This is a genomic window from Streptomyces bungoensis (genome assembly GCF_001514215.1).
Lineage (GTDB): Bacteria > Actinomycetota > Actinomycetes > Streptomycetales > Streptomycetaceae > Streptomyces > Streptomyces bungoensis.
This window is the reverse complement of sequence record NZ_KQ948865.1, coordinates 1-55,989: the sequence shown is the minus strand read 5'-3', so window position 1 is coordinate 55,989 and position 55,989 is coordinate 1. Positions and strand designations below refer to the sequence as shown.

At 73.7% G+C, this 55,989-nt stretch carries 51 protein-coding genes and 2 pseudogenes (1 of these 53 only partly in view); 28 read left to right on the top strand and 25 right to left on the bottom strand.

Annotated features, from left to right (window positions below):
- A protein-coding gene (locus AQJ66_RS25745) for a M1 family metallopeptidase (RefSeq protein WP_061926762.1) crosses the window boundary here: on the top strand, positions 1-12 show its 3' end. 1,536 nt of this gene lie to the left of the window's left edge; only the last 12 of its 1,548 coding nucleotides appear in the window; its start codon lies off the left edge, out of view; it ends in the stop codon at positions 10-12.
- Here AQJ66_RS25745 and AQJ66_RS25740 read toward each other — a convergent pair whose 3' ends face one another.
- From AQJ66_RS25740 to AQJ66_RS25725, 4 genes are all read right to left on the bottom strand, one after another.
- Positions 13-441 carry a DUF4186 domain-containing protein gene (locus AQJ66_RS25740; protein ID WP_061926760.1) on the bottom strand — a complete coding sequence of 143 codons (429 nt, stop codon included), beginning with the start codon at positions 439-441 and terminating at the stop codon, positions 13-15.
- Between the two features lie 69 nt (positions 442-510).
- The gene (locus AQJ66_RS25735; protein ID WP_061926758.1) at positions 511-1,605 is read right to left on the bottom strand and encodes a mechanosensitive ion channel family protein; all 1,095 of its coding nucleotides are present in this window, start codon (positions 1,603-1,605) and stop codon (positions 511-513) included.
- Positions 1,606-2,341: 736 nt separating this feature from the next.
- The gene (locus AQJ66_RS25730) at positions 2,342-3,106 is read right to left on the bottom strand and encodes a crotonase/enoyl-CoA hydratase family protein (RefSeq protein ID WP_061926756.1); all 765 of its coding nucleotides are present in this window, start codon (positions 3,104-3,106) and stop codon (positions 2,342-2,344) included.
- A gap of 49 nt (positions 3,107-3,155) precedes the next feature.
- The gene (locus AQJ66_RS25725; protein ID WP_244162941.1) at positions 3,156-4,130 is read right to left on the bottom strand and encodes a lysylphosphatidylglycerol synthase transmembrane domain-containing protein; all 975 of its coding nucleotides are present in this window, start codon (positions 4,128-4,130) and stop codon (positions 3,156-3,158) included.
- A gap of 168 nt (positions 4,131-4,298) precedes the next feature.
- Here AQJ66_RS25725 and AQJ66_RS25720 point away from each other — a divergent pair, with 168 nt between their 5' ends.
- From AQJ66_RS25720 to AQJ66_RS25675, 10 genes are all read left to right on the top strand, one after another.
- Complete coding sequence (locus AQJ66_RS25720; RefSeq protein ID WP_061926754.1) at positions 4,299-6,191, top strand: ABC transporter ATP-binding protein; 1,893 nt, start codon at positions 4,299-4,301, stop codon at positions 6,189-6,191.
- A 124-nt stretch (positions 6,192-6,315) separates the two neighbouring features.
- The gene (locus AQJ66_RS25715) at positions 6,316-7,185 is read left to right on the top strand and encodes an SCO4651 family lipoprotein (RefSeq protein WP_061926752.1); all 870 of its coding nucleotides are present in this window, start codon (positions 6,316-6,318) and stop codon (positions 7,183-7,185) included.
- An 80-nt stretch (positions 7,186-7,265) separates the two neighbouring features.
- The gene (locus tag AQJ66_RS25710; protein WP_061926750.1) at positions 7,266-7,805 is read left to right on the top strand and encodes a (2Fe-2S)-binding protein; all 540 of its coding nucleotides are present in this window, start codon (positions 7,266-7,268) and stop codon (positions 7,803-7,805) included.
- Positions 7,802-8,797 carry an FAD binding domain-containing protein gene (locus AQJ66_RS25705; protein ID WP_061926748.1) on the top strand — a complete coding sequence of 332 codons (996 nt, stop codon included), beginning with the start codon at positions 7,802-7,804 and terminating at the stop codon, positions 8,795-8,797. The genes AQJ66_RS25710 and AQJ66_RS25705 overlap by 4 nt, the downstream gene beginning before the upstream one ends.
- Positions 8,798-8,814: 17 nt before the next feature.
- A complete protein-coding gene (locus tag AQJ66_RS25700) occupies positions 8,815-11,115 on the top strand; it encodes a xanthine dehydrogenase family protein molybdopterin-binding subunit (RefSeq protein ID WP_244162940.1) in 2,301 nt (766 codons plus the stop codon).
- Positions 11,116-11,253: 138 nt separating this feature from the next.
- Positions 11,254-12,048, top strand: coding sequence for a LytR/AlgR family response regulator transcription factor (locus AQJ66_RS25695; RefSeq protein WP_061926746.1), 795 nt, complete (start codon positions 11,254-11,256; stop codon positions 12,046-12,048).
- 104 nt (positions 12,049-12,152) lie between these two features.
- Complete coding sequence (locus AQJ66_RS40325) at positions 12,153-12,971, top strand: hypothetical protein (protein ID WP_244162939.1); 819 nt, start codon at positions 12,153-12,155, stop codon at positions 12,969-12,971.
- Positions 12,968-14,722 carry a sodium/solute symporter gene (locus tag AQJ66_RS25685; protein ID WP_061926744.1) on the top strand — a complete coding sequence of 585 codons (1,755 nt, stop codon included), beginning with the start codon at positions 12,968-12,970 and terminating at the stop codon, positions 14,720-14,722. The genes AQJ66_RS40325 and AQJ66_RS25685 overlap by 4 nt, the downstream gene beginning before the upstream one ends.
- On the top strand, positions 14,719-15,918 hold the full coding sequence (locus AQJ66_RS25680) for a sensor histidine kinase (protein ID WP_061926742.1): 1,200 nt from the start codon (positions 14,719-14,721) through the stop codon (positions 15,916-15,918). Before AQJ66_RS25685 ends, AQJ66_RS25680 begins: the two co-directional genes overlap by 4 nt.
- Before the next feature lie 15 nt (positions 15,919-15,933).
- Entirely contained in the window at positions 15,934-16,494 is a 561-nt protein-coding gene (locus AQJ66_RS25675) for a DUF6817 domain-containing protein (protein WP_061926740.1), read from the top strand.
- A gap of 111 nt (positions 16,495-16,605) precedes the next feature.
- Here the strand turns inward: AQJ66_RS25675 and AQJ66_RS39520 are convergent, their stop codons facing one another.
- Complete coding sequence (locus tag AQJ66_RS39520; protein ID WP_167359186.1) at positions 16,606-16,761, bottom strand: DUF6131 family protein; 156 nt, start codon at positions 16,759-16,761, stop codon at positions 16,606-16,608.
- A gap of 122 nt (positions 16,762-16,883) precedes the next feature.
- Positions 16,884-17,309, bottom strand: coding sequence for an ATP-binding protein (locus tag AQJ66_RS25670; protein ID WP_061926738.1), 426 nt, complete (start codon positions 17,307-17,309; stop codon positions 16,884-16,886).
- A gap of 197 nt (positions 17,310-17,506) precedes the next feature.
- On the opposite strand from AQJ66_RS25670, the gene AQJ66_RS25665 reads away from it, so the two are divergent.
- From AQJ66_RS25665 to AQJ66_RS25650, 4 genes are all read left to right on the top strand, one after another.
- Positions 17,507-18,271 (top strand): IclR family transcriptional regulator, encoded by a 765-nt coding sequence (locus AQJ66_RS25665; protein ID WP_061926736.1) that lies wholly within the window; start codon positions 17,507-17,509, stop codon positions 18,269-18,271.
- A gap of 48 nt (positions 18,272-18,319) precedes the next feature.
- Positions 18,320-19,834: a glycerol kinase GlpK gene (glpK, locus tag AQJ66_RS25660; RefSeq protein WP_061926733.1), complete on the top strand. Its 1,515-nt coding sequence runs from the start codon at positions 18,320-18,322 to the stop codon at positions 19,832-19,834.
- 102 nt (positions 19,835-19,936) lie between these two features.
- Positions 19,937-20,950: a 2-hydroxyacid dehydrogenase gene (locus AQJ66_RS25655; protein ID WP_061926731.1), complete on the top strand. Its 1,014-nt coding sequence runs from the start codon at positions 19,937-19,939 to the stop codon at positions 20,948-20,950.
- Between the two features lie 65 nt (positions 20,951-21,015).
- Positions 21,016-21,903, top strand: coding sequence for a DMT family transporter (locus AQJ66_RS25650; RefSeq protein ID WP_061926729.1), 888 nt, complete (start codon positions 21,016-21,018; stop codon positions 21,901-21,903).
- Between the two features lie 10 nt (positions 21,904-21,913).
- Here AQJ66_RS25650 and AQJ66_RS25645 read toward each other — a convergent pair whose 3' ends face one another.
- The gene (locus AQJ66_RS25645; RefSeq protein ID WP_061926727.1) at positions 21,914-22,840 is read right to left on the bottom strand and encodes a DMT family transporter; all 927 of its coding nucleotides are present in this window, start codon (positions 22,838-22,840) and stop codon (positions 21,914-21,916) included.
- Between the two features lie 191 nt (positions 22,841-23,031).
- Here AQJ66_RS25645 and AQJ66_RS25640 point away from each other — a divergent pair, with 191 nt between their 5' ends.
- From AQJ66_RS25640 to AQJ66_RS25630, 4 genes and pseudogenes are all read left to right on the top strand, one after another.
- Entirely contained in the window at positions 23,032-23,478 is a 447-nt protein-coding gene (locus AQJ66_RS25640) for an SPW repeat protein (RefSeq protein WP_061926725.1), read from the top strand.
- Positions 23,479-23,597: 119 nt separating this feature from the next.
- Positions 23,598-23,768 (top strand): annotated as a pseudogene (locus AQJ66_RS41050) (hypothetical protein); the annotation flags it as partial.
- Between the two features lie 49 nt (positions 23,769-23,817).
- Positions 23,818-24,462: pseudogene (locus AQJ66_RS25635) on the top strand (thiamine pyrophosphate-dependent enzyme); the annotation flags it as partial.
- 282 nt (positions 24,463-24,744) lie between these two features.
- Positions 24,745-25,794, top strand: coding sequence for a LacI family DNA-binding transcriptional regulator (locus AQJ66_RS25630; RefSeq protein WP_061926723.1), 1,050 nt, complete (start codon positions 24,745-24,747; stop codon positions 25,792-25,794).
- Between the two features lie 54 nt (positions 25,795-25,848).
- On the opposite strand, the gene AQJ66_RS25625 is transcribed toward AQJ66_RS25630, so the two are convergent.
- Positions 25,849-27,243 (bottom strand): hypothetical protein, encoded by a 1,395-nt coding sequence (locus AQJ66_RS25625; protein WP_061926721.1) that lies wholly within the window; start codon positions 27,241-27,243, stop codon positions 25,849-25,851.
- 175 nt (positions 27,244-27,418) lie between these two features.
- Positions 27,419-29,542, bottom strand: a complete 2,124-nt coding sequence (locus AQJ66_RS25620; RefSeq protein WP_061926719.1) for an MMPL family transporter — start codon at positions 29,540-29,542, stop codon at positions 27,419-27,421.
- Positions 29,543-29,630: 88 nt separating this feature from the next.
- Between AQJ66_RS25620 and AQJ66_RS25615 the strand changes: the two genes are divergently transcribed.
- Entirely contained in the window at positions 29,631-30,110 is a 480-nt protein-coding gene (locus AQJ66_RS25615; protein WP_061926717.1) for a MarR family winged helix-turn-helix transcriptional regulator, read from the top strand.
- Positions 30,111-30,211: 101 nt separating this feature from the next.
- Here the strand turns inward: AQJ66_RS25615 and AQJ66_RS25610 are convergent, their stop codons facing one another.
- Both AQJ66_RS25610 and AQJ66_RS25605 read right to left on the bottom strand, forming a co-directional pair.
- Complete coding sequence (locus AQJ66_RS25610; protein WP_061926715.1) at positions 30,212-30,877, bottom strand: lysophospholipid acyltransferase family protein; 666 nt, start codon at positions 30,875-30,877, stop codon at positions 30,212-30,214.
- A 58-nt stretch (positions 30,878-30,935) separates the two neighbouring features.
- Entirely contained in the window at positions 30,936-31,358 is a 423-nt protein-coding gene (locus AQJ66_RS25605; protein WP_061926714.1) for an avidin/streptavidin family protein, read from the bottom strand.
- Positions 31,359-31,574: 216 nt separating this feature from the next.
- Here AQJ66_RS25605 and AQJ66_RS25600 point away from each other — a divergent pair, with 216 nt between their 5' ends.
- Positions 31,575-32,546, top strand: coding sequence for a lysylphosphatidylglycerol synthase transmembrane domain-containing protein (locus AQJ66_RS25600; RefSeq protein WP_244162937.1), 972 nt, complete (start codon positions 31,575-31,577; stop codon positions 32,544-32,546).
- Positions 32,547-32,616: 70 nt separating this feature from the next.
- On the opposite strand, the gene AQJ66_RS38515 is transcribed toward AQJ66_RS25600, so the two are convergent.
- The 6 genes from AQJ66_RS38515 to AQJ66_RS25570 all read right to left on the bottom strand — a co-directional run bounded on the left by AQJ66_RS38515 (position 32,617) and on the right by AQJ66_RS25570 (position 38,002).
- On the bottom strand, positions 32,617-33,081 hold the full coding sequence (locus tag AQJ66_RS38515; protein ID WP_061926712.1) for a universal stress protein: 465 nt from the start codon (positions 33,079-33,081) through the stop codon (positions 32,617-32,619).
- Positions 33,078-33,968 carry a universal stress protein gene (locus AQJ66_RS38510; RefSeq protein ID WP_061926710.1) on the bottom strand — a complete coding sequence of 297 codons (891 nt, stop codon included), beginning with the start codon at positions 33,966-33,968 and terminating at the stop codon, positions 33,078-33,080. Before AQJ66_RS38510 ends, AQJ66_RS38515 begins: the two co-directional genes overlap by 4 nt.
- A 158-nt stretch (positions 33,969-34,126) precedes the next feature.
- Positions 34,127-35,233, bottom strand: a complete 1,107-nt coding sequence (locus AQJ66_RS25585) for an aliphatic sulfonate ABC transporter substrate-binding protein (protein ID WP_061926708.1) — start codon at positions 35,231-35,233, stop codon at positions 34,127-34,129.
- Positions 35,234-35,688: 455 nt separating this feature from the next.
- Entirely contained in the window at positions 35,689-36,147 is a 459-nt protein-coding gene (locus tag AQJ66_RS25580) for an RrF2 family transcriptional regulator (RefSeq protein ID WP_061926706.1), read from the bottom strand.
- Between the two features lie 41 nt (positions 36,148-36,188).
- On the bottom strand, positions 36,189-37,418 hold the full coding sequence (locus tag AQJ66_RS25575; protein WP_061926704.1) for an acyl-CoA dehydrogenase family protein: 1,230 nt from the start codon (positions 37,416-37,418) through the stop codon (positions 36,189-36,191).
- A gap of 50 nt (positions 37,419-37,468) precedes the next feature.
- Entirely contained in the window at positions 37,469-38,002 is a 534-nt protein-coding gene (locus tag AQJ66_RS25570) for a winged helix-turn-helix domain-containing protein (RefSeq protein ID WP_061926702.1), read from the bottom strand.
- A gap of 661 nt (positions 38,003-38,663) precedes the next feature.
- Here AQJ66_RS25570 and ssuE point away from each other — a divergent pair.
- The gene (gene ssuE, locus AQJ66_RS25565; protein WP_061926700.1) at positions 38,664-39,221 is read left to right on the top strand and encodes an NADPH-dependent FMN reductase; all 558 of its coding nucleotides are present in this window, start codon (positions 38,664-38,666) and stop codon (positions 39,219-39,221) included.
- Between the two features lie 18 nt (positions 39,222-39,239).
- Here ssuE and AQJ66_RS25560 read toward each other — a convergent pair whose 3' ends face one another.
- From AQJ66_RS25560 to AQJ66_RS25550, 3 genes are all read right to left on the bottom strand, one after another.
- Positions 39,240-40,109, bottom strand: coding sequence for a carbohydrate ABC transporter permease (locus tag AQJ66_RS25560; protein ID WP_061926698.1), 870 nt, complete (start codon positions 40,107-40,109; stop codon positions 39,240-39,242).
- Positions 40,106-41,083 (bottom strand): carbohydrate ABC transporter permease, encoded by a 978-nt coding sequence (locus AQJ66_RS25555; RefSeq protein ID WP_061926696.1) that lies wholly within the window; start codon positions 41,081-41,083, stop codon positions 40,106-40,108. Before AQJ66_RS25555 ends, AQJ66_RS25560 begins: the two co-directional genes overlap by 4 nt.
- Before the next feature lie 106 nt (positions 41,084-41,189).
- Entirely contained in the window at positions 41,190-42,515 is a 1,326-nt protein-coding gene (locus AQJ66_RS25550) for an ABC transporter substrate-binding protein (protein WP_061926694.1), read from the bottom strand.
- Positions 42,516-42,797: 282 nt separating this feature from the next.
- Between AQJ66_RS25550 and AQJ66_RS25545 the strand changes: the two genes are divergently transcribed.
- Positions 42,798-45,248, top strand: a complete 2,451-nt coding sequence (locus AQJ66_RS25545; RefSeq protein WP_061926692.1) for a glycosyl hydrolase 2 galactose-binding domain-containing protein — start codon at positions 42,798-42,800, stop codon at positions 45,246-45,248.
- The gene (locus AQJ66_RS25540; protein ID WP_061926690.1) at positions 45,245-46,273 is read left to right on the top strand and encodes a LacI family DNA-binding transcriptional regulator; all 1,029 of its coding nucleotides are present in this window, start codon (positions 45,245-45,247) and stop codon (positions 46,271-46,273) included. Before AQJ66_RS25545 ends, AQJ66_RS25540 begins: the two co-directional genes overlap by 4 nt.
- Positions 46,274-46,444: 171 nt before the next feature.
- On the opposite strand, the gene AQJ66_RS25535 is transcribed toward AQJ66_RS25540, so the two are convergent.
- Positions 46,445-47,119: a TetR/AcrR family transcriptional regulator gene (locus tag AQJ66_RS25535; protein ID WP_061926688.1), complete on the bottom strand. Its 675-nt coding sequence runs from the start codon at positions 47,117-47,119 to the stop codon at positions 46,445-46,447.
- 104 nt (positions 47,120-47,223) lie between these two features.
- Between AQJ66_RS25535 and AQJ66_RS25530 the strand changes: the two genes are divergently transcribed.
- Entirely contained in the window at positions 47,224-48,609 is a 1,386-nt protein-coding gene (locus AQJ66_RS25530; RefSeq protein WP_061926686.1) for a serine hydrolase domain-containing protein, read from the top strand.
- A 94-nt stretch (positions 48,610-48,703) separates the two neighbouring features.
- Here AQJ66_RS25530 and AQJ66_RS25525 read toward each other — a convergent pair whose 3' ends face one another.
- From AQJ66_RS25525 to AQJ66_RS25510, 4 genes are all read right to left on the bottom strand, one after another.
- Complete coding sequence (locus AQJ66_RS25525) at positions 48,704-49,981, bottom strand: cellulase family glycosylhydrolase (protein WP_079060429.1); 1,278 nt, start codon at positions 49,979-49,981, stop codon at positions 48,704-48,706.
- Positions 49,982-50,088: 107 nt separating this feature from the next.
- The gene (locus tag AQJ66_RS25520; RefSeq protein ID WP_061926684.1) at positions 50,089-51,213 is read right to left on the bottom strand and encodes a glycoside hydrolase family 12 protein; all 1,125 of its coding nucleotides are present in this window, start codon (positions 51,211-51,213) and stop codon (positions 50,089-50,091) included.
- A 249-nt stretch (positions 51,214-51,462) separates the two neighbouring features.
- The gene (locus tag AQJ66_RS25515; protein ID WP_061926682.1) at positions 51,463-52,485 is read right to left on the bottom strand and encodes a LacI family DNA-binding transcriptional regulator; all 1,023 of its coding nucleotides are present in this window, start codon (positions 52,483-52,485) and stop codon (positions 51,463-51,465) included.
- An 89-nt stretch (positions 52,486-52,574) separates the two neighbouring features.
- On the bottom strand, positions 52,575-53,327 hold the full coding sequence (locus AQJ66_RS25510; protein WP_061926680.1) for a helix-turn-helix domain-containing protein: 753 nt from the start codon (positions 53,325-53,327) through the stop codon (positions 52,575-52,577).
- Between the two features lie 222 nt (positions 53,328-53,549).
- Between AQJ66_RS25510 and AQJ66_RS25505 the strand changes: the two genes are divergently transcribed.
- The 3 genes from AQJ66_RS25505 to AQJ66_RS25495 form a co-directional block, all read left to right on the top strand.
- Entirely contained in the window at positions 53,550-54,218 is a 669-nt protein-coding gene (locus AQJ66_RS25505; RefSeq protein WP_061926677.1) for a DUF4097 family beta strand repeat-containing protein, read from the top strand.
- 16 nt (positions 54,219-54,234) lie between these two features.
- Complete coding sequence (locus AQJ66_RS25500; protein WP_061926675.1) at positions 54,235-55,215, top strand: ATP-binding cassette domain-containing protein; 981 nt, start codon at positions 54,235-54,237, stop codon at positions 55,213-55,215.
- A partial coding sequence (locus tag AQJ66_RS25495) for an ABC transporter permease (protein WP_061926673.1) occupies positions 55,212-55,989 on the top strand: 778 nt, incomplete at its 3' end. The genes AQJ66_RS25500 and AQJ66_RS25495, both read left to right, overlap by 4 nt.

Below are 55,989 nucleotides of genomic sequence, written 5' to 3'. Positions count from 1 at the left end.
GCGACGCTCTGATCAGCCGCGGCGGGCGGGGCCGGCGCCGGCCCCGCCCGCCGTCTCGCGCTCGATCCACCGGCAGATCACGTCCACCACGTACACGAGCTCCGCCCGGGTCAGCTCGCGCCCCTTGGCGATCCCGTGCCGGCGCGCCAGACAGCCCCGGCAGCAGGTGGCGGTCGCGTGCTGGGCCACGAAGACGGGATGCCCCCGGTACGGCGTCTGCCGGCCGTCCTTGTCCGGCTCGGCCGGCGCGAGCCGCTTCGCGACCAGGTCGTAGGCGTGCCACCGGATGGTCGCCGGCCCCTTCAGCTCCGCGGTCGCCCGGTCCGGCCCGCGCAGGTGGAACTTCGCCCGGAACGGCTCCCGCGCGATCGCGGCCAGCCGCTCGTCGAGCTCGCGGGGCGTCGGGGCGGTGAAGACGGGGTCTGCGTCGGGCGGCGTCATACCGCCTCCGAGCGTAGCCCGTCCGACGCCGCACCCGCCCGTCCGGACAGCGCCCCCGAAAGACCGCCCCTAGAGGCCGGTCACACCCGGCTCGGGCGCCATCTCCTCGCCGGTGCGCTGCTGCGGTATCACCACCGTGCCCTGCTGGAGGGCGACCGTGCGGGTCGGGGCCGGGATGCGGATGCCCTCCGCGCGGTAGCGGCGGTGCAGGCGCTTGATGAACTCGTGCTTGACCCGGTACTGGTCGCTGAACTCGCCGACGCCGAGGATCACCGTGAAGCCGATCCGGGAGTCGCCGAAGGTGTGGAAGCGGATGGCGGGCTCGTGGTCCGGGAGGGCGCCGGTGATCTCGGTCATGGTCTCGGCGACGACCTCGGCCGTCACGCGCTCGACGTGGTCCAGGTCGCTGTCGTAGGCGACGCCCACCTGCACCAGCACCGTCAGCTGCTGCTCGGGGCGCGTGTAGTTGGTCATGTTGGTCTTGGCGAGCTGGCCGTTGGGGACGACCACCAGGTTGTTGGACAGCTGGCGCACCGTCGTCTGGCGCCAGTTGATGTCCACGACGTAGCCCTCCTCGCCGCTGCTGAGCCGGATGTAGTCGCCCGGCTGCACGGTCTTGGAGGCGAGGATGTGGACGCCGGCGAAGAGGTTGGCGAGCGTGTCCTGCAGGGCCAGCGCGACGGCGAGACCGCCGACACCCAGGGCGGTGAGCAGCGGCGCGATCGAGATGCCGAGCGTCTGCAACACCACCAGGAAGCCGATCGCCAGCACCAGCACCCGGGTGATGTTGACGAAGATGGTGGCCGAGCCCGCCACGCCCGAACGCGACTGGGTGACCGAGCGGACCAGGCCCGCGATCACCCGGGCCGCGGACAGGGTCACCACGAGGATCAGCCAGACCTGCAGGGCCTGGTCGGCGTGGTGCCGGACGGTCCGCGTCAGCGGCAGCAGCGCCGCGGCCGCGGCGGCGCCGCCCGCGATCGCCGCCCACGGGACGACGGTGCGCAGCGCGTCCACGATCACGTCGTCCCCGCTCCAGCGGGTCCGCTTGGCGTGCCCCGCCAGCCAGCGCAGCAGCATGCGCGACAGGAAGGCGAGCAGCAGGCCCGCGGCCAGGGCGATACCGGCGAGGACGAGGTCGTCCAGGGTCAGCGCGCGGTTCACCGGTCACCTCCGGCGTGCGGTACGGCTGCCCGGAGCCCGATGTGAGGTTGCGTCACGTTGTCACCTGCTCGATGTGCGGGATGTGCGATCGCACCGGCCGCCGATGTGCTTCGGCGGGTGGCGCAACCGCTCATCCTGCCCCATCCGGCAGGCCGGTTCGCACCCGGACCGGCGCCATCCGGACGGCACCCGAAGCGAGTTCCGCCGTCGGCCGACCCGAACTCCACCCGGCGCCGGCGCCCGGCACGGGTCCGTGTATGACGCGTGCCGCCCGGCGTTCGGACTGGCGGCCCGTGGCGGGTTGGGTCCGCCGGGGCCCGATTCAGCCCGGGCGCCCACGCCGGGCACGACCCGTGCCGCCCGGCGCTCGCACTGGCGCCCTGAGGCGGGTTGGGCCCGACCGGCGGCCGGACTCCGCCCGGTGCCCGAGCCGGGCACGGGTCCGTGTACGACCCGTGCCGCCCCGCACTCCGACTCGCGCCCCGCGGCGGGGTGGGCCCGCCCGGGCAGGCGGACTTCGCCCAGGCGCCCGCGCCGGGCACGGGTCCGTGTGCGACCCGTGCCGCCCGGCGCTCGGACTGGCGGCCCGCGGCGGGTTGGGTCCGCCCGGCGCCCGGACTCCGTCCGGTGCCGGCGCCGTTCGCAGGTCCGTGTGCGATTCGTACCGCCCCGTACTCGGACGGCTGTCATCCGGACGGCATTCGCGGCGGGTCGGGCCAGCCCGGCGCGGCGCCCCTCACAGGTCCGTGTACGACCCGTGCCGTCCCGCGCCCCCGGCGAACCGCGCCGCCCCCCGCAGCCCCTGCGCCAGCACGCCCATGCCGTGCCGGAGTTCCGTGCGCAGGGCCGACTCCTCGTCCCGGCCCTCCTGGTCCAGGACGGAGGCGCGGTCGGAGCGCAGGCAGGCCTGGGGAAAGGCGGCGACGGCCGCCGCCAGTTCCTCGGCCGCGGCGCGGGCCTCGCCCGGGGGGACGAGGCGGTCGGCCAGCCCCATCGCGTACGCCTCGGGGGCCGGCACCGGGCGGCCGGTGAGGATCATGTCCAGGGCGCGGCCGGTGCCGACCAGCCGCGGCAGCCGCACCGTACCGCCGTCGATCAGCGGCACCCCCCAGCGGCGGCAGAACACCCCGAACACGGCGTCCTCCTCGGCGACCCGGAGGTCGCACCACAGGGCCAGTTCGAGACCGCCCGCGACGGCGTGCCCCGCGACGGCCGCGATCACCGGCTTGGACAGCCGCATCCGGGTCGGCCCCATCGGCCCGTCGCCGTCCTCGGCGACCCGGTTGCCGCGCCCGGTGCCGGCCGCCTTCAGGTCGGCGCCCGCGCAGAACGTGCCGCCCTCACCCCACAGCACCGCCACCCGCGCGTCGTCGTCCGCCTCGAACTCCCGGAAAGCGGCGGCGAGTTCCGCGGCCGTCCGGCCGTCCACCGCGTTGCGGGCCTCCGGCCGGGACAGGACGACGGTGAAGACGTGCTCCTTGCGTTCCACGCGGACCGGCACGGCGGGTGCTCCTCACGTCGGGGCGGGCGGCTCGGACGGCCACTGTGCCTCAGATGACCTTCAGCCGCACCAGCGCCCCCAGCGTCAGCGCCCCCGGCACCAGCGGCACCCACACGGTGATGACCCGGTAGGCGAGCACCACCGCCGTGGCCACCGCGGCCGGCCCGCCCGCCGCGACCAGCGCCACCACCAGCGCCGCCTCGACCGACCCCAGCCCGCCCGGCGCCGGCACCAGGGCCACCGCCACCGTCGCCGCCAGGTACGCCAGCGCCATGTGCGCGGGCGGCACCGGCAGCTCCAGCGCCCGCCCCACCGCCGCGAGCCCGGCCGCCTGGAGCGCCGGGAAGGCCAGCGAGCCGCCCCACAGGGCCAGCGCCCGGGCCGGCCGCGCGTGCACCGACCGGGCCTCGTCCAGGGCGTCCCGCAGGAACCCGCGCACGGCCGTGCGCAGCCGCCGTACGAGAGCCAGCGCGGCCACCGCCACGGCCAGCAGCGCCCCCGCCCCCAGCAGGAGCGGTACCGACGCCCCGGGGGGCAGCAGGGTGCCGGGGCGCAGCGCGTCCGGGAAGGCGGCCAGCAGCGCGGCCAGCAGACCGAGCCGGCCCACGCTCTCCGCGAGCAGGTACAGGGCGAGCGCGGCGGAGGAGCGGGCCGCCGGCACCCCGCACACGGTCATGAAGCGCAGGTTCACCGCGCTCGCGCCGAGCCCCGTGGGCAGCAGGTGGTTGGCCGCGCCCGCCGCGAACTGGGTGGCCAGCAGCCGCCCCTTCGGCAGCGGCTGCACCACCGCCCCCTGCCGGGTGAACGCGGCCGCGACCCAGGTCAGGCAGGTGGCGCCGGCCGCCGCCAGCAGCCACGGCCAGGAAGCCGTGCGCAGCTGGCCGAAGCCCTCGGCGAGCACCCCGCGGTGCCGCACCGCGGCCACGGCGACGAGCAGCAGCGGCACCAGGCACAGCGCCCTGCGGACGGGAAGGCGCCGGGGGAGGCGTCCCGGGGGGACGTCGGGAAGTCGTAGCACCGTCACACCGCAAGAGGGTCTCCGCGCCGCGCCAACGGCGGGTGGCGCGGGCGCGGACGACGGCTTACGGCCGGGCAGCGGATGAGCGGGCACCCGGTGGGCGGACCGCGGGCGAGCGGTCGGCGGGACGCGGACATTGACCTCAACGACGCTCGAGGTTCTACCGTCTCTCCCATGAGCATGGAGACCACCGCATGGACGCAGCTGCACAGCGTGATGACCGCGCAGGCGGAAAGACGTCCCTTCGCCCGCGCCACACTGCGCCGCATCGCCGCCTTCGCCCGCCCGCACCGCACGGGCATCGTCCGCTTCGTCCTGCTCGGGGTGGTGACCGCACTGCTCGCCGTGGCGACCCCCGTGCTCGCCGGGCACGTCGTCGACGCGATCGTGGCGGGGCGCGACTCCGGCACGGTCGTCCGGCTCTCCCTGCTCATCGCGCTGGTCGCCCTCGCCGAGGCGGGACTCGGCATCCTCGGCCGCCGCCTGTCGGCGACGCTCGGGGAGGGGCTCATCCTCGACCTGCGGACGGCTGTGTTCGATCATGTGCAGCGCATGCCCGTCGCGTTCTTCACACGTACCCGTACGGGAGCGCTCGTCAGCCGTCTCAACAACGACGTGATCGGCGCCCAGCGGGCCTTCGCCAACACCCTCTCGGGTGTGGTGTCCAACCTGGTGACGCTGCTGCTCACCCTCGCCGTCATGCTCACCCTGTCCTGGCAGATCACCCTCCTCGCGCTCCTGCTGCTGCCGGTGTTCGTGCTGCCGGCCCGCCGGATGGGCAGCCGGATGGCCCGCATGCAGCGCGAGGCGGCGGCGCTGAACGCGGCCATGGGCACCCGGATGACCGAGCGCTTCTCCGCCCCCGGCGCCACCCTGGTCAAGCTGTTCGGCCGCCCGGAGGAGGAGTCGGCCGAGTTCGCGGCCCGCGCCCGCCGGGTGCGCGACATCGGCGTGCGCACGGCGACGGCCCAGTCGGTCTTCATCACCTCCCTCACCCTCGTCTCCGCGCTCGCCCTGGCCCTCGTCTACGGCCTCGGCGGCTGGTTCGCGCTGCGCGGCACCCTGCAGGCGGGCGCGGTCGTCTCCCTCGCCCTGCTGCTGACCCGGCTCTACGCCCCGCTCACCGCGCTCGCCGGGGCCCGGGTCGAGGTCATGTCCGCCCTGGTCAGCTTCGAGCGGGTCTTCGAGGTGCTGGACCTGAAGCCGCTCATCGAGGAGAAGCCGGACGCCGTCGCGCTGCCCGAGGGCCCGGTCGCCGTCGAGTTCGACGACGTCCGCTTCGCCTACCCGGCCGCCGACCAGGTGTCCCTCGCCTCCCTGGAGGAGGTCGCCGCCCTCGACACCCGGGGCGGCACCGAGGTGCTGCACGGCATCTCCTTCCGCGCCGAACCCGGCCGGACCGTCGCCCTGGTCGGCTCCTCCGGCGCCGGGAAGTCCACCATCGCCCAGCTGCTGCCGCGGCTGTACGACGTCGACGCCGGAGCGGTCCGCATCGGCGGCGTCGACGTCCGCGACGCGACCGCCGCGTCCCTGCGGGCCACCCTCGGCATGGTCACCCAGGACGGCCACCTCTTCCACGACTCGGTCCGCGCCAACCTGCTGCTGGCCCGGCCCGGGGCGACGGACGAGGAGCTGTGGGACGCCCTCGGCCGCGCCCGCCTCGCCGAGGTCGTCCGCTCGCTGCCCGACGGGCTGGACACCGTCGTCGGCGAGCGCGGCTACCGGCTCTCCGGCGGCGAACGCCAGCGCATGACCATCGCCCGGCTGCTGCTGGCCCGCCAGCGCGTCGTCATCCTCGACGAGGCCACCGCCCACCTGGACAACACCTCGGAGGCCGCCGTCCAGGAAGCCCTCACCGAGGCGCTGGAAGGGCGCACCGCCGTGGTGATCGCCCACCGGCTGTCCACCGTGCGGGCCGCCGACCAGATCCTGGTGGTCGAGGCCGGCCGGATCGTCGAGCGCGGCACCCACGACGAACTCCTCGCGGCGGACGGGCGGTACGCGGAGCTGCACCGCACCCAGTTCGCCCAGCGCACCGAGCCGGACGCCGAGCCGGCGGTCGGCTGAGGCCGCGTCCCGGCCGGCGGCGGTGGCGGTCCGTCGCGGCCGGCGCGCGTGAGCGGCGGCGAACGGGGAACCGGGAGCGGGTCAAGTCCACAGGACGTCACCCGACTTGGGAGGAGCCCCCACGGTGTCGACAGCGCAGACCGCACGGGCCGCCGCCGCGCTCGTCCTCGCCGCCGCGGCCCTGGCCGGCTGCGGCAGCGAGGACGGCTCCGGGAAGGCCGCGGACGCGCGGCGCGGCCCGAGCGCGACCCCGCCCGCCCGCGCCGTCCAGGACGCCTACGGCCGGACGGTGGCCGCCGGCACCGCGAAGCTGGCCGTCAGCAGCAAGGTCGTCGCCGAGGGGCAGGCCCTCACCGCGCACGGCAGCGGCGTCGCCGACCTGAAGCGCGGCGCGAGCCGGATCGAGCTGACCACGCAGGGCACCACGGTCGAGCAGCGGGTCGTCGACGGGGTCGTCTACCAGAAGCCCTCCGGCGGGCAGCGGGGCGCCGTACCGCACGGCAAGACCTGGCTGAGGATCGACCTCGGCCGGTTGGCACGCCAGGGCTCGGCCGGGCAGTCCCGGGTGAGCGACCCGGCCGAGCCCGTGCGCTACCTCAAGGACGCCGGTGCCGGGCAGGTCACCCGGGTCGGCGCGCAGACCCTCGACGGCACCCCGACGACCCACTACCGGGTGACGGTGCCCCTGTCCGCCCTCACCCGGGGCGACGCCGGCCAGGCGCGGGAGCTGCGCCGGCAGCTCGGCCGGTCCTCGCTGCCCGTGGACGTCTGGCTGGACGGGCGGGGCCGGATGCGGCAGGAGAGCGTCCGCCTGACCCTGCACCCGCTCGAGGGCCGCACCCCGGGACAGGGCAGCAGCCGGGTCACCAGCACGACCGTGCTCCGCTTCAGCGGCTTCGGCACCGACGCGCGGATCACCGCGCCGCCCGCCGGGGACACCGCCGACATCACCGACCGGATGACCAAGAGCGGTGGGACCACCGCGACGAGCTGAGCCGGGGGACGTGTGAGGTGCCGCGGCGTGGATACGCGGTGTGCACGGCACCAGGCCCCTGGCGGAAGGCCCACCCTGCCATGACCAGCGACAACCGGCTCGGCCCGCACTCGGAGATCACCCTCCGGGTGAACGGCAAACCCCACACCCTGCTCGTCGACCACCGGCGGGTCCTGCTCGACCTGCTGCGCGAGGACCTCGGCCTGACCGGGTCCAAGAAGGGCTGCGACCACGGCCAGTGCGGCGCCTGCACCGTGCTGGCCGACGGGCGCCGCGTCAACAGCTGCCTGCTCCTCGCCGTCACCCTCGACGGCAGCGAGGTCACCACCATCGAGGGCCTGAGCGGCGACGGCGAGGAGCCGCACCCCCTGCAGCGGGCCTTCCTGGAACGCGACGCCTTCCAGTGCGGGTACTGCACCCCGGGACAGATCTGCTCCGCCGTCGGCATGCTCGCCGAGGCCGCGGCCGGCCACCCCTCCCACGTCACCGACCCCGCCGAGCCCTCCGGCCGGCCCGTCCCGCTGGACCGGACCGAGATCCGCGAACGGCTCAGCGGCAACCTGTGCCGGTGCGGGGCCTACCCGCGCATCGTCGACGCCGTGGAGGACGTGATCCGGTGAAAGCGTTCGGATACGTGAGGCCGCGCACCGTCGAGGAGGCAGCGGAGGCGTACGCCGCCCACCCCGGCGCCCGCTACCTCGCCGGCGGCACCAACCTGGTCGACCTCATGAAGCTCGGGGTGGAGAGCCCCGCCGTCCTCGTCGACATCGGCCGGCTGCCGCTGGACACGGTCGAGGAGCGGCCGGACGGGTCGCTGCGCGTCGGCGCCACCGTGCGCAACAGCGACCTGGCCGCGCATCCGCTGGTCCGCGACCGCTACCCAGTGCTGTCCCAGGCCCTGCTCGCCGGCGCCTCCGGGCAGCTGCGCAACGCGGCCACGACCGGCGGGAACCTCCTGCAGCGGACGCGCTGCCCCTACTTCCAGGACCTGGACAAGCCCTGCAACAAGCGCGTGCCGGGCAGCGGCTGCGCCGCCCTGGCGGGCGTCCACCGCGACCACGCCGTCTTCGGGCACTCCGACCGGTGCATCGCCACCCACCCCTCCGACATGGCCGTGGCGCTCGCCGCCCTGGACGCCCGCGTCGAGCTGTACGGCACCGAGGGCACCCGCAGCATCCCGGTGGCCGACTTCCACCGGCTGCCCGGTGAGCACCCGGAACGGGACACCGAGATCCGCCCCGGCGAACTGATCACCGGCGTGCTGCTCCCGGCCGCCCGGGCCGGCGTCCCGTCCGCCTACCGCAAGGCCCGCGACCGCGCCTCGTACGCCTTCGCGCTCGCCTCCGTCGCCGTCGTGCTGCGCGTCGCGGACGGCGTCGTCGACCAGGTGGGCCTGGCCTTCGGGGGCCTGGCGCACCGCCCCTGGCGGGCCCACCACGCGGAGACGGCCCTGCTGGGCGCCGCCGCGACCCCGCCGGCCTTCGAGGGCGCGATCGACCTGGAACTGGAGCGGGCGGAGCCCCTGCGGGACAACGCCTTCAAGGTCCCGCTGGCCCACAACCTGGCCCTGGACACCCTGACCCGCCTGGCCCCGGCCCCCAGCCCCGTCTGACCCACCCAGGAGCCCCCATGCCCCCCACCGACCCGACCCCGCAGGTGGCCGGCGGCGGCCCGTCCGGTGACGACCCCCTGGTCCCCGGCGCCCTCCCCGCCGAGGACGTGGCGGCGGGCTGGACGGAAGCCGCCGGTGCGGGCGGCAGCGCCCGTACCGCGCCGCCCTCCGAGGCGCCCGGGGCCCGCGCGGTGCGGACCTACGAGGAGCCCGCGCCCCGTACCGGGGCCGCCCTCGGGGCCGCCGCCGGGCGGCGCGAAGGGCGGGAGAAGGTGAGCGGGGCGGCCCGGTACGCCGGTGAGCACCACCTGAGCGGGCGGGTGTACGGGTGGCCGGTCCCCGCCGGGATCGCCCGGGGGCGGGTGACCGGGGTGGACACCTCGGCCGCTCTCGCGCTGCCCGGAGTGCTCGCCGTGCTCACGCCGGGCGACGCACCCCGCCTCGCCGAACCGGACGACGCCACCCTCGCCCTCCTGCAGAACCCCCGCGTGCCGCACCGCGGCTGGTGCGTCGCCCTGGCGGTGGCCGAGACCCCGGAATCGGCGCGGGACGCCGCGCGGGCGGTCCGCGTCACGTACGCCCGCGAGCCCCACGACGCGGGCCTGCGGCCGGACCACCCGGACGCCTACGAGCCCGAGGAGGCCAACGGCGGCCAGCCCGGCCGGCTCGAACTGGGCGATCCGGCGGCCGCGTTCGCCGCCGCCCCGGTCCGCGTGGACACCGCCTACCGGGTGCCGCCGCTGCACAACCACCCCATGGAACCCCACACCACCACGGCCGACTGGGACGGGGACCGGCTCACGGTGTACACCTCCAGCCAGGGCGGCACGACCGTGCGCTCCGTCCTCGCCGGCCTGTTCCGGCTGCCCGAGGAGCAGATCACCGTCATCGCCGAGCACGTCGGCGGCGGCTTCGGCTCCAAGGGCACCCCGCGCCCCGACGTCGTCCTCGCCGCCATGGCGGCCCGGCGTACCGGACGGCCCGTCACCGTGGCCTTCCCCCGCCGCCACCTGCCCACCACCGTCGGCCACCGGGCCCCCACCCTGCACCGGCTGCGGCTCGGCGCCACCCCGGACGGCCGCCTCATCGCCCTGCTGCACGAGGTGACCACCCACACCTCCCGGGTCAAGGAGTTCGTGGAGCAGGCCGCCGTCCCCTCCCGCGTCATGTACGCCGCCCCCCACCTGCTCAGCACCCACACCGTGGTGCCGCTCGACGTCCCCACCCCCTCCTGGATGCGCGCCCCCGGCGAGGCCCCCGGCATGTACGCCCTGGAATCCGCCATGGACGAACTCGCCGGCGCGCTCGGCCTGGACCCGGTGGAGCTGCGGATCCGCAACGAGCCCGAGCGGGACCCGGGCACCGGCAGCCCGTTCAGCAGCCGGCACCTCGTCGAGTGCCTGCGCGAGGGCGCCCGCCGCTTCGGCTGGGACCGCCGCGACCCCCGCCCCGGCACCCGCGCGGACGGCCCGCTGCTCCTCGGCACCGGCGTCGCCGCCGCCACCTACCCCGTCATGGTCAGCCCCTCCACCGCCACCGCCACGGCCCTGCCGGACGGCACCTTCGTCGTCCGGGTCAACGCCTCCGACATCGGCACCGGCGCCCGCACCGTCCTCGCCCAGGTCGCCGCCGACGCCCTGCACGTCCCCCTGGACCGGGTCCGCACCGAGGTGGGCCGCACCGACCTGCCCCCCGCCCCGCTGGCCGGCGGCTCCTCCGGCACCGCCTCCTGGGGCTGGGCCGTGCACGAGGCCTGCACCGACCTGGCGGCCCGGCTCGCCGCGCTCACCGGCCCGCTGCCCACCGAGGGGATCGAGACCCGCGCCGACACCACCGGCCGCGCCGACGCCGACACCCCCTACGCCCGGCACGCCTTCGGCGCCCACTTCGCCGAGGTCGCCGTCGACACCGTCACCGGCGAGACCCGGGTACGGCGGCTGCTCGGCGTCTACGCCGCCGGACGCATCCTCAACGCCCGCACCGCCCGCTCCCAGTTCGTCGGCGGCATGACCATGGGCCTGGGCATGGCGCTCACCGAGGGCAGCACCCTGGACCGCCCCTTCGGCGACTTCACCGAGGCCGACCTCGCCTCCTACCACGTGCCCGCCCACGCCGACGTCCCCGACATCGAGGCCGACTGGATCGAGGAGGACGATCCCCACCTCAACCCCATGGGCAGCAAGGGCATCGGGGAGATCGGCATCGTCGGCACCGCCGCCGCGATCGGCAACGCCGTCCACCACGCCACCGGCATCCGCTTCCGCGACCTGCCCCTCACCCCCGACCGCATCCTCGGCGCCCTGCTCCGCGAGGGGTGACGGCCCGACGGACGGGCGCGGAGGAGGACCGCCGCGGTGACGGTCTGCCGTGAGGCGGCGACGCGGCCTTGGCCGGGCGGGGCGGGTGCGGAAAGGATGAGGGCAGGACGAGGACGGGGCGGGGGAGGGGAGCGGACGATGCGGGACACGCTGCGCGCGCTGGCCGTCGACGACGAGGAACCCGCGCTCGAGGAGCTGGTGTACCTCCTCGGCGAGGACCCGCGGATCGGCACGGTCGTGCCCGCGCTCGACGCCGCCGGGGCGCTGCGCCGGCTCGAACGGGCCAGGGACGCCGGGCCCGACGCCCCCGAGGCCGTCGACGTCGTCTTCCTCGACATCGACATGCCCGGCCTCGGCGGCCTGGACCTCGCCCAGCTGCTCGGCGGCTTCCCCGCTCCGCCGCTGATCGTCTTCGTCACCGCCCACGAGGACTTCGCCCTGCGCGCGTTCGACCTCAAGGCCGTGGACTACCTGCTCAAGCCACTGCGCAGGGAGCGCTTCGCGGAGGCCGTGCGGCGCGTCGCCGAGCTGACCCGGGCCCGCACACCGGACGGCCCCGGCCGGGAGCCCGGCGGCACGCCCGGCGACCAGGTCCCCGTGGAACTGGGCGGGGTCACCCGGTTCGTGCCCATCGCCGACATCACCTACGTCGAGGCCCACGGCGACTACGCCCGCCTGCACACCCCGCACGGCAGTCACCTGGTGCGCATCCCGCTGTCCGCCCTGGAGGAGCAGTGGCGCTCGCGCGGCTTCGTGCGCATCCACCGCAGCCGGCTCGTCGCCCTCGGCCGCATCGAGGAACTCCGCCTGGACGGAGGCAACCTGACCGTGCGGATCGGCGACCGCGTCCTCGCCGTCAGCCGCCGCAACGCCCGCGAACTGCGCGACCTGCTGACCCGGCGGGCCCGCGGCACCGTCGACCGGCCGCGCTGACCACCCGGACGTCAGCCGAACCTCGTCGCGCGTCTACCTGACCCCTGGCGCGCTGCGTACACTCGCCGCAACAAGCTGATCACCGCGGCGTCGGGGAGTGCGTCATGGGTCCGGATCCCGTCCCTCACGAGGAGACGGCCCCGGGACGCGGAGCGGCTGCCGTCGGGGCCGGGGAAGCCGCCGACGCGCGCGGGGAGACGGCGGCCGAGGGCCGGGAGGCCACGGGCAGCGGCCGTGAGAACGTCATCGGCGGCCCGGCAGGCGCCGACGGCCGGGGAGACGCCGTCACCGGGTACGCAGAGGCGGGCACCGCGGGCCGGGAGACCGGCGGCGGGCGCGGAGAGGTCGTACCCGGCAGCCGGGAAGTCGTCGGCAGCCGAGGTGAGTCCGTGAGCGGCAGCCGGGAGACCGCCGGCGGGCGCCGAGCGGCCGCCGGCCCGCGCGGAGAGGCCGCGAGCCCACGTGGAGAGATCGGCGCCGGAGACGGGGAAGCCGCTCGCGGGTGCGGCGAGGGCTTCGGCGGGCGCGGGGAGACGGGCGCCGGGGGCCGAGCAGCCGCCGGCGGCGGCCATGAGCCCCGCACCGGCGGCCGGGTGAGCGCCGACGCGCGCCGCGAGGTCGTCACCGCGGGGCCCCGGGGCCCGCGTGCCGGTCTTCCGCCACCCCGCACGGCGGCCGTGCCCGGATCCGGTGCGCCGGTCGCGGCGCTGATGCGCCGTCAGTTGCGGGCCGCGCTCACCGCGGTGGCCCTGCTCGCGGTCTCGCTCGGCCTGCTCCCCGTGCTGCTGGCCGGTGCCGGGCCGGACGTCCCGCTCGCCGTCTGGCTCGTCCTGGGCGCGGCGCCGTACCCCGTCCTGCTGGGCGCGGGCGCCTGGTACGTCCGCCGTGCCGAGCGCAACGAGGGTGACGTGACCGGGCGTTGAACCAGACGTACGGAATCGCCGGGGTGTCGGCCGTGGTCCTCGCCACGGTGCTCGTCGGCGCGCTCGGGCTGCGCGTCTCGCGGACCACCTCCGACTTCTACGTCGCCTCCCGCAGCGTCCCGCCCCGCCTCAACGCCTGCGCCGTGAGCGGGGAGTACCTGTCCGCCGCGTCCTTCCTCGGCGTCGCCGGGCTCGTCCTCGCCCAGGGCGCCGACATGCTGTGGTTCCCCATCGGCTACACCGCCGGCTTCCTGGTCCTGCTCGTCTTCGTCGCCGCCCCGCTGCGCCGCTCCGGCGCCTACACGCTCCCCGACTTCGCCGAGGCGCGGCTGGAGTCCCGGGCCGTGCGGCGGATCGCCGGCGTCCTCGTCGTCGGGATCGGCTGGCTGTACCTGCTGCCCCAGCTGCGCGGCGCCGGACTGACCCTGCGGCTGCTCACCGGAGCGCCCGGCTGGTTCGGAGGCCTGGTCGTCGCCGCCGTCGTCACGGTCGCGGTGGCCGCCGGCGGCATGCGCAGCATCACCTTCGTCCAGGCCTTCCAGTACTGGCTGAAACTCACCGCCCTGCTGGTGCCCGCCGTGTTCCTGCTGCTCGCCTGGCGCGCGGACCGCGCCCCCACCCCCGTCTGGGACGAACGGCCGGTCTTCCAGCGCGCCACGCAGGTGCGCCTCGACCACCCGCTGACCCTCACCCTCGACGAACCGGTCCGGGTCACGGCCGCGTCCGGCACCGTCGACGGACGGCCGCGCGACGGCGGCCCGCTCACCCTCGGCCCGGGCACGCACCGCGTCGGCGCCGGCACCACCCTGCGCTTCCCGCCCGGCACCCCCGTACCGCTGCCTGACGACGAGGGCGGCCGGGCGGCCCCGTCCAGCTGGGCCAGGCCGCTGTCGGCCGGCCGGGAGCAGCACGGCCTGTACGCCACCTACGGGCTGATCCTCGCCACCTTCCTCGGCACCATGGGCCTGCCGCACGTCGTCGTCCGCTTCTACACCAACCCCGACGGCCGCGCCGCCCGCCGCACCACGGTCGTCGTCCTCGGCCTGCTCGGCGCCTTCTACCTGCTGATCCCCCTCTACGGCGTGCTCGGCCGGCTCTACGCCCCCGACCTGCTGCTCACCGGCGACACGGACGCGGCGGTCCTGGTGCTGCCCGAGCGGCTGGTCGGCGGCACCGGCGGCCACCTGCTCGGCGCCCTCGTCGCGGGCGGCGCCTGCGCGGCGTTCCTGTCCACCGTCTCCGGGCTCACCCTGTCCGTCGCCGGCGTCCTCGCCCAGGACGTGCTGCCGGCTCTCGGGATCCGGCACTTCCGGCTGGCCACCCTGCCGGCGATCGCGGTGCCCACCGCCGCCGGCGCCGTCGTCAGCGACCTGCCCGTCGCGGACGCGGTCGGCCTCGCCTTCGCCGTGTCCGCCTCCTCGTTCTGCCCGCTGCTCGTCCTCGGGATCTGGTGGCGCGGCCTGACCCCGCCCGGCGCGGTCGCGGGGCTGCTCCTCGGCGGCGGCTCGGCGCTGGCCGCGGTGACGGTGACCATCGCCGGCGGGGCCCGCTCCGGCTGGCTGCACACCCTGCTGGCCTGGCCGGCCGTCTGGTCGGTCCCCGTGGGCTTCGCCGCCATGGTGCTGGTGTCCCTGGCCACCCGCACCCGGATCCCGGCGAACGCCGCCGCCACGATGGCCCGGCTCCACCTGCCGGAGACCCTGACCGGCCGTACCGCCCCGGCCGGGAGCCCGCCCGGGGGACGCCCGTGAGCGTCCTGGGGGCCGTCGTCCTGGCCCTCGCCGGTCTCGCGCTGTTCGCCCTCGGCGCCGTCCTCGGGCACGCGGGCGCCCGCCGGCAGCAGGAGAACCCGGCCGGTCCCGGCACCCCCGTCGAGCGGGCCACGTTCCACACCCTGCACACCGCCTCGCTCGCCGCGCCGCCCCTGCGCGCCGGGCTCACCCCCGACACGGCCCGCAAGGCGGCCCGGCGGCTGCGGCCGCTGCTCGGCACGGTGGCCCTCGCCCTCACCGACGAGGAGTCCGTGCTCGCCTGGGACGGCGTCGGCGACCACCACCGCGCCGAGGCCGAGGCCCGGCTCGCCCACGCCGTGCGCACCGGCCGCCCGCAGACTTTCACGCTGTCCTGCGCCAACGACACCTGCCCCGTCCGCTGGGGCGTGGTGGCGCCGCTCGGCGCCGACGGCCGCGCCGCGGGCGCGCTCGCCGCCTTCGCCGACCAGGAGTCCGCGGGCGTCGTCCGGGCCGCCGAGGAGGTGGCCCGCTGGGTCTCCGTCCAGCTCGAACTCGCCGAACTGGACCGGGCCCGCTCCAGCGTCATCGAGGCCGAGGTACGCGCCCTGCGCGCGCAGATCTCGCCCCACTTCGTCTACAACTCGCTGGCCGTCATCGCCTCGTTCGTCCGCACCGACCCCGAGCGGGCCCGCGAACTCCTGCTGGAGTTCGCCGACTTCACCCGCTACTCGTTCCGCCGCGGCGGCGACTTCACCACGCTGGCCGAAGAGCTGCGCTCCATCGAGCAGTACCTCGAACTCGCCCGCGCCCGGTTCGGCCGGCGCCTCGAGGTCACCCTGCGCATCGCCCCCGAGGTGCTGCCCGTCACGCTGCCGTTCCTGTGCCTGCAGCCACTCGTCGAGAACGCGCTCCGGCACGGCCTGGAGGAGGCCGTGGACCGCGGCCGCATCACGATCGTCGCCGAGGACGAGGGCACCGAGGCCCGGGTCGTCATCGAGGACAACGGCGTCGGCATGGACCCGCAGCGGCTGCGCGAGATCCTGCGCGGCGCCGGCGGACCGTCCGCCGGCATCGGGCTGAGCAACGTGGACATGCGGCTGCGTCAGGTGTACGGCGACGGCCACGGCCTGGTCATCGAGACCGGCGTCGGCGCCGGCACGAAGATCACCGTACGCGTCCCCAAGTTCCGGCCGGGCATCCGTCCGGCGACCTGAGAGGAGAACCGACCGATGCACACCGACCCCGCCGTCGCCGCCGACCGCGCCGTCGCCCTGCTGCGCGAGCTGGGCGCCGAGGAGATGCCGCACCCCGGCGGCACCCTCCTGGCCCACCTGCGGCGCGTCCACGAGCGGCTCGCGCTGTGGCAGGCCCGCCCCGCCCTGCGGCTCGCCGGTCTGTGCCACGCCTTCTACGGCACCGACGGCTTCCCCGGCGCACTCCTCCCGCCGGAGCGCAGAGCGGACCTGCGGGCGGTGATCGGCACCGAGGCCGAGGAGATCGTCCACCTGTACGCCGCGTGCGACCGCACGGCCACCTACCCCGGCCTGGCCCGGCCCGACGCCCCGTTCCACGACCGCTTCACCGGCGTCGCCGCCGTACCGGATCCGCGGCTGCGCCGGGACTTCGCCGAACTGACGGCCGCGAACGAACTCGACCTCGCCCGCGTCGACCCCGCCTTCCGCGAGCGGTGGGGCCCCGACCTGCTCAGCCTGTTCACCCGCGTACGCGACCTGCTCAGCCCCGAGGCGTGGCTCGAGTGCCGGACGCTCCTGGCCGCCCCCGCATCGTGACCGCGCGTGGCCGCCGACCTGGGCGGCACCGCGACTACACGGGCGGTCCCCACCGTCACGTGAGGACGGGTGAGGACCGCTGTGGAGAGAGGTGGTGAGAGCGTCCGCCGCTCACCAATAGTGCTTGCGGCCGGCGACCGCGTGCCCCATGGCTCCCAGGATCCACAGGACCGCACCGATGACCACCAGGATGATGCCGATGGTCCACAGGATCGATACTCCTGTCAGGAAACCGATGATGAGCAGGATGATGCCGAGTGCGATCATGACGCGCCTCCAGCGGATAGCACTGCGGGTAGCAACGCTCCTTCCCTACTAGTTCCCCCGAGTGGGCCGTACGTGCATCCCGGCTCCGAATTTTCCCGCGGCGGCCGATCGGGCGCCGTCCCTCACACCGCCACGAGGTCCGCCCACCGCGTGACCCCGCCGGGGTGCACCCGGATGCCGTGCCGCTCCGCCAGGGCGTGCACGATCTCCTCGCCCCGGCCGTGCTCGTCCGGGTCGATCCCGGCGGGGGGCTGCCCGGCCGGACGCGCCGGACCGGCGTCGGTGACCTCGACCCGCAGGGTGCCGTGCCCGTCGCCCCCGGCCCACGCCAGCCGCAGCACCGCCGGCGGCAGCGCGTGCACCACGGCGTTCGTGAGCAGCTCCGACACCACCAGCAGGGCGTCCTCGGTGACCGCCTCGGTCACCCTCCAGTCGGCGAGGACCGCCCGCGCCCACCGGCGCAGGGCCGATACCGCATCCGCACCGGGCGGCAGCGGACACACGTGGTCGCGGGCCTCCGGAAGCAGCGTGTTGAGCTGTGCCGCCATGTTCTCTCCTGAGGTGTGTGCGGGCCGGCCGGACGCCGTCGTCCGAGGCGCTCTGCCGGGCCTCGTAGCACCGTAGGGAGACAAACCGGACAGGTCAATGAATCCCGGTCGGCATTGCCGAACGCCGGGCCGTCCACGGGGCCCCGGCACGGCAGTGCCCGGAAGCGGACCGCCGCGCGCGGTAATACGCTCGCATCATGGCCGGCCCAGTCCAGTCCATCGAACGGGCGGCGGCGATCCTGCGCCTGCTCGCCGGCGGTCCCCGCCGCCTGGGGCTCGGCGAGGTGGCGGCCTCGCTCGGCCTCGCGAAGGGCACCGCCCACGGCATCCTGCGCACCCTCCAGCACGTCGACTTCGTCGAGCAGGACGCGGCGACCGGGAAGTACCAGCTCGGCGCAGCCCTGCTGCACCTCGGCACCAGCTACCTCGACGTCAACGAGCTGCGGTCGCGCTCCCTCAACTGGGCCGACGCCCTCGCCGCCCGCAGCGGGGAGGCGGTGCGCCTCGGCACCCCCCTGGAGGGCAAGGTCCTCGTCGTCCACCACGTGTTCCGGCCCGACGACACGCTCCAGACCCTGGACGTCGGCTCGCTGCTCCCGCTGCACGCCTCCTCCCTCGGCAAGGTGCTGCTGGCCTACGGAACCGCCTCCCTGGAGCCCCCGGACGCGGAGCTGGAGGCCTACACCCGGCACACGCTGGTCACCCCGGAGCGGCTGGGCCGGGCCCTCGCGGAGGTCCGCGAGCTCGGCTGGGCCGCCGAGCTCCAGGAGATGAGCATGGGGGAGGGCGGGCTCGCCGCGCCGATCCGGGGGCAGGGCGGCCTCGTCGTCGGTGCCATCGGGCTGTCCGGCCCGGTCGAACGGCTCTGCGACGGTCCGGGCCATCCCCGTCCGAGCCTGATCACACTGCTCCGGGAGGCCGCCCGGGCGATCTCCAGAGACCTGGGCGCCGCCCGCTGGTAGCCCCGGCCGGCCCGCCGCTCCCCGACCCGTCGGAAGGCACACCCGATCATGGCTGAACGGTACGTAATGTCCATCGATCAGGGCACCAACTCCACCCGCTGCATCCTGTTCGACCACCGTGGGCGGCTGGTGTCGGTCGCGCAGCGGGAGCACCACCAGCACTTCCCCAGGCCCGGCTGGGTCGAGCACGACGCCGTCGAGATCTGGCAGAACCTCCAGCGGATCGTGCCCGAGGCGCTGTCCGGGGCGGGCGTCGACCAGGCCGGCGTCGCCGCCGTGGGCGTCGCCAACCAGCGCGAGACGACGGTGCTCTGGGATCGGCGGACCGGGGCCCCCGTGGGCCGGGCCATCGTCTGGCAGGACACCCGCACCGCCCCGCTCGTCGAGGAGTTCGGCGAGCGGCCCGGCGAGGAGTTCTTCCTCGAACGCTGCGGCCTGCCGCCCTCCACCTACTTCTCCGCCCTGCGGCTGCGCTGGCTCCTCGACCACGTGACCGGCCTGAGGCAGCGCGCCGAGGACGGCGAGGTGCTGTTCGGCACCATGGAGACCTGGCTGATCTGGAACCTCACCGGAGGCGCCGACGGCGGTCTGCACATCACCGACGCCACCAATGCCAGCCGCACCATGCTGATGAACATCCGCACCCTCACCTGGGACGACGAGCTGCTCGCCTTCTTCGGAGTGCCCCGCCCGATGCTGCCCGAGATCAGGTCCTCCGCCGAGATCTACGGCGAGGCCCGCGCCCTGCTGCCGGGCGTGCGCATCACGGCGGCCCTGGGCGACCAGCAGGCCGCCCTCTTCGGCCAGACCTGCTTCTCCCCGGGCGAGGCGAAGTGCACCTACGGCACGGGCAGCTTCCTGCTGCTCAACACCGGCAACGACCTCGTACGGTCGCGCCACGGGCTGCTCACCACCGTCGCCTACCGGATCGGCGACCAGCGGCCCGTCTACGCCCTGGAGGGCTCGATCGCGGTCACCGGGGCCCTGGTCCAGTGGTTCCGCGACCGGCTGGGGCTGATCAGCAGCGCCCCGGAGATCGAGACTCTCGCCCGGACGGTCGACGACAACGGCGGCTGCTACATCGTCCCCGCCTTCTCCGGCCTCTTCGCGCCCCGCTGGCGCAGCGACGCGCGCGGGGTCATCGTCGGCCTCACCTCGTACATCACCAAGGGCCACCTGGCGCGCGCCGTGCTGGAGGCCACCGGATGGCAGACCCGCGAGGTCGTCGACGCCATGAACGCCGACTCCTCGGTCGCGCTGAGGCAGCTGAAGGTGGACGGCGGCATGACCTCGGACAACCTGCTGATGCAGTTCGTGGCCGACGTGCTGGACGTGCCCGTGGTGCGGCCCCTGGTCGCCGAGACGGTCTCCCTCGGCGCGGCCTACGCGGCCGGGCTCGCCGCCGGCTACTGGCCGGACCTCGCGGTCCTGCGCAGCAACTGGCACCGGGCCGCCCAGTGGCTCCCCGACATGGACCCCGCCCGGCGCGAGGAGGAGTACGACAACTGGCGGCGCGCCGTCGAACGCTCCCTGGACTGGGTCAGACCTCCCCGATCCGGGTAGCCGAGGGGGTCCCCGAACCAGGGCCGACCGGCTCACGCCCCGGGGCGCGGGTCCCGCCTACGGTGAGGGGCAGGTTCGCCCGACCAGGCTGGAGGAGACCCGGTGGAGATCATCGCGTACGGCGTCCTCACGGACGAGGAGCCGTTGCTGCGGGAAGCGTTCGACGAGGCGTTCGCGGGCGCTCACGAGCTGCGCTGTCTGGGGCTGTTCCTGGACCGGGACACCGCGTTGACGGCGCAGGGCCACGAGATCGTGCTCAGCAGCGTCAACGACACCCTGGACGCGGAGGTGCTGCGCACCCTGGCCGAGGGCGGCACGCGGATGATCGCCCAGCGGTCCACCGGCCACAACAACGTCGACCTGACGGCCGCCCGGGACCTCGGCCTGACCGTCGCCCGGGTGTCGTACTACTCGCCGTACTCGGTCGCCGAGTTCGCCTGGACGCTGGCCCTGGCGGTCAACCGGCGGGTCGTCCGGGCCGTCCACCGCACCCGGGAGTTCGACTTCCGGCTCGACGGGCTGATGGGCCGCGACCTGCGCGGCCGGACGGCCGGGGTGGTCGGCACCGGCAAGATCGGGGCGGCCTTCGCCCGGATCGCCCACGGCTTCGGGATGCGGCTGCTGGGCTGGGACGTGGCCGAGAACCCCGACTGCCTCGCCCTCGGCATGGAGTACGTGTCGCGCGAGCGGCTGTTCGCGGAGGCGGACCTCGTCAGCCTGCACGTGCCGCTGCTGCCGGACACCCACCACCTCGTCGACAAGGAGGCCCTGGCGCTGATGAAGGACGACGCGATCCTCGTCAACTCCAGCCGCGGCGGTCTGGTGGACACCGACGCCCTGCTGGAGACGCTGCGCGCGGGACGGCTGAGCGGGGTCGGCCTGGACGTGTACGAGGAGGAGGCCGGGGTGTTCTTCCTGGACAAGTCGCTGGAGGTGATGACCGACGAACGCCTCGCGCGGCTGATGACCTTCAGCAAGGTGCTCGTCACCTCCCACCAGGCGTACTTCACCCGGGAGGCCGTCGGCCAGATCGCCCGCACCACCGCCGCCAACGTCGCGGACCACCTCGCGGGCCGCTCCGGCGAGAACACACTCGTGGGACCCGAACCCGCGTAAAGACGACCGGCACGGGGTATTCCGGGTGGCCGGTACTCGAACGGGGCGCACAGCTAGGACGGACCATGCTCTACGTCTTCGGCCTCGCCTCGGCTTGCCTGCTGGGTATCGGGTTCGTGCTCCAGCAGCACGCCGCCGAACGGGCGCCGAAGGCGGACATGCTGCACTTCCGGCTGCTGTGGGACCTCGCCCACAGCGGCCTGTGGCTGGCCGGCATCGCCTGCATGGTGGGCGGCCAGATCCTCAGCGCCGTCGCCCTGGCCTCCGGTGACCTCTCGCAGGTGGAACCGCTCCTGGTGACCAACCTGCTGTTCGCCATGGCGGCGGCGCGCCGGCTCACCGGCCAGCGGCTGGGCGCCTCCGGCTGGGTGGGGGTGCTGCTGCTCAGCGGGGGCGTGGCCGTGTTCATCCTGGCCGCCCGGCCCACGGGAGGGCCGGCGGACGTCGGTGCGTTCCGGCACTGGCTGGTCATCGGGCTGGTGATCGGCTCCGCTCTGGCGCTGATCGCCGTCGCCCGTCATCTGCCGCTGTTCGACGAGCCGCCGCTGCTGGCCGCCGCCGCGGGCATCCTGTACGGGCTGCAGGACGCGCTGACCCGGGTGTCCACCGGCATCCTGGGCGACGGGGGGATCCTCGCCCTCCTCGTGCGCTGGGAGCCGTACACCCTGGTCGCGCTCGCCGTGACCGGCCTGATGCTGGTGCAGAGCGCCTTCGAGGCGGGGCCGCTGCGGATGTCCCTGCCGACCCTGACCGCCGCCGAACCGCTCGCCGGCATCGCCTGCGGCATCGGCTTCCTCGGCGACCGCCTGCGCACCGACCCGGCCGCCCTGGCCGGCGCGAGCGCGGGCCTGGTGGCCATCGTCGCCGGTGTCTTCCTGCTGGCCCGGCACCCCGCGATGCCCGGTCACCGCACCGCCGACGGCGACGAGCGCGAGAACTGCTCCAGCGAGTAGGGGAGCGCCGTCACGGGTTCCGGCCGGCGTCCGCGGACTGCTCGGGCGCCGTGTCCCAGGCACCGCTGACCGAGGGCGCGCTCGCCAGGCCGATGCTGCCCGCGCCGATCAGCAGGACGCCGATCAGCTCGGGCACCACGCGCGCGCCCAGCCCGATGCGCTCGTCGAACAGGGCCCACCCGAGCGCGACGCTGGTCAGCGCGTCCCCGAGGGTGAGCGCGGGCTGCGAGGCGGTCAGGGAGCCCGCCCGGAACGCCCCCTGCAGTAGCAGGAAGCTGACCAGGCCGGCGACGGCCGTGGCGTACAGCGACCAGTGCCCGAACACGGCACCCGGCCCCTGCCCGATCCGCCCCACCACTTCCTTCATCAGCGCCGCGGTGCACGCGAACGACACCGCGGACGCCAGGCCCAGCAGGGCGGCGCGCGGCGCCCCCGAGCGCGTCCGGGCCAACCCGACCAGCAGCGCCACCAGGACCAGCAGCGCCCCTCCCGCCATGAGCCAGAGCTCGCCGGAGGCGGTCGTCACGCCGGTGGAGGGCGCGGCCGCCGCCAGGAAGAGGGCCAGGCCCAGGCCGAGGGCCGCGAACGCCAGCCAGGTGCGGCGGTCGGGCCGGTGGTGGAAGACCGCACTGCCCACCACGAGGGTGAACAGCAGCTCGGTGGTCAGCAGGGGCTGGACGACGGCCAGACTGCCCACCGACAGCGCCGACGCCTGCAGCAGGCTGGACACGATCAGCAGGGACGTGCCGATCAGCCAGTGCGGCCGGCGCGTCACCTTGGACAGCCAGCGCACCGCCCGCCGGGCCTCGCCCTGACCGTCCTGCGCGTCCGCCGCGCCACGCTGCTCCTCGTCGGCCGCGGCGCGCCGCTGCAGCACCGAGGCGGACGCGTTGGACAGCGCCGCGAGCAGCGCGAGGACGATGGTGAGGGGTCCCATGTCCACTCATCCGAGTCGGGCGGCGAAGGGCATGGAACGCGGAGTATCCCCGGGACCACCTGCCGAAACACCCTCCTGCGGGCACTCTTGCAAAGAATCACGGCAAATCGAAACGAAAGGGCATAAAGCCTGAATAAAGGGGGACCCTTGCATGAGGCAATGAACTCCCTCGCGGAGAGGAGACGACAGCCATGTCGTATCCACAGCAGTCCGGCGGCATGAGCACGCATCCCGAGTTCGCGGAGATGCGGGACAGGCTCGAGCGGACGGCGTCCAGCGGCCAGGCGATCGCCGTGGAGGGCCTCGTCCTCCTCGCCGGTGTCTACGCCGCAGTCTCGCCCTGGGTCGTGCACTTCACGAACGACAGCTTCATCACGGTCAACAACCTGATCGTCGGCATCGGTATCGCCCTGATCGGGCTCGGCCTGGCCCTGGCCCCGGAGCGGATGTTCCGCGTGGCGTGGGTGCTCGTCCCGATGGGCGTGTGGCTCCTGATCTCCCCCTGGGTGGTCACCGCCGGCCACAGCGCCCGGGCCGGGATCATCTGGAACAACTGCTGGCTGGGCGCGATCACGGCACTGCTGGGTCTCGCCGCCATGGGACTCACCATCGGCCGCACCAGGCGCCCCACCCGCTGACCCCCCCGGTGCCGTACCCGCCGTTCCGCGCGGGCACGGCACCCCCGTGATCCGGCCGATCCACGCAATTCCGCCCGTGCGAGTGGCCTCGCGGCCCCCGCCGTTCACCGGAAACGCCCGTGGGTCACCCGCAGGTGACGCAGAGACCGGGTCCGAGGGAGTTCGCCAAGACACTGGTGGCCGATTACTTGTTGCAGCGCCTGCGGGAGCGGGGCGTCCACAGGATCTACGGCTATCCGGGCGACGGGATCAACGGACTGCTCGGCGCGTTCGACCGGGCGGCGGGTGATCCGGAGTTCATCCAGACGCGGCACGAGGAGATGGCAGCGTTCATGGCGTGCGCGCACGCCATCGGGCACGAACTGGTGGGCGCGCCACCTGAAGCTCCGCCAGGGCATGCAGGCGTCGCTGTCCGGCACGCTGGCGACGATGGGGCCGGGGACGCCGTACGCGATCGCGGCCCGGTTCGCCTACCCCGACCGGCCGGTGATCGCCTTCGTCGGCGACGGCGCGTTCCAGATGAACGGCATGGCCGAGATGATCACGGTCAAGCGGTACCTGGACCGGCTGTCCGGCCCGGCGCCGTTCGTCTTCTGCGTCTTCAACAACCAGGACCTCAACCAGGTCACCTGGGAGCAGCGCGCCATGGCCGGCGACCCGAAGTACCCGGGCTCGCAGTACATCCCGGACGTGCCGTACGCGGCCTACGCCGAACTCCTCGGCCTGAAGGGCATCCGCTGCGAGAAGCCGAACGAGGTCGGGGCCGCGTGGGACCAGGCGCTCGCCTCCGACCGCCCCGTGGTGCTGGAGTTCAAGGTCGACCAGGAGATCGCGCCGATCCCGCCGCACATCACGCTCGAACAGGGCAGGAAGACCGCCAAGGCGGCGCTGCACGATCCCGAGAAGGTGGGCATCATCGCCAAGGGCGTACGGCAGAAGCTCACCGAGTACGCCGGGCACCTCCCCGGCCGGGGGCAGAGATGAGCCCGGCCCGGCGCCCCGACGACGAGGCGCACGGCCGCGGCCTTCAGCCGTGGCCGTCCCGTCACCGGCGCCCGCCGGCGTTCGGCGCGGCGGGAGCGGCGGCCGCCGCGGGCGTGGCCGCCGCGGTCAACCGGCCGGCGGTGTCGGCCGGCGGGCGCTGAACCGAAGACCGGAAGGGTCGCTCCACCGAGGGGCGCCCCCCGCCTGAGAGCGCTCTCTCAATGGGCGTTCCCCGCTCCTTCAGGGAAGCTACGCTGTTCCCGTCCCCGAGAGGAGCGTTCCTTGCCCGACCAGACCGCCGCGCCCCGCCCCACCCTGGAAGCCGTCGCCGAACGGGCGGGCGTCTCCCGGGCCACCGTCTCCCGTGTCGTCAACGGGGGCAGCGGGGTGCGCGAGGCCCTGGTCGAGAAGGTCCGCCGCGCCGTGGACGAGCTGGGCTACGTACCGAACCAGGCGGCCCGCACCCTGGTCACCCGGCGGACCGGTGCGGTCGCCGTCATCGTCGCCGAGCCGGAGGCCAAGGTCTTCACCAACCCGTTCTTCGCCGAGCAGCTGCTCGGCATCAGCCGCGAGCTGACCGCCCACGACCTGCAGCTGGTCCTGCTGCTGGTCGAGGGCAACGCGGACTACGAGCGCGTGGGCCGCTACCTCGCCGGCGGCCACGTGGACGGCGCCCTGCTGTTCTCCCTGCACGACGAGGACCCGCTGCCCGCGATCACCCGCCGCATCGGGATCCCCACCGTCTTCGGCGGCCGCCCCGGCTGGCGGGACGCGGAGGGCGACCGCAGCATCCTCTACGTCGACACGGACAACCGCGGCGGCGCCCGCGAGGCCGTGCGCCACCTGCTCTCCCTGGGACGTTCGCGCATCGCGACGATCACCGGGCCGATGGACCAGACGGCCTCCGCGGACCGGCTCGACGGTTTCCACGACCTGCTGATGGACGCCGACCCGCAGCTCGTCGTCGAGGGCGACTTCACCGAGGCCGGCGGCGCCCGCGCCATGGCCGTGCTGCTGGACCGGGTCCCGGACCTGGACGCCGTCTTCGTCGCCTCCGACCTCATGGCCTCGGGCGCGCTGCGGCTCCTGCGGGAGCGGGGCCGCCGGGTTCCGCAGGACGTGGCGGTCGTCGGCTTCGACGACGTGACCTCGGTGGCCGAGCTGACCGACCCGCCGCTGACGACGGTGCGGCAGGAGATAGCGGAGATGGGCCGGCTGATGGTGCGGCTGCTCCTGCGCGACCTCGACCGGCGGGCGAAGGGCGACGGCCCCGGCCGCCCGCTGACCTCCCTGGTCATCCCCACCCGGCTGATCCGCCGGGCGACCGCCTGACCCCCCCACCGGAACCCGCGTGACCGGTGGGCGGGGAGACCCTCACACCGGACGTCAGAGTCCGCGCAGCGGGTTGGCGCCGGCGACGGCCAGCAGGTACCAGGCCGTGGCGCCGGTGTGCCGGTACGGGTAGTAGCCGAAGCCGTAACCGGTGTCGAGCGGGCTGCTGGCCGACACCACGCCCGAGCGCCCGGGGAGTGCCCTGCCCCCGGCGGTCTGCCCCTGACCGAGCAGGTCCTGGGCCCGCTCCAGGGAGGCGACCAGACGGGCCGCGTGCCGGGCGTCGCCGGGCGCGCGGCGCTCGCGCAGGGCCAGGGCGAGGTGCGCGGTGCCCTCGAACCACACACCCTCGCGGTCGGGCCTGGGCTGGTAAGGCGCGATGGGCGCGTCCTCGTCCGCCGTCAGTGACGCCGAGCTGAAGGTGACGCCCTCGTACGACTGGCCGGCCGGGACGGTGCTGTTGCGGCGGTCGGCGGTGTCCAGCACCGCCAGGCGGGCGGACGCCCAGTCGAGCGAGCCGGCGTGGCGGCGCTCGCCCAGGGCCAGGTAGCTCCAGGTCTGGGTGTCCTCCGGCACGGGGGAGGTGTTGACGGTGACACCGTCGTTGGTGCCCGTGTAGAAGAACCCGCCGGACGCGTCCCACATGCGGTGCACGAACGCCTCGGCGCGGGCCCGCCGCTCCAGCCACACCCGCCTTCCGGTGAGCCGCGCGAGCCGCCCGAACAGGGCCGTCAGGTCGATGTTGTGCTCGGTGGCGGAGTACGGGAGCTTCTGGCCGGCCCCGTCGACGCCGAACTTGTAGCCGCCGAGGGGCTCGTCGGTACGGGCGTTGGCCTCCACCCACTCGCCGATCCGGACGGCACCGGTCAGGAAGCGCGCCTCCCCGGTCCGGGCGGCCAGCGCGGCCAGGGCGATGCCCGCCCACGCCATGTCCCCGACCGCCGTGCCCGTGAAGCCGAACTGGGTGCCGACGTTCGCCGTGCCGTCCGCGCGGACGAACCCGTCCGGCTGCGGCGAGCCGTCGTAGTAGACGTACGGGCCCACGTTGTACGCCTGACGCAGCCGTCCGTCGTCGTACTGCGGGTCGTGGGACTGCGCGTACAGCAGCGCGTCCCCGAGCGCCACGGCCCTGGCCCGCCCGGCGTGGCCGGGCCGCGCCAGATACGCCAGCACGGCGAGGGCGTTGTCGTAGGTGAAGGCGGTGCTGAACAGCCCCGCCTCGTCGGCGTAGCTCTGGGCCAGCCGCGTGGTGCCGTGGTCCGGGTAGGCGTCCATGACGGCGTCGAGGAACGCGTAACCGCGGGCCCGACCACCGTCCGGCGCGACGGCTGCCGGAGCGGCGCCGGCCGCACGGGCCGTTCCGGCGCCGACGACGGACAGCGCCGCGGCGGCCGTCCCGGCACCGATGAGCGTCCGCCGAGTGAGGTGATTGCGTGCCGTGCCGGCCATGGGGCCCCTCCCAATTAATACAACATTCAACTTGAGAACGCTCTCAAGCGTGCGGCACATTGTGCTGTCCGGGGTGGGGCCGGTCAAGGAGCGCGGGGCAGATGGGCGCCGGCGAGAGGCCACCTGGACCTGAACGCCGCCGCCCACCTGCCCCGCGATGGAGGAGCGCCGACGCCTACACGGTCTCCGCCCGCTCCGCGGGAGCCGCGGCCCGGCCGTCCGCCGGCCGGTGGCGGCTGAGCCGGCCGGGCCACCAGACCGTCGGGCCGATGTCCCGCACCAGCGCCGGGACCAGCACGGACCGCACCACGATGGTGTCGAGCAGGACACCGAAGGCCACGATGAAGGCGATCTGGGCCAGGAAGGCCAGCGGGATGACGGCGAGCGCCGCGAAGGTGGCGGCCAGCACCACCCCGGCGGAGGTGATCACGCCTCCGGTGGCGATCAGCCCGCGGAGCACGCCCTGCCGGGTGTCGAGCCGGAGCGTCTCCTCCCGGACACGTGACATGAGGAAGATGTTGTAGTCGACGCCCAGGGCGACGAGGAACACGAATCCGTACAGCGGGACCGACGCGTCCGTGCCCGAGAAACCGAACCCGTGCTGGAACACCAGGCCCGCGATGCCGAGCGTGGCCATGTAGTTCAGAGCCACGGTGGCGACCAGCAGGACGGGCAGCAGCAGCGAGCGCAGCAGGAGCACGAGGATGGTCAGGATGATCGCCAGGACGACGGGCACGATCAGGGTCCGGTCGTGCGCGGCCGTGCGCTGGGTGTCGTACTGCTGAGCCGTGTAGCCCCCCACGAGAACACCCGGATCGGCGGGGCGGACCCGGTCCCGCAGGCGCTGCACGGTCCGCTTCGCCGCGTCGCTGTCGGGCGCGTCGGACAGGACGGCGTCGATCCGCACCCGTCCGTCCTTGACCAGAGGTGCGCCGCCCGGGCGGCCGGACGCGCCGGCGGGGCGCGCGGCGGCGACGCCCGGCGTCGCGGCCGCGACCCGGCTCACCCGGTCCGCCTTGCCGGCGTCGGCGATGATCACCACCGGCTGCCCGGACCCGCCGGGGAAGTGCTTGCCGAGCGTCTGCTGCGCCGCGACGGAGGGCGCGTCGTTGACGAACAGCTCGTTCAGCGGCACACCCGAGGAGCGCAGGGCGGGGAAGAACGCCGCACCCGCCAGGAGCAGCGCCAGCGTCCCGAGCCACAACGGCCGGGGGCGCGTGTCGACCCAGTGGGCCACGCGCCGCCAGATGCCGTGCCCGCCGCTCTCCGCGTCGGCCGACCGGGGCTTGGCCGGCCACAGCGCCGCCCGGCCCAGGAGGGCGAGCACCGCGGGCAGGAAGGTGAGGGTCGTCAGCACGGCGCACGTGATGCCGATCGCTCCGACCGGCCCCAGCGCCCGGTTGTTGGTGAGGTCGCTGAGCAGCAGGGCGAGCAGCCCCAGCGCGACGGTCGCCGCGCTGGCGGTGATCGCGCCGAGCGAGCCGCGCAGTGCCGCCCGGGCGGCCGCGACGCGGTCGCCGCGGTGGGCGAGTTCCTCGCGGAAGCGCGCGGTCAGCAGCAGGGCGTAGTCGGTGGCCGCGCCGATCACCAGGATGGACAGGATGCCCTGGACCTGCCCGTCGACGCGCACGACGCCGTGGTCGGCCAGGACGTAGACGATCGCGCAGGCGACACCGAGCGCGAACACGGCACTGATGATGATCACGAAGGGCAGCAGCACGCTGCGGTAGACCAGCAGCAGGATCACCAGGACGGCGCCCAGTGCCACGCCCAGCAGCAGACCGTCGATGCCGGAGAAGGCGTCCGCGAGATCGGACTGGGTGGCCGCCGGTCCGGCGAGCTGGACCCGTGCGCCGGCCACATCGCCGGCCGCCTTGCGCACGTCCGCCAGGACGTCGGGCAGCCGGTCCCCGAGGTCCGGGCGCAAAGGCACCACGCCCTCCAGCGCGGCACCGTCCTTCGAGCGCAGCGCCGGGGACGGCTCGCCCGCGACGCCCGTCGCACCCTTCAGTGAACGCAGCGCCCGGGTGGCGGCGGCCTGCTGCGCCGGGGTCACGTCGCCGCCCGACCCGGAGGTCCAGACGACGATGGCGGGGAGGGTCTCCCGCTGGTCGAAGGCCTTCTGCCGCTCGATGACCTTCGTGGACTCGGCGCTCCGCGGCAGGAAGGCGGCCTGGTCGTTGGTCGAGACCTCGCCGAGCTTGCCGGCGTAGGAGCCGAAGGCTCCGCCCAGGCCGAGCCAGACGATCACGAGGGCAAGGGGGACCAGCCATCGGGCCGGTCGTCGCACGGTGTTCATTCAGTCCCCAGGGAGCCGGGCAACGGGCAGAAGCAGATTAACTCAATTATGAAGTATCTCAGCCATTGAGAGATCATATCCTGGGGGTATGCAGCACGACACCGCGGAGGGATCCGAGAGCCCCGCCAGTGACCTTCAGGCCTACGCCGTCCTGCTGCGTACGCTGAACGGCGAGTTCAACCGCATCGCCCACACGTTTGCCCAGGCTCACGGGTTGCACGCCACGGACGTCCACGCCCTGGCCGCCATCCTGGACGCCTCGGTCAACGAGGGACGGCCCATGACCCCCTCCCGGCTGCGCGAGCGCCTCAACCTCACCTCCGGAGCGGTCACGGCGTGCCTCGACCGGCTCGAACGCGCCGGCCACATCAGCCGCACCCGCGACGACGCCGACCGGCGGGTGGTGCACCTGCACTACAGGGCGGGGGCCCGCGCGCTCGCCCGCCGGTACTTCTCCCCGCTCGCCCGGAGCACCGAGGCCGCCCGGCAGCGGTTCACGCCCGAGCAACTGGAGACGATCGCGGAGTTCCTGCGCGCACTGAACCACGAGCTCGCCCGCGAGCACTGACCCAGCCGGGAAGCGTCCGGGCCTGCGCGGCCGCCTTCGTCGCGCCGGCCGTCGCCGGCTTCGGGAGGACCGAGGGGCGGGCGGTCGCCGGCTCGCCCTCCTCAGGGCGCGACGGGGTGCGACCGGGCGTCGAGCCGCCGGGCGGCGACACGCCAGGCCGCGGTCAGCGCGGTGCGGGCCGCCTCGAGCGCCTCGGTCTTCCCGCCTCCCAGACGCAGGGGCTCGCCGACGTGCACGCACAGCCTCGGGCGGCGCAGCGGAGCGGTGAGCAGCCTGGCCACCTGCTCCAGGGGCGGGCCCGACACCAGGGCGGGCGCCCCGGCCTGGCCGAGGGGCACCACCGGGGCGCCGGTGGTGTGCGCGAGGTGGTGGAGGCCGGGGTGGAACGTCCGGGGCGGAGCCTCGCCGGGCGGGCTGCCGGCCGGCAGCCCGCCCTCCGGGTAGATCAGCACCGTACGGCCGGCGGCCAGCGCGGCACGGGCGTCGCGTACCGCCTGGGCGGCACGGGGGTCGTGCCGGTGCACCGGGATGTGTCCCTCCCGGGTGAGGACGCGGCGGAGCACCGGGACGCGCCACAGCCCCGCGGCCGCGAGCACGACGGGTTCGGTTCCCAGGCGGCGCAGCGCGGCCAGGACGATCGCGGGATCGCTGAGGGAGGTGTGGTTGGCGATGACGATGCTGCCGGCCGCCGGCCCGCCCGCGGCGTCCGTGGTGACGTCGAGGCGGCCGAGGAGATGCACTACGACGCCCGCGACGCGACTGAGCACGACAGCTCCTCCCCGGCCGCGACCGGCCCCGCGGTGGTCAGGTCCACACCCGGCCCGTTCAGGCGGGCATGGGGTGCGAGACCGGACGGCCGCTGCGCAGGGCGCGGTCCACGTCATCGTCCGTCGGCTTCTGCCGGGTGAACACGTCCTGGCCGACGACGGTGGACTCCCACGTCTCCGTCGTGGCCGCCGAGCGGGTCAGCAGCCAGGTGGTGAGGATGCGTTCCGGTCCGGCCATGAACTGGCCGCTCCAGCTGGAGACGGAGCCCAGGTCGCCGTGGTCGTTGCGCCAGGCGACCGTCCAGCCGAGGGCCATGCCGTGGCCGGGGCCCGTCGGCCCGACGTGGCGCCCGGTGAGCAGGTACGTCCCCGGCGCATGGCCCACGGCGGTGACGTACGCACCGCTGACGGTTCCCTCCTGGTCCGCCTCGAAGCGCAGCTGGGAACCGAACTCGTTGTACCACTCCCCGTCGATGGACATGATCTCTCTCTCCGCTCACTCGCCCCTGCGGCGACCCGGCTTGCACAAATATGTCCTGTTCAATGAGGTTTCCACGGTAATGACAGCGGAGCGGGCGCATGTTCGCGTATCGAACGGGGCGGTCCTGACTTGGGAAAGTGCGCGAAGGCCGAGACGGCGCGTGGCCCCGGACGGACGGGCGGACGACCCGCGCCACCGGGCCCGCTGTGGTGGCTGGTGGCCGCCCTCCTCGTGGCGGCCGTGGTCCTGCTCGCCTTCCTGCGGCGGCGTGAGATCGCCCAGGCCTATCACCTCATCGCGGGAGTGCACCCGCTGCCGGTGGCCGTCGCCGTGGTGTGCGAGGCGCTGTCGCTGTTCTGCTTCGGCGCGCTGTACCGATGGCTGCTGGCCGCGGGTGGGACCCGCTGGGGGCTGCGGCGTACGACGGGCATCGTCGTGGCCGCCAACGCCGTGGCTGGTGCGCTGCCCGGCGGGGCGGCGTTCTCCACGGCGTGGGTCTTCCGGCAGCTGCGGCGTCGTGGCGTGGAGCAGGTGCTCGCGGCGGCCGTGCTGGTGGTCGCCGGTGCGCTGTCCATGCTCGCCCTGGGCGTCCTGGTCGTCGCCGGCCTGCTCGCCGCGGGGCCGGCGCAGCTGCGTGTCGTGCTGCTCCCCGGGGCCGTGGTGCTGCTGATCCTGGTGATCGGCCTGGCCGTCCTCGGCGCCACCCGCTTCTCCCGTTTCCGTGCGGCGGTACGGCGGGCATGGGCCCGGGCCGGACAGCGCTCCCGCCGGGTCCGGCGGGGCCAGGAGGCACTCGCCGACCTGGTCCGGCAGGCCCGCCGGCTGCAGCCCGGCCTGCGGCCCTGGCTGCGGCCGTTCGCCTTCGCGCTGCTGAACTGGCTCCTCGACACCGGCTGTCTGGCCGCCTCCCTCTGGGCGCTGGGCATCAGTGTGCCCTGGCACGGTCTGCTGCTCGCCTACGTCCTCACCCAGATCCCCGGCAGCCTGCGCCTGACGCCGGGCAGCGTCGGCATCGTGGAGACCAGCCTGGCGGCCCTGCTCGTGCTGTACGGCCTGCGGCCCGGTCCGGCGATCGCGGCGACGCTGCTGTACCGGGCCGTCAGCTACTGGGCCCTGCAGCCGGTCGGCTGGGCGTGCTGGCTGGCCCTGACCCTCCAGGGCCGTCCGCCGCGCGGGGACGGCGCATGAGCACGGCCGGGCAGGCGCGTGCGGGCACTCCGGGCCGCGTGGGCATCGCCGCGACGCCGCTGTCGGACCGTCAGCCGCCCCCCGGCCCGTCCGTCTGCCCCGGCTTGCGGACGACCACGACCGGGCAGGGCGCGTGCTGGACGACGTGCTGGGTGACCGAGCCCAGCAGGGCCTCGGTGAAGCCGCCGTGACCGCGGTTGCCGACGACGAGGAGTTCGGCCCCGCGGGATGCCTCCAGCAGCGCCTCCGCCGGGTGCCCGAAGACGACGCGCCGCCGGATCCCGGCCGGCACGCCGGGTTCCAGCGCCTCGTCCAGGGCCTGGGAGAGCACGGTGGCGGCGTTGCTCTCGAAGTCGAAACCGGAGACGACGACACCCATGCCGTACCAGCGGGGGTACTCCCAGGCCAGCACCGCCTCCACCACTGCGCCGATCAGCCCGGCCTGCCCGACCGCCCACCGCAGGGCCGCCTCGGAGGGTTCGGAGCCGTCGACCCCGACCACGATCCGGGGTGCGGCCGCCTGCCCGTCGTTCACGGGATCCGGCGTTCCGCGGACGGAACCACCATGACCGGGCTCAGGGCGTGGTGCAGCACGCCCTGGCTGACGGAACCGAGCAGCAGACCGGCGAAGCCCCCCAGGCCCCGGGCTCCGACCACCAGGCCCAGCGCGTCCGCGGAGGTCTCGCTCAGCACCTTCACCGGGTGGCCCCGCACCACCTCGTGGTGCACCCGCACGTCCGGATGGGCGGCCGTGCGGCCGGCCACGATCTCGGAGAGCAGCCTTCGGCACTCCTGCAGCGCGGCGTGTTCGTCCATGACACCGAGGAGCGGCGGATGCCACACGTACAGCGCCCGCAGGCCCGCGCCGCGCAGGACCGCCTCCTCGAACGCGTAGTCGACGGCTGCCGCGGAGTCGGGGCTGCCGTCGACGCCCACCACGACGTACGGGTGCTGCCGCAACGCGTGCTCGGCCTCGCGTACGACGATCACCGGGCAGTCGGCGCGGGCGATGACCGGCACGGCCACCGAGAGGGAGCGGACGAGCTCCTCCACGGCGGTCAGGTGCCGGGAGCCGAGGACGACCGCCGCGGCCTCCCGCGCCTGCGCGGACAGGACCGAGGCCGCGTCGCCCGCCGCGAGCCGGACCGACACGTCCACCCGGGGGCGCCTGTCCCTGACGAACGCCTCGGCCTCGTCCAGGGCGTCCGTCCCCAGGGTGCGCAGTGCCTCGTCCCACGTCTCCCAGGCCGGTTCCAGGTCCGGCGTCCGGTACTTCGCCGGCGGCGTCTCCCGTACGTGCACCAGGCGCAACGGCAGCTCCCGCCGGTCGGCCTCGTCGGCGGCCCAGGCCAGTGCCGGCCGACTCGTGGGGCCGGGGTCGACGCCCACCACGATCGGCCGGGCATCGGGCCGACTGGTCATGACGCACCTCCCAGGCCGGCGGCGGCCCTGTCCCGGGGGCGCCGGCACCCGGCCGGGACGGCTCATGGCCAGTGTGGGCTCTCGGCATGCCGGATGCATGCCGAGGTTCCCCGGCGGACGGCCGGCCGGCTCCGGGCGGCCGTCCGCCGGCGTTCCGGCTACTTGACGCCGAGACCGGCGTCGTCGACCCCGTCGCGACCCTCGGCCTTGAGGACCTTGTTGAGCGGTGCGAGGTCGTAGATGCCCTTCAGGTCGGGCTTGTCCAGCAGGCCGGCCTTGACCGCGTGGTCGGCCTCGGTGCCGAGGGTCGAGGCCAGCGGGTCGTCGAGGAAGGTGACGGACTTCCAGGCCGGGTCGATGACGTCGGCGGACAGGGCCTTGCCCGACAGCTCCTTCAGGGCCGTGTTGGCGGACGCCTTGGCCTTCTCCGGGTTGGCGTTGATCCACTCGTTGGTCTTCACCGACCCGCGCAGCACGGCCTCGACGACGTCCGGGTGCTCCTTGAGGAAGCTCTGCCGCACGACGATGTTCGTGATCACGAACTTCTTGTCCGGCCACAGCGACGACTCGTCGAGCAGGACCTTCGCGCCCTCCGCGACCAGCTTGGACGCGGTCGGCTCCGGCACCCAGGCGCCGTCCACGGAACCGGACTTGTACGCGTCCGGGGTGATCTTGTTGTCGGTGCGGACGACCGTGACGTCGCCCTTGCCGCTCTGCGCGTCGACCCTCCAGCCCTGCTCGGCCGCCCAGTTGAGGAACGCCACGTCCTGGGTGTTGCCCAGCTGGGGTGTGGCGATCCGCTTGCCCCTGACGTCCTTCAGGGACTTGATCTTCTGCGGGTTGACGACGAGCTTCACCCCGCCCGACGCCGAACCGCCGATGATGCGCAGGCTCTTGCCGTCCGACTTGGTGTAGCCGTTGATCGCGGGGGACGGGCCGATCCAGCCGATGTCGATGGACCCGGCGTTCAGCGCCTCGATCTCGGACGGCCCGGCGTTGAAGGTCGCGGTCTTGACGGCGGTGCCGCCGAGCTCCTTCTGGAACAGGCCCTCCTGGACGCCCACGAGAGCCGTGGCGTGCGTGAGGTTGGGGAAGTAGCCGATCTTGACCTCGTCGGCCGAGAGCTTCTCGCCGCCCGCCGCGACCGCGGTCTTCTTGCCGTCGTCGGTGGACGTCGATCCGTACCCGCAGGCGGTCAGCAGCAGCGGGAGCGCGGCCGTGACGGCGAGGGCGCGCAGGGTGGTGAGCGGTCTTGCGGCAGACACGGAGGTGTCCTCTCGGGAAAGGGTGATCACGGGGACCACGGAGATACGTGGATACGGAGACACGGAGAGACGAAGGAGCCGGGGAGGGGGCCCGGGGCGCGCACCAGTGGTCCACGCGCCGACCGGCGGCGGGGACGCCGACCCGGGTCGGGCGGTGGAGCGTGGGGAGTGGTGCGTCGCGGTTCCGGCAGGGACCGCGCGGAGCTCAGACGGAACGACAGATGTCGCTGGACGTGCGGCCGAAGTCGATGTGGCGACGCACCGTCAGCGAAAGCAGCGAGGGCTCGTGCGGGAGGACGAGGTCGAACGCTCCCATGACCACACCCCCCGTATCCCTAGTTTTCCTACCTGGCTGATAGGGATCGTGGCAGAAGCCGGCGGCAACCCCAAGAGGGTGTTCGCATGATGGACGAGCTCGTCTCTCCCACCGAGATGCGGAGCGACGGTGCGGCGGGTCAGGGGTTCGTCCAGGCGCCCGGCGCCTCGGCCAGCGCGGACACCTCGGCCGGCAGCCGGGCGGACGCGACGTCGGCGAGCGACACACCGTCGAGGATCTCGCGCACGTTGGACCGCAGCGCGATCCACAGGGGGAGCAGCGACTCGGCGGGCCCGGTGTAGGACAGCTCGGGAGGGCGGACCCCGCGCACCGAGACCAGAGGTCCGTCCACGACGCGGATGACGTCGGCGATGCTGATGGACTCGGCGTCCCGGGCCAGCCGGTAGCCGCCGTTGCCGCCGCGCTGGCTGAGCACGAGACCGCCCCGGCGCATGTCGTTGAGGATGCTCTCCAGGAACTTGTGTGGAATGTCCTGCGCAGCCGCGATGGCCTCGGCCTTCAGCGGCCCGCCGTCCCCGGACGCGGCCAGCTGCAGTGCGGCGCGTACCGCGTAGTCCGCCCTTGCCGATATCCGCATGCGCCCATTATTCCGTACGGCGGGGAACCGGACCCGTGCGGTCAGACCGGCAGGACGAACGGGGGGTGCGCGCCGTTGAGGAAGTAGTCCCCGACGTCGTGGAGCCGGTGGGTGACGGGCTCGTGGAGCGTGTGGGTGCGGGCGTTGCGCCAGAAGCGGTCGAAACCCAGCCGCGCGGAGACCGAGCGGGTGCCGACGACGTCGAGGGCGCGGGCGGTGGACTCCTGCGCGGCCCGGGACGCCGCGGCCTCGGCCATGGCCACGAGGACCGACGCCTCGGCGTACTCGTCGAAGGTGAGGTCCTCGCCGCGCGCCAGCCCGCCGTGGACCGCTTCGAGGGCCTGGTCGGCGAGGGCGGACGCGGAGCGGGTGAGGACGGTGAGCTCGCCGTAGGAGGCCAGCGCGTGCGGGTCCTCGGAGGCGGCGGCCGGCCAGGCGGACCGCGGGGCCGGGTGCGCCGTCCGGCTGTACTCCCGGGCCTCGGCGAGCACTCCCTCGGCCATGCCGAGGCGGAGCTGGACGGACAGCAGCCGCCCGACCGGCGACATCAGGGCGGCCGCGGGCGACAGGACGTCCTCTTCGGCGGACAGGGAGCCGAGGAGGTCGTCGCCCGTGACCGGTACGGCGTCGAACTCCACGCTCCCGCCCGCCGCGAGCCGCTGGCCGAAGGCGTCGCCGTCGGCGTCGACCCGCACGCCGTGCCGGGCGGGATCGACGGCGACGGCGAACGGCTCCCCGGTGTCGGCCCGCACGGCCCGCACGGCGAGACGGTCGGCGACGAGCACACCGGTGGCGTAGCTCTGCCGGCCGTCGAGCACCTGGCCGCCGCCGGTCCGCGTGAGCGTCAACTCGGTTTCCCGAGCGGCGAGTCCACCTCCCCAGCACCACTGCTCCGCCGCGGACCGCCGCTCGACGCGGGCGGCCGGCGCGGGCGCGCCGAAGAACCGCGCCGTCCACGACAGCAGGTAGTGGCAGCCGAGCAGTTGACCGATCGCGCCGTCGGCCGCCGCGATCTCCCGGACGACGGCGTAGGCCGTGGGCCAGTCGGCGCCGCCTCCGCCGGACGCGGCCGGCAGGAGCAGCGTCAGCAGTCCCGCCTCGCGCAGCCGGGACACCTCGTCGAACGGGGGCTTGCCCGCCTGCTCCCGGGCCACCGCGTCCGTGGCCAGGTCGTCCGCCGTCTCGCGCGCCACGCGCAGCCAGTGCGCCCGGCCGGGCCCGGTCCGGCCGGGTTCCGCGGTGGGGCCGGACGGGGCAGGGGCAACGCCCATGGGAGCGGTCTCCTCGGGGTGGGTGGCGGGGTGCGGGGGAGGGGGCGCCGCTACTGTTCGGGCACGTACTTGTAGCCCACGCGCCGGACCGTGACGATGCGGTGGCGGTGCGCCGCGCCCAGCTTGCGGCGCAGGCGCGCGACGTGGACGTCCACGGTGCGCCCGTCGCCGATGTGGTCGTAGCCCCAGATGCGGACCATCAGCTGCTCCCGCGAGTGCACGTGGTGCGGGTGCCGGACGAGGTGGGCCAGCAGCTCGAACTCCAGGTAGGTCAGGTCGAGTTCGTGTCCGTCCACGGCCGCGACGTGCCGTGCGGGATCGATGCGGACCGCCTCGTCCCCCCGGCCCTGCGCGGGTGGTGCGTCGGTGTAGGCGACCGGCCGGATCTCCGGCCGTGCCACGCCCTCCGCGAAGAGCTGGGCGGGATCGGTGCCCTCGGGGACGAGCACGAGGTAGCCGACGAGGGATGCGGTGCCGTCGCCGGCCGGCCCGTGCTGGGCGTCGTGCCCCACGAGGCGGAGGTGGCGCGGGTCGGGCAGGTGCGGGCCCGGGGAGGTGGCCTGAGCCGGAAGTGCCGTGGTCATGGCGGTCGTTCCTTCGGGAAGAGGCGGGACGTCAGGCGCGACGGGGTGGGTGGGCCTGAGCCGCCTGGGCGGAGAGAGAAGGAGCGGAGCGGCACGCGCGAGGTGTCAGCCGCGTGCCTTACGCGCGACAGCAGGCGGCGCTGACGACGTGACCAAAGTCGACATGCCGACGACGAACGAGTCGTTGCTGTGCGGGGGACATGGGCACCATCCTGCGCACCGTCCGGCGGGCCCGTCAACACTTCCCCAGTAAATCGGTAGGAAATGCGGCGCAGGGCAACGGCCGGACGCCCGTCCGGCATGCGGGCCCTGGTTGACGGGATCCGCGCGGTCCTGCTCAAGTACTCGCATGAACGCCGAGCAGCGCCTTGTCACGCGCGACCACATCGACTTCGGTCGGGTGTGGTCCGCCGCGTGTCGCGCCTGACACGGCAGCGGGCCGTCTGACCGGCCTCGCCCCCGCCCCCGGCACCTCGTCCGGGGTCGACTTCCGCCATGTGCGGTGCCGTTGACGCACGTGCGCCCCGCTGCGTGCGAGGCCCGGCGTCACCGCGTGCGCTCACCCCGCTCCCCACGCCCGCGATGCGCCGCACCGCGTGCGGCTCGGCCGTACGCCCGTCCACGCACGGCGCCACCAAACCCTGCCCACGAAAGGTCCGCCATGGCCACCGTCCTGTCCGTCTCCGGAAGCCCCTCCGCCACGTCCCGTACCGCCCGCCTGCTGCGCCACCTGGACAGGCGCCTCGTCGACCAGGGGCACGAGGTCGTCCCCCTGGACGTCCGCACCCTCCCCGCCGAGGCGCTGCTCGGCGCCGACTTCCGTCATCCGGCGATCGTCGAGGTGGCCGAACTGGTCGGCCGTGCCGACGGCGTGGTGATCGGCACGCCCGTCTACAAGGCCGCCTACTCCGGGCTCCTGAAGGCGCTGCTGGACCTGCTGCCGCAGTACGCCCTCGCGGGCAAGACGGTGCTCCCGCTGGCGACCGGCGGAAGCACGGCGCACGTCCTGGCGATCGACTACGCCCTGCGCCCGGTGCTCAGTTCCATGGGCGCCGCGCACATCGTCCAGGGCTGGTTCACGCTGGACAAGGACATCGCGGTGGGCGCCGACGGCACGCTGACCGTCGCACCCGGCCCGGCCGAGGCCCTCGCCCAGGTCGTGGACCAGTTCTCGCAGGCCCTCGGCGGCCGTACTGCCCTGCTGGCCGCCACCGGGTGAACAGCCGCGAGGGACGGGTCACTTGGTGGCGCCCTGGGCGAACCCGTTGTAGATGTAGCGCTGCAGGAACAGGAAGACGATCAGGGTCGGCAGGATGACCAGGACGGCGCCGGCGGAGATGTCCTCCCAGTGCGCGCCGAACGGGCCCTTGAAGCGGAACAGGGCCGTGGAGATGGTGCCGAGGTCCTCCGAGGGCATGTAGAGGAAGGGGATGTAGAAGTCGTTGTAGGTGGTGATGCCCTTGATGATCACCACCGTGGCGATCGCGGGCTTCAGCATCGGGAGGATGATCCTGCGGTAGATCGTGAAGGAGTTCGCCCCGTCCAGGCGGGCGGCCTCGTCCAGGGACGTGGGAATGCCCCGGATGAACTGCAGGAAGATGTAGATCGACACGATGTCCGTGCCCATGTAGAGCAGGATCGGCGCCCAGCGGGTGTCGATCAGCCCGAAGCTGTTGACGACCTGGAAGGTCGCCACCTGCGTGGTCACGCCCGGCACCAGGGTGGCCACGAGGAACAGCGCCATGACCGGCTTCTTGAGGCGGAACTCGAAGCGGTCGATGGCGTACGCCGTCATGGAGCCGATCAGCACGGTGCCCGTGATGGAGAACAGCAGGATGAAGGCGGTGTTCCCGAGCGCCGTGAGCATGTGGCCGTCGGTGAACGCCGTCGCGTAGTTGGAGAGGTTCAGCCAGTCGTGCGGCAGGGTCAGCGCGCCGCTGCCGTCGGCCATCTCCCGGGACGTCTTCAGCGAGGTCAGGAGGATGACGAGGAGCGGGACGAGCACCACGAGGGAGGCGGCCACGAGCGACACGTACGCCAGTACGGTGCCGGCGGTGACGCGGCTGCGCCGGGTGGCCGTCCGGGACGCGGGGGCGGTGAGGGTCATACGAGGTCCACCTTCTCGTCGGGCAGCAGCCGCCGCTGGATCCAGGTGACGGCCAGGATGATCAGCAGCAGCACCACGGCACAGGCCGAGGCCAGGCCGGTCTTGTTGAACTGGAAGGCGAGCTTGACCGTCTGGATGACGAAGGTCTGCGTGCCGGTCGCGCCGCCGGTCATGATGTACGGGATCTCGAAGACGGACAGGGATCCGGAGATCGCCAGGATGACGCTCAGCCCGATCACCGGCCGGATGCCCGGCACGATCAGATGCCGGAACTGCTGCCACCGGGACGCGCCGTCCAGCTCGGCGGCCTCGTACTGCTCGCCCGGGATGGACTGGATCGCGCCGAGGAACAGCACGAAGTTCAGCCCCGTGAAGCGCCACACGGACACCCCGGCCAGCGACGTGTTCGCCGATCGCGGGTCGCCGAGCCAGGCGTGGCCGCCGCCGGCGCCGAACAGGGACAGCACCGAGTCGAGGGTGCCGCCGTCCTGGAAGAAGTACAGGAAGACGAAGCCGATCGCCACGCCGTTGATCAGGTAGGGGAAGAAGAGGATGCCCTTGAACAGGTTCCGCAGCCGCAGGTCGAAGCTGAGCAGGGTCGCGAAGTACAGGGCGGCGGCGATCTGCACGGCCGAGGCGGCGAGGTAGTACAGGCTGACGGCGAAGACCCGGAACAGCTCGGGGCGGGTGACGAGTTCGCGGTAGTTGTCGCCGCCGACGAAGGAGCGGTCGGGGCTGACGCCGTCCCAGTCGGTGAAGCTGTAGTAGATCATGTTGCCCACCGGCACGTAGGTGAACGTGATCAGCAGGGCGAGCGGGACGAGCAGGAACAGCCAGGGGGTGAGGCGGCGCAGCGGGTGCTGCCGCCAGGAGCGGTGCGGGGGAACGTGGTTGCGGCGCCCGGCCCGGCGGCGGATGCCGTCCGTCTTCGCCGGGGGACCGGGCGGTGGCGCGGTGTGGGTGGTGTGTGTCATGGCGGGGCGGGGCCTTTCGTCGTCCGCGGACAGCGCTCGTGCGGCGGCCGGCCCACCGGGCCCCGGCCCGGTGGGCCGGCCGCCGGTGCCCGGTGGTGCGGCCGGGTCAGGAGCCGGCGGTCTGCTCGGCCTCGGCCCAGCGCTTGTTCAGGTCGGTGAAGTAGTCCTTCAGCGAACCCTTCTGGGCGCCGCGGGCGAGGTCGACCAGCTTCTGCCGGTAGTCCGGCTTGTACAGGCCGATCTCCGCGGCGTTGTCGATGGCGTTGACCTCGGCGGTGTCCGCCTCGGACCGCTCCACCATCGTGACATCGTTGTCAGTGAACTCCTTGAGCGTCGCCGGCATCGGGGCGGCCCGCAGTGCGGAGACGGCACCCTCCGTGGCCGAGTAGCCGGACTTCTGGGTGAACCAGTCGATCCAGGCCCGCGCGGCCTGCTTGTGGCCGGAGTGGATGTTCACGGCCTGCTGGTAGTCCGACACCAGCGTCGCGCAGAACTTGCCGCCCTTCTGGACCGGGAACGGCATGAAGCCGATGTCGTCCGGGTTCCGGCCGGCCTTCTTCGCGGCGTCCCGCATCTGCGTGATGGCCCAGGAGCCCAGCAGCATGCTGCTGATCTTCCCCTTCGCCAGCAGCGTCTTGGAACTCTCCCAGTTGGTGGTCGTCGGGTCCTTCTCGGACAGCCCGTCGTGGACGACGTCGTAGAGCAGGGTGTCGATGACGTTGAGGTCCGTGCCCTGCCCCCAGGGCGCGTCCGTGTCGGCCAGGGCGTCGGACGCCCTGCTGTCGCAGCTGACCGAGCCGATGCTGTTCGTCCAGGGGCTGCTGAGCGGCCAGCCGTCCTTGAAGTTCGTGTAGTAGGGGGTGGCGCCCGTCCTGTCCCCGACCGCCTTGAGGTCGGTCAGGAACTCCTGCGGGCTGGCGGGCCACTTGGTGATGCCGGCCTTCTTCCACAGCGCCTTGTTGTAGACGAGGCCGTCGGCGGTGCCGAAGGTGGCGATGCCGTACGTCCTGCCGCCGACGTCGGTCTTGTCGGTGAAGCGGTACTCGTCCTTCATCGACCCGGTGTCGCCGAGGGGTGCGAAGAACTTCGGGTAGTCGCCCTTCGCGACGGCTCCGGGTATCAGCAGCACGTCGCCGTACTTGTCGGTGTTCATGCGGATCTTCACCTCCCCCTCGTAGTCCGTGATCCCCTCGAACTCGACCTTCACCTTCGGGTACTTCTTGTTGAACTCGGCCGCGTACCGCTTCAGCGTGCCGTCCTGCACGAGGTCCGTGCGGTTGGTCAGCACCTTGATGGTGCCCGAGACGGACTTCGGGTTCAGCGGTGCGGCGGCGGTCTCGTCCCCGCCCGGCGTCCCCCCTCCGCCGCACCCCGCGGCGGCCAGCATCGCGGTGGTGGTCAACAGGGCGGCGCTCAGCGACTTCTTCCCCATGGGCCCAACTCCTTCACGTAAGTCACGGCTCGGGCTCGGGTGGTTCGGTGACGGCACTATGGCAGCAGCTTCTTAACCGGTAAAGCTCCTCCGTGCGGCGCGATGCCCAATCGTTACCGTAGGCCCCACAGGCTTTCTGACCACCGGTCCGTTCACCTCGGCCGTTCCGGTGGAGAGTCGGCTGGACAGGGACTAGACCGGTTAACCAATGGCGGCTAAGTTGCCCGTGCCGACCACACCAGCGTCGTACCGAACCCGGTTGTCCGTCCCGAGGAGCCGCACATGAAGGACGTCATCCCACTCACCGAGGGCTGGACCCTCCACCACGACGGAACGGCGCTCCCCGCCCAGGTACCCGGATGCGTCCACACCGACCTGCTCACCGCCGGAGTGATCCCCGACCCGTACCTCGGCCTGAACGAGCGGGACGTGGCCTGGGTGGGCCGGCGGGCGTGGACCTACACCCGCGACCTGGCGCCCGACCACACGGCGCCCGGCGCCCACGAACGCACGGACCTGGTCTTCGACGGCCTCGACACGGCCGCCGTGATCACGCTCGACGGACGGGAGCTGGGCCGGACCCGCAACATGCACCGGGGCCACCGCTTCGACGTCACCGGCGGCTGCGGCACGCTCCGGGTGGAGTTCGCCTCCGCCTACGACGAGGCCGCCGCGGTCCGCGCGCTGACGGGCGAGCGCCCCAACGTCTACCCGGAGCCCTTCCAGTACATCCGCAAGATGGCCTGCGGCTTCGGCTGGGACTGGGGGCCGACCCTGGTGACGGCGGGCATCTGGCGCCCGGTCCGGCTGGAACGCTGGTCGACGGCCCGCCTGGTGCGGGTACGCCCGCTGGTCACCGTCGCCGACGGCGTGGGCCGCGTGGAGGTGCACTGCGACGTCGAGCGCACCGACCGGGGCGCCGAACACCCGCTGGAGATCCGGGCGTCCGTGAACGGCGTGCAGGCCCGCGGCACGGTGGAGGGTTCGCGGGCGGTCCTGGTGCTGGACGTCCCCGACCCCGAGCTGTGGTGGCCCCGCGGATACGGCGAGCAGCCCCTCCACGACCTGGAGGTCGCCCTGGTGGACCGGGGGGTCGCGGTCTCCCCGGGCGACGGTGAGCGGGTGCTGGACTCCTGGCGGCGCCGGATCGGCTTCCGCACCGTCGAGGTCGACCGTTCCCCCGACGCGCACGGCACCGGCTTCACCTTCGTCGTCAACGGCGTACGGATCTTCGCCCGCGGCGTGAACTGGATCCCCGACGACGCCTTCCCCTCCCGCGTCACCCCCGACCGCTACCGCACCCGGCTGCGGCAGGCGGCGGAGGCGGGCGTGGACCTCGTCCGGGTCTGGGGCGGCGGCATCTACGAGGACCACGCCTTCTACGACGCCTGCGACGAGCTGGGGCTGATGGTCTGGCAGGACTTCCTGTTCGCCTGCGCCGCCTACCCCGAGGAGCAGCCGCTGCGCGGCGAGGTGGAGGCCGAGGCGCGCGACAACGTTGTCCGGCTCATGCCGCACCCCAGTCTCGTGCTGTGGAACGGCAACAACGAGAACCTCTGGGGCTTCCGCGACTGGGACTGGGAGCCCGAACTGGCCGGCGACTCCTGGGGCGGCGGCTACTACCTGGACCTGCTGCCCCGCATCGTCGCCGAACTCGACCCGACCCGCCCCTACACCGCCGGCAGCCCCTGGTCCGGGTCGTGGGAGCACCACCCCAACGACCCGGCGCACGGCACCCACCACTCCTGGGAGGCGTGGAACCGCCGGGACCACGCCGACTACCGGGCATCCGTGCCCCGCTTCGTCGCCGAGTTCGGCTGGCAGGCCCCGCCCGCCGTGGCGACCCTGCGCCGCGCGCTGCCCGGCGAGCGTCTCGCCGCCGACTCCCCGGGCATGCTGCACCACCAGAAGGCCGAGGACGGCAACGGCAAGCTGAACCGGGGCATCGCCCGCCACTTCGCCCTGCCCGAGGCGGACTTCGACCGCTGGCACCATCTCGCGCAGGTGGTCCAGGCCCGTGCCGTGGCCGCCGGGATCGAGCACTGGCGGGCGCACTGGCCGGTCTGCGCCGGCACGGTCGTCTGGCAGCTCAACGACTGCTGGCCGGTCAGCTCCTGGGCCGCGATCGACGGCGACGGCCGCCTCAAACCGCTCTATCACGAGCTGCGCCGCGTGTACGCCGACCGCCTGCTGACCCTGCTGCCTCCGGCGGAGGAGGGAGCGGCACCGGCCCTCGCCGTCGTCAACCAGTCCGCCGAGCCGTGGCACGCCTCCGTCGAACTGCGCCGGACGGCGGCGGACGGAACCGTCCTCGGCCGGGCCGTCCTCGACGCCGAGGTCGCACCGCGCTCCGTCGCCCGGCTCGCTGTGCCCGGCGCCCTGGTGCCGGACGCGAAGTCGGCCGAGGAGTTCCTCGTCGCCGACGCCGACGGGCTGCGCGCCCTCCACTTCCCCGTCCCGGACAAGGACTTCTCCTACCCGGTCCCGCGCTACGACGTCACCGTGGAGTCCCCGGCCGGTGCGGACGGCGGTAGTGTCGACGTCGTGGTAACAGCGCACACCCTGGTACGGGACCTCCTCCTCCAGGCCGACCGGCTCGGCCCGCACGCCATCTGCGGCACGGGCCTGACCACCCTGCTCCCCGGAGAGCGCGTCCGGCTGGCCGTGCGGGGCGCGACCGACACCGGCGCCGACGCCGTGCGCGCGGCACTCTTCTGCGTGGAACCGGCGTGAGCGCCTCCTCGGAACGCATCACCATCAGGGATGTCGCGGCCGCGGCCGGCGTGTCCAAGGGAGCGGTGTCGCTGGCGTTCAACCACAAGCCGGGCGTCTCCGACGCCACCCGCGAGCGGATCTTCGCCGCGGCACGGCAACTGGGCTGGGCGCCGAACTCCTCGGCGCGCAGCCTGTCCCGGCAGGCGGTCGACACGGTCGGGCTGGCGATCTGCCGCCCGGCCCGGCTGCTGGGTCTCGAACCCTTCTACATGGAGTTCATCTCCGGCATCGAGAGCGTGCTCGCCGAGCACAACTGCTCCCTGCTGCTGCGCCTGGTCGGCTCGCTGGAGGAGGAGATCCGGCTCCAGGAGACCTGGTGGCGGGAGCGCCAGACGGCGGGCTCGGTCCTGGTCGACTTCCGCCGGGACGACCCGCGGATCGCCCCCCTGCGCGAGCTGGGACTTCCCGCCGTGGCGGTCGGCCACCCCAGCCTCACCGGCGGCTTCGCCTCCGTGTGGACCGACGACGCCACGGCCGTGACCGAGGCGGTGCGGTACCTGGCCGCCCTGGGGCACCGGCGGATCGCCCACGTCGGCGGGCCCGCGGGCCTGGGACACAGCGCGATCCGGGTGACCGCGTTCGAGAGGACCATGAAGGAGCTCGGCCTGGGCGGTGGCCTGCACGTCGAGACCGGCTTCTCCGGCGAGGACGGCGCCCGGGCCACCCGGTCGCTGCTGCTGTCGGCCGACCGGCCCACGGCGATCGTCTACGACAACGACCTGATGGCGGTGGCCGGGCTGGGCGTGGCCGCCGAGATGGGCGTCCCCGTTCCCGACGAGCTGTCGCTGCTGGCCTGGGACGACTCGCAGCTGTGCCGGCTGACCCATCCGACGCTGTCCGCGATGAGCCACGACGTGCACGCGTTCGGCGCGCAAGTGGCCCGGGTCCTGTTCGACGTCATCGCCGGCCGGGACGTCGCCTCCCATCCGGTGGCGACTCCCTCACTGGTGCCTCGCGCGTCGACCGCGCCGCCGCGCACCTAGGTGTGCTGTCCCGACAGGTTGGTGACGCGGCTGGCTGGTGGTTGGCCGCTGATGCCGGTGTGGGGTCGGTGGTAGTGGGCGTTGGGCGTGCCCGCCAGCAGTCCGGGGTGAGCCTGCCGCGATCCCCGGTACGGGCGGGGCCGCCCGTCGGTGTCGTACGGCGCTCTGCCTTCAGCGGGGCGTCAGCCGCGCCTCGAAACCGTCGAGCAACGCCCGCAGACCGAAGGCGAAGGTCGAGTCGGGTGCGGCCGCGTAGTCGGCGGCCGGGGTGTCCAGCCGCTCGCGCAGCCGGGGGAAGCGGCCGGCGATCTCGACGGCCCGGGCGGAGGCCTCGGCCCGCGCCCGCTCGGCCTCCTCCCCGCCTCGGGCCACCCTGCGGTTCAGCGCCACCTGCGCGGCGGCGCCCAGCGCGTTGCCCAGGACGTAGACGAAGACGGACGCGGCGGCACGGTCGGCGTCGGCCGGAGCGAAACCGGCCTTCTCGTAGACGGCGAGGCTGTGGTCGTCGTGCCGGGACTTGCCCGGCCCGTAGAGGAAGTGGTCGCCGAAGGCCTGTCCCAGCCACGGGTGCCGCTGCAGCATCGCGTACATGCCGGTGGCCATCTCGGTGGCGGCCGTGCGCCAGTCCGTGGCGTCGAGGTCGGGTACGGCGACCTCCGTCCAGACCGCGTCCCCGGCCAGCCGGACCAGCTCGTCCTTGGTCCTGATGTGCCAGTAGATCGCCGTGGCGGCCGAGTCGAGGCGCCGGCCCAGCTCGCGCATGTTCAGTCCGTTCAGGCCTTCCTCGTCCAGCAGGTCGATGGTGGCACGGACGATCTGGTCGGCGGTGAGGGTGTTCCTGGGCATGGACGCCAGCCTAGCCGAAGCACTTGCACAAAGTTCAAGAACACCTCTACCCTCAGACTTGTACTTAGTTCAAGTCGGCCGTCGAGGCCCATGGAGGGGGAACCATGTCCCAGCACGACCCGCACGGGCTGTCCGCGTTCGTCGCCGCCGCGGCGGAGGAGTTCGGTGTCCCGGGAGCCTGCGTCGGCATCCTGAACGGGGGCCGACAGCTGTTCGCCGCGCACGGGGTGACCAATGTGGCCAACCCACAGCCGGTCGACGAGCACACGCTGTTCCACGTGGCCTCGGTGACCAAGACCTTCACCGCCACGGCCCTGACGCGCCTGGCCGCCGAAGGCCGGGTCGACCTCGACGCGCCGGTGCGCGACCACGTGCCGGAACTCCGGCTGGCCGACGAGCCCGCGGCCGCCTCCATCACCACGCGCCAGCTGCTCAACCACACCGCGGGACTGGCCTGGAACCTGGTGGACGCCGACGAGGGCGACGGCTCGCCGGCCGCCTTCGTCGCCCGGCTGGACCGGCTCGACCTGGTCGCCGAGCCCGGCAGCCGGGCCTCCTACAGCCAGGCCGGCTACAACCTGGCCGGGCTCGTCCTGGAGCGGGTCACCGGTCTTCCCTACGAGCAGGCCGTGACCCGACTCGTCCTGGAACCGGCGGCGCTGAGGGACACCGTGTTCGACCTGGACGAGGTCGTGCTGCGCCGCTTCGCCGTCGGCCACAACCGCGGCGAGGGCGGCACACTGCGACCGGCCCGGCCGTGGAAGTCCCGCCCGGCCGGGGCCCGGGGCAACAATCCCGGTGGCGGAGCGGCATCCTCGGCGAGCGACCTGCTCCGCTGGGCCCGCTTCCACCTCGGCGACGGCGCGGGGGTGCTGCCCGCCGAGGAGCTCCGGCGGATGCGGCAGCCGACGGTCCGCCTGCGCGCGAGCGCTCTCGGCGACGCCCTGGGCGTCTGCTGGTTCCTGCGCCGGATCGGCGGCGTGCCCACGATCGGCCACGGCGGCTCGGGCAACGGGCAGTTCACCGAACTCCTGATCGCGCCCGAGCACGACTTCGCCGTCGTCTCCCTGGCCAACTCCGGCCCCGAGGGGTACCAGTTCAACCAGGCCGTCCTGCGCTGGGCGCTCGAGCACTACCTGGACGCCGTCGAGCGGGAGCCGGAGCCGGCCGCCCACGACGAGACCCGGGCGCGGGAGGTCGCCGGCCGCTACGAGATCGACGCCCTCGACCTCGACATCGCGACCGACGGCGAACGCCTCACCCTGGCCGTGGCCATCAAGCCCGAGATCCGCGCCGCGTCGGAGGCGGAGATGCCTCCGGACCACCCCGCCGCCGCCCTCCGGTTCCTGGCCGGCGACGGCGACGAGTACGTCATCACCGAGGGCGGCCTCAAGGGCCAGCGGGGCTGCTTCACCCGGAACGGCGACGGGGCGGTCATCGGCGTCGACCTGGCCGGACGGCTGTTCCCCCGCAGCGGCGCCGCGTTCTGACGGGGGTTCCGGGGACGTGCACGGCAGGGGCGCGGCACCGTGCCGCGCCCCCGCCGCGTGTCCGCCCTCCGGAGGCCGCCGCCGGGAGGCCGGCTCAGTCCGCGGGGCCGCCGCGCACGACGCAGGAGGCGTTGTTCTCCCAGCCCCAGCCGTCGCCGTCGGGGTCGGAGGCGCTGCCGTTCACGCAGTACGGGTAGCCGTTCGGTGCGGTGGCCGCGCCGTCGGCACGGCTGCCGCGCACGACGCAGGAGGCGTTGTTCTCCCAGCCCCAGCCGTCGCCGTCGGGGTCGGAGGCGCTGCCGTTCACGCAGTACGGGTAGCCGTTCGGTGCGGTGCCCGAGCCGCCCGTGCCGCCACCGCCGTAGACGGCGGCGATCCGCGCGGTGGAGGCGATGCCGTTGGCGCCGTTGAAGATACGGCTGCCCCAGCCGGTCATCGAGTGGGGGTCGAACCCGTTGACCATGTCGAGATACGACACGTCACCGCCGTTGCCGCTCCACGACCACCCGAGGTACCCGAGTCCCCTGGACTGCGCCGTGGCCATGATGGTGTCCTCGTCGACGTCCCCGTCGCTGTGCTTGAAGCCGAACTCCCCGACCACGAGGGGCAGGTGGGCGTTGACGAAGGAGTTGAGGTAGCCGTTGACCTTGTCGGCGCTGCTGTAGACCCCGTACATGTGCACCGAGAAGATGGTGTTGCGGTCGGGGTCGGAGGCGAAGACGGAGGACGCGTTGTCCCGCATCGTGCCCGACCAGTCCTGGCCCCAGTTGGGCGCGTCGACCATCAGGGCGTGGTGGAACCCGGCCGCGCGCATCTGCCCGATGGCGCTCTTGGTGGCGCTGGTCCACTGCCCGGCGTTGTTGTTGCCCCAGGGCTCGTTGCCGATGTTGATGACGACGTAGCTCTCCTGGCCGTCGAGGGCGCTCTTGACGCTCTTCCAGTAGGCGACCGCCTGGTCCAGCGAGGCGGCGGCGCCGTCCTCGCCGTAGCCGGTGGTGTCGTGGTCCTCCAGTACGCAGATGAGCCGGTGCTGCTTGCACTGGCCGACGAGGGCGGAGATCTCGGAGGCGCTGGTCTTCGTCCAGCGGTTGCCGCCGCCGAGGACCACGCGGACGGTGTTGGCGCCCTTGGCCGCGATGTCGCCGATGGCGCCGGTCTGGCCGGGGTACCAGACGTAGGCGTGGCTGACCCCGCGCATCACGAAGTCGGAGCCGTTGCCCTCGACGACGCGGCCGTTGCTGACGTGGATGCCGGTGGTCGCGGCCTGCGCGGTTCCGGGCGCGCCGAAGAACTGCCCCAGCAGCGCCAGCAGACCGGTGGCGGCGAGGGCCGCCACGGCCCGCACCCGCCTTCTGCTGAACGGATTCTTCATCTTCTCTCCTTGGACAACGTTGTCATAGGTTCGTGGAGCCTCGCCCGCCCGGGAGGACGTCACCCGGGAGGGCGAGGACGCGGGGAGGAGCCGCCGCACCGGACGGGTCAGGCGGTGGTGCAGGCGGTCCCGTTGAGGGTGAAGGCCGCGGGCTTGGCGAAGGTGCCCCCGTACGTTCCCTGGAAGCCGAACGAGACGTTCCCGCCGGCCGGGATCTGCGCGTTGTAGGAGACGCCGCTCGCCGTGACGGCACCCGACGACGCGGTGAGGGAGGCGTTCCAGGAGCCGGTGATCTGCTGCCCGGCCGGCAGCGTGAACGCCAGCTTCCACGCGTCGAGTGGGGCGGAACCGTTGTTGGTGACGGTGACGTCCGCGGTGAAGCCGCCCTGCCAGACGTTCGTGCCGTACGACACGGTGCAGGCCGAGGAGCCTCCGGAGCCCCCGCCGGTGCCGGTGTTGATCGAGGAGGAGAACGAGGTCACCGCGAGACCGGCGCCGTTCTGCCAGGGCTCGAACCCGGCCTGGACGCTGGTCAGGTACCAGTTGTTCTGCGCGAGGCCCCGCGAGACGGCCTGCCGGACGAAGTCCATGACGTCGAAGTTCCAGCTGCCGATCGCCGACGGGGCGACGAAGGACAGGACGTCGTTGGAGCCGTTGTTGCCGGACCACACCTGCCACTGGCGCCCGGCGACGGTTGCCGTGCCGACCTGCGAGCCGACGGGCTGGACGGGGCCGACCTTGTTGAGCCAGACCATGATCTCGGTCCGGTTGACGCCGTCGGTGCGGGGCGTGGGGTCGAGCCAGATGTCGTACGCGGCGTCGTACACCGCGTCGCTCACATAGCTGTAGGAGATGCCGGTCGGCGCGCTGGAGATGCCGCTGAGCTGGGCCGGAAGGGCGGTGCCCGGGGAGCAGTCGGTGTAGTGGCAGCCGTTGTAGACGGACGGGTACGACTTGGGGGCGCCGTTCGTCGGGACCGAGCCGTCGGCCTGGGTGATCCTGAACCCGGAGTCGGTGGCGGTGATGCACTGGGTCTGGCTGGTGCCCCAGCGGTTGTTCTGGACGACGTAGCGGCCCTGGATGGTGGTCACCCCGAACTGTTCGCAGATCGAGGTGTCGGCGTGGGCCGCGGGGGCGGTGCCCAGTAGGGCCGCCAGGGTGGCGAGCGAGGCGAGCAGTGCGCCTAACAGGCCGCGCGCTCTGTGGGGGAGGGGGTGCCGTGAGGTTCGCATGGAGGTCCTCTCGGAGGGGTGGGGGAGTGATGGCGGGGGCGCTGCACGGGAGCGACTGTGGCTGGGAGCGCTCCCATCACCTCCGTTGCGCAGGGACTGTAGGAGAGGGGCGCGGCCATGACAAGGTGGTGAACAGGATTCCGTCGAACTTCTCTCGAACGGCGAGGTCGCAGCGGTGGGCCTGCACGCCCGCCGAGGGGCGAACGCGGTTGGGAGCGCTCCCGATTCCTTGCGGAGGGCGGGCGGCGCTCAGGCCGACTCGCGCACCACCAGCTCCGTCCGCAGGATCACGTGGCGCCAGGCGACGGACGGCTCCTCGATCTCCTGGAGGAGCAGCTGGACCATGGTCCGCCCGATGTCCTCCAGGGGCTGACGCACCGTGGTCAGACGCGGCGCGGTGCGCTCGGCCAGCGGGAAGTCGTCGAAGCCGATGACGGCGACGTCCTCCGGCACCCGGCGTCCCGCCGCGCGCAGCGCCTCCAGGGCGCCTTCGGCCGTGGTGTCCGAGGCGGCGAGGACGCCGTCGATCTCCGGATGCCGTTCGAGGAGCCGGGTCATGGCCCGGTGACCGCCCTCGATGGTGAAGTCGCCCTCGGCGACCCAGGACGGCCGGGTGTCCAGACCGGCCGACGCCAGGGCCTCGCGGTAGCCGCGCAGCCGGCACTGGGCGACGTACATGTCGGGCGGCCCGGTGATCGTGGCGATCGCCCGCCGTCCCGTGGCCAGCAGGTGGGCGACCGCGCTGCGGGCTCCGCCGGCGTTGTCCGCGTCGACGTAGCTGACGCGCTCGTCGCCCGAGCGGCGTCCCATCAGCACGGTCGGCAGCCGGGCCTCCGCGAGCATGTCGGGCAGCGGGTCGTCGGCGTGCACGGACATCAGCAGGACGCCGTCGACCCGGCCGCCGCGGGCGTACTCGAGGAAGCGCCGCCGCTCCGCGTCCGACCGGACCAGGGTCAGCAGCAGTTGCGGCCCGGTGCCGGCCAGCGCGTCGCCGATCGCGTGGACGATCTCGGAGAAGAACGGCTCGGCGAACTGCCGCCATCTCGGCTCGGTCATGACGAGCGCGACGGCGTCGGCCCGCTGCCCGGCGAGGGACCGGGCCGCCAGGTTGGGCACGTATCCCAGTTCCGCGATGGCCCGCTGCACGGCTCGCCGCGTCGACTCCTTGACGCCCGCCGCGTTGTTGACGACGCGGGAGACGGTGCCTCGGCCCACCCCGGCGCGGGCGGCCACCTCCTCCAGCGTCGGAGCGCCAGGGTGCCGCCTGCCCATGACCACCTCCCCCACAGGGAACCGAGTTTACGGTCCCGATCCCTCAATGCGCCCGGTTACGGCACCTGTTGATCCAGGACGCCGTTCCTTCAGTGGCCCGGACCCGGCCCGGCGGCACCGTCCGGGGCCGTCGCGGGCTTCGTGTGGAGGACCTCGCGGGCCTGGTCCGCGGCACGGGCGAGGCTCTCGGAGACGAACTCCAGGAAGCGGGCGGTGTTCTCGAGGCGCGTGGCGGCCGGGGTCCCGGGGCCGAGAATGCCGACGCCCTGCCGTGCGGTCTCGGCGACCTGGGCGGTGGACCGGGCGCTCGCCATCATCCCCTGGTACATGACCTCGTCGTCGACGACGTAGCGGTCACGGCGGCGTTCGTCGCGTTCCCTGCGGACGAGGTCCTGGCTCTCCAGGAACGCGACGGCCTTGGAGACGGACGCCGGGCTGACCTGGAGGCGCTCGACGAGTTCGGACGCGGTGAGGCTGCCCGTGTCGCTGATGGTCAGGCAGGCCATCACCCGCGCCATCATCTGGGGGGTGCCCGACTGCATGAAGACGGTGGTGAGCGTCTCCTCGTACGCGCGCACGGCCTCGGGATCGCGCCCGTGGGCCTGCGGGGGTGCCTCCGTCCCGCGGGGCGCCGCCTTCGCGCGCCGGTGGGCGCGGCGTTCGGTGGCGCGGTGGGCCAGGTCCGCGCGGTAGGCGGTGGGACCGCCGTTGCGCATGACCTCGCGCGTGACGGTCGAGGTCGGGCGGTCGATGCGTCTGGCGATCTCCGCGTAGGCGAGGCCGTCGCCCAGTCCCAGCGCGATCTGCTGACGTTCCTGCTGGGTGAGTCTGCCTCCCGGCATCGTGGCCTCCTCTGTGCTCCGTGGCGACCTCAGCATAGCATTCACGTTCATCTCATTGCAACGAGTGAGGAGCGGTTTGTTGCGTTACCTTCAGTGTCATTGCAATGAAATCTGGGTGTTGAGCTGCACTTTTAAATCTTGCGTGCAACAAAGGCGTTGCCTGATCCGTGAACGCAACGTAGCGTTTCCATCATCGGAAACAACGGATCGAAGGAGCGCACCATGCAGAAGTTCGACACCCCCGCCCCGGTCTCGGCCGTTCTCGACATCCCCGCGGGCCGTGTCCGGTTCATCGCGGCCGACCGCGCCGACACCACGGTCGAGGTCCTGCCCGCGGACGCCGCCAAGGGCCGCGACGTGAAGGCGGCGGAGCAGATCGAGGTCGCGTACGGCGGCGGCGTCCTGCGGATCGAGGCCCCGGCCCCGAAGAACCGGCTCCTCGGCACCTCCGGGTCCGTCGAGGTGACCGTGCAGCTGCCCGCCGGCTCGCGCGTGGAGGCGAAGGCGGCCGCCGCCGAGTTCCGCGGCGTCGGGCGGCTCGGCGACGTCGCCTTCGAGGGCGGCCACCGCTCGGTGAAGCTCGACGAGGCCGCGAGCGCCCGTCTCACCGCCCACGACGGCGACATCTCGGTCGGCCGTCTGACCGGCCCCGCGGAGATCAGCACCCACCGGGGCGACATCCGGATCACCGAGGCCGGGCGCGGCGCCGTCACGCTCCGCACCGGGCAGGGCGACATCTCGGTCGGCGCCGCGCACGGGGTCTCCGCCTCCCTGGACGCCGGCACCACCCACGGCCGGATCCACAACGCGCTGAAGAACGCCGACGGCACCGCCGACCTGACCATCCACGCCACCACGGCCTACGGCGACATCACCGCCCGCAGCCTGTGAGAAGGGAGCACCCCTCATGACCGACCTGGCCATCGCGGCGCACGGGCTGCGCAAGTCCTACGGCGACAAGACCGTCCTCGACGGCGTCGACCTGGCCGTCCCGGAAGGGACGATCTTCTCCCTGCTCGGCCCGAACGGCGCCGGCAAGACCACCGCCGTCAAGATCCTCTCCACCCTCGTCCCGCCCGGCCCCGGCAGCGGCCCGATCCGCGTCGGCGGTCACGACCTCGCCGGCGAACCGCAGGCCGTGCGCGCCGCGATCGGCGTCACGGGACAGTTCTCCGCCGTCGACGGCCTGATCACCGGCGAGGAGAACATGCTCCTCATGGCGGACCTGCGCCACCTCTCCCGGCGCGAGGGACGCCGGGTCACCGGCGAGCTGCTGGAGCGCTTCGACCTCGCCGAGGCCGCGAAGAAGCCCGCCTCCACCTACTCCGGCGGCATGAAACGCCGCCTCGACATCGCCATGACCCTGGTCGGTGACCCGCGGATCATCTTCCTCGACGAGCCGACCACCGGCCTCGACCCGCGCTCCCGGCACACCATGTGGCAGATCATCCGCGAACTCGTCTCGGACGGCGTCACCGTCTTCCTCACCACGCAGTACCTGGAGGAGGCCGACGAGCTCGCCGACCGCATCGCCGTGCTCCACGACGGCAGGATCGCCGCCCACGGCACCGCCGAGGAGCTGAAGCGGATCGTCCCCGGCGGACACGTCCGGCTCCGCTTCACCGACCCGGCCGCGTACCAAAGCGCCGCCTCCGCCCTGCGCGAGGCGTCCCGGGACGAGGAGTCCCTCACGCTCCAGCTCCCCAGCGGCGGCAGCCAGCGCGAGCTGCGCTCCCTCCTCGACTGGCTGGACGCGGCCGGCGTCGAGGCCGACCAGCTGACCGTGCACACGCCCGACCTCGACGACGTGTTCTTCGCCCTGACCGGCGGCGCCGGGGTGCCCGCCCAGCCCACCAAGCCCAACCAGCCCAAGGAGGCTGCCGGATGAGCTCCCTCTCCCTCGCCGTGCGCGACTCGGCCACCATGCTGCGCCGCAACCTCCTGCACGCCCGGCGCTACCCGTCCCTCACGCTGAACCTGCTGCTCACGCCGGTCATGCTGTTGCTGCTCTTCGTCTACATCTTCGGCGGCACCATGAGCGCGGGCATCGGCGGAAACCGCTCCGACTACATCGCCTACATCGTTCCGGGCATCCTGCTGATGACCGTCGGCAGCACCGTGGTCGGCACCGCGGTCTCCGTCTCCACCGACATGACCGAGGGCATCGTCGCCCGCTTCCGCACGATGGCGATCCACCGCGGCTCCGTGATCGTCGGACACGTCGTCGGCAGCGTGCTCCAGTCGGTCGTCAGCGTGGTCCTCGTCGGCGCCGTCGCCGTGGCCATCGGTTTCCGCTCCACCGACGCCACCGTCCTGGAGTGGCTCGCGGCGTTCGGGCTGCTGGTGCTGTTCGCCACCGCGCTCACCTGGATCGCGGTCGGCATGGGCCTGGTCAGCCCGAACGCCGAGGCCGCCGGCAACAACGCGATGCCCCTGATCCTGCTGCCGCTCCTGTCCAGCGCCTTCGTCCCCGTCGACGCGATGCCGGGCTGGTTCCGGCCGATCGCCGAGTACCAGCCGTTCACGCCCGCCATCGAGACCCTGCGCGGCCTGCTGCTCGGCACCGGGATCGGCCACAACGGCTGGCTCGCCGTGGTGTGGTGCGTGGGCCTCGCGGTCGTCGGCTACCTCTGGTCGACCGCGAGGTTCGACCGGGACCCCG

What these genes read in the sequence shown, in the direction of transcription:
- ssuE (WP_061926700.1), top strand. Translation starts at nt 38,664, where the DNA reads ATGGCCACCGTCCTGTCCGTCTCCGGAAGCCCCTCCGCCACGTCCCGT.
- AQJ66_RS25700 (WP_244162940.1), top strand. Translation starts at nt 8,815, where the DNA reads ATGCCCCCCACCGACCCGACCCCGCAGGTGGCCGGCGGCGGCCCGTCC.
- AQJ66_RS40325 (WP_244162939.1), top strand. Translation starts at nt 12,153, where the DNA reads ATGGGTCCGGATCCCGTCCCTCACGAGGAGACGGCCCCGGGACGCGGA.
- AQJ66_RS25640 (WP_061926725.1), top strand. Translation starts at nt 23,032, where the DNA reads ATGTCGTATCCACAGCAGTCCGGCGGCATGAGCACGCATCCCGAGTTC.
- AQJ66_RS25545 (WP_061926692.1), top strand. Translation starts at nt 42,798, where the DNA reads ATGAAGGACGTCATCCCACTCACCGAGGGCTGGACCCTCCACCACGAC.
- AQJ66_RS25650 (WP_061926729.1), top strand. Translation starts at nt 21,016, where the DNA reads ATGCTCTACGTCTTCGGCCTCGCCTCGGCTTGCCTGCTGGGTATCGGG.
- AQJ66_RS25505 (WP_061926677.1), top strand. Translation starts at nt 53,550, where the DNA reads ATGCAGAAGTTCGACACCCCCGCCCCGGTCTCGGCCGTTCTCGACATC.
- AQJ66_RS25620 (WP_061926719.1), bottom strand. Translation starts at nt 29,542, where the DNA reads ATGAACACCGTGCGACGACCGGCCCGATGGCTGGTCCCCCTTGCCCTC.
- AQJ66_RS25525 (WP_079060429.1), bottom strand. Translation starts at nt 49,981, where the DNA reads ATGAAGAATCCGTTCAGCAGAAGGCGGGTGCGGGCCGTGGCGGCCCTC.
- AQJ66_RS25550 (WP_061926694.1), bottom strand. Translation starts at nt 42,515, where the DNA reads ATGGGGAAGAAGTCGCTGAGCGCCGCCCTGTTGACCACCACCGCGATG.
- AQJ66_RS25575 (WP_061926704.1), bottom strand. Translation starts at nt 37,418, where the DNA reads ATGGGCGTTGCCCCTGCCCCGTCCGGCCCCACCGCGGAACCCGGCCGG.
- AQJ66_RS25570 (WP_061926702.1), bottom strand. Translation starts at nt 38,002, where the DNA reads ATGACCACGGCACTTCCGGCTCAGGCCACCTCCCCGGGCCCGCACCTG.
- AQJ66_RS25500 (WP_061926675.1), top strand. Translation starts at nt 54,235, where the DNA reads ATGACCGACCTGGCCATCGCGGCGCACGGGCTGCGCAAGTCCTACGGC.
- AQJ66_RS25520 (WP_061926684.1), bottom strand. Translation starts at nt 51,213, where the DNA reads ATGCGAACCTCACGGCACCCCCTCCCCCACAGAGCGCGCGGCCTGTTA.
- AQJ66_RS25510 (WP_061926680.1), bottom strand. Translation starts at nt 53,327, where the DNA reads ATGCCGGGAGGCAGACTCACCCAGCAGGAACGTCAGCAGATCGCGCTG.
- AQJ66_RS25645 (WP_061926727.1), bottom strand. Translation starts at nt 22,840, where the DNA reads ATGGGACCCCTCACCATCGTCCTCGCGCTGCTCGCGGCGCTGTCCAAC.
- AQJ66_RS25710 (WP_061926750.1), top strand. Translation starts at nt 7,266, where the DNA reads ATGACCAGCGACAACCGGCTCGGCCCGCACTCGGAGATCACCCTCCGG.
- AQJ66_RS25625 (WP_061926721.1), bottom strand. Translation starts at nt 27,243, where the DNA reads ATGGCCGGCACGGCACGCAATCACCTCACTCGGCGGACGCTCATCGGT.
- AQJ66_RS25530 (WP_061926686.1), top strand. Translation starts at nt 47,224, where the DNA reads ATGTCCCAGCACGACCCGCACGGGCTGTCCGCGTTCGTCGCCGCCGCG.
- AQJ66_RS25665 (WP_061926736.1), top strand. Translation starts at nt 17,507, where the DNA reads ATGGCCGGCCCAGTCCAGTCCATCGAACGGGCGGCGGCGATCCTGCGC.
- AQJ66_RS39520 (WP_167359186.1), bottom strand. Translation starts at nt 16,761, where the DNA reads ATGATCGCACTCGGCATCATCCTGCTCATCATCGGTTTCCTGACAGGA.
- AQJ66_RS38510 (WP_061926710.1), bottom strand. Translation starts at nt 33,968, where the DNA reads ATGACCAGTCGGCCCGATGCCCGGCCGATCGTGGTGGGCGTCGACCCC.
- AQJ66_RS25580 (WP_061926706.1), bottom strand. Translation starts at nt 36,147, where the DNA reads ATGCGGATATCGGCAAGGGCGGACTACGCGGTACGCGCCGCACTGCAG.
- AQJ66_RS25720 (WP_061926754.1), top strand. Translation starts at nt 4,299, where the DNA reads ATGAGCATGGAGACCACCGCATGGACGCAGCTGCACAGCGTGATGACC.
- AQJ66_RS25695 (WP_061926746.1), top strand. Translation starts at nt 11,254, where the DNA reads ATGCGGGACACGCTGCGCGCGCTGGCCGTCGACGACGAGGAACCCGCG.
- AQJ66_RS25605 (WP_061926714.1), bottom strand. Translation starts at nt 31,358, where the DNA reads ATGTCCATCGACGGGGAGTGGTACAACGAGTTCGGTTCCCAGCTGCGC.
- AQJ66_RS25615 (WP_061926717.1), top strand. Translation starts at nt 29,631, where the DNA reads ATGCAGCACGACACCGCGGAGGGATCCGAGAGCCCCGCCAGTGACCTT.
- AQJ66_RS25675 (WP_061926740.1), top strand. Translation starts at nt 15,934, where the DNA reads ATGCACACCGACCCCGCCGTCGCCGCCGACCGCGCCGTCGCCCTGCTG.
- AQJ66_RS25515 (WP_061926682.1), bottom strand. Translation starts at nt 52,485, where the DNA reads ATGGGCAGGCGGCACCCTGGCGCTCCGACGCTGGAGGAGGTGGCCGCC.
- AQJ66_RS25560 (WP_061926698.1), bottom strand. Translation starts at nt 40,109, where the DNA reads ATGACCCTCACCGCCCCCGCGTCCCGGACGGCCACCCGGCGCAGCCGC.
- glpK (WP_061926733.1), top strand. Translation starts at nt 18,320, where the DNA reads ATGGCTGAACGGTACGTAATGTCCATCGATCAGGGCACCAACTCCACC.
- AQJ66_RS25555 (WP_061926696.1), bottom strand. Translation starts at nt 41,083, where the DNA reads ATGACACACACCACCCACACCGCGCCACCGCCCGGTCCCCCGGCGAAG.
- AQJ66_RS25670 (WP_061926738.1), bottom strand. Translation starts at nt 17,309, where the DNA reads ATGGCGGCACAGCTCAACACGCTGCTTCCGGAGGCCCGCGACCACGTG.
- AQJ66_RS25535 (WP_061926688.1), bottom strand. Translation starts at nt 47,119, where the DNA reads ATGCCCAGGAACACCCTCACCGCCGACCAGATCGTCCGTGCCACCATC.
- AQJ66_RS25740 (WP_061926760.1), bottom strand. Translation starts at nt 441, where the DNA reads ATGACGCCGCCCGACGCAGACCCCGTCTTCACCGCCCCGACGCCCCGC.